Raw genomic sequence first — 57671 nt, forward strand, 5'->3', positions numbered from 1 at the left:
ATTCAATTGTGGCGCAACCTCTGTACCATATTTAGATTTACCTGTTTCATCGTAAGTACCGGTGTTCAACATACCAGTTAGTTTGACTTCCATTTCAATCGTACCATCTTGATAAAAACACCAATAAAAACCATAATCATAGTTTCCAACCGTACAGAAGAACGATAATACAAGTCTACGAGAGCGACGCACCTCCACTTGATTTGTTCTCCAATCCGTGTGTTTCCACGCTACGCCATAATCTTCTTCATGCAAACAGACTGCATTCGGTAATGTTCTTGCATTTCCTTTACTGTCGGACATAACTGCATCAAAGTAACGAATTTCACCTAAACAATCACATCCTAATTCTAATGAATTTGCCAACTGACCCATTCCGTATTCTCCTGCATCAAAGGCATTTTGGGTGTTGTGTGCAAAGCTACTATCCGCATAAGGCACCACCATCTCTGACAAGGAAGCGCGATATAATATTGGACGAATTTTTTCTTTATCTTCATATCCAACATTATAAAGCACTAGTCCCTCTCGTGGTGTGAAACCAAAACGAATGTCCCATTTTTGCCATTTAATGTTATGACCATCAATTTCAAAGCTTGGCCCTTCAGGTTGAATGATATCCAGTGGTTTTAAATCCGTCCTAGTAAAGATGCTATCGGATGTTTCTGGTGAGTAGTTTGCATCTGTTGGTGGAATAGAACGAACACCATGATCTTCAAATCGATGAACCTTCCGCTTATTCAAATCAACATAGACAACAATACCAGTTAATGGATAGGCGTATCCGTTATCGAGCGGAAACTTTTTCATCCAACAAATTGCACGTGCTAATCTTATACCCTCATCTTCTTTGATACCGAAATTACCTGCTGACCATGGATCAACCATTACTAATTCCGAGTCAGTAATGCCCCTTTTTAGTAAAGCCTCTTGAAATTTCGGATAATTTTTAACTATGTTTTCTACTTCTTCAAATTCATCTAACATAATCCCGGCTTGTACTCCCGGAATATAATCCCAAGATTTAACTTCCTCATTCGTAATAGATACAACTGCTTCATATGTTTTTTCTTCTTTATTATCCAATGCTACAATGAAAGCCTCACGATCAATATTTTGATCAAGTTTGAAATTAAGTACAAACTTCTTTTCTGGCTCATGTAATACTACTGTTGCAAAACGAACAGAATCATTTAATTGTTTTTCCTTCTTTAAAATACTGACTGCTTGTTCTATTTCTTCTGCTCTTAAAGGTTCTAATGGATGATTTACAGATACTAATTTTTGAATACTCATTATTACCCCTCCTTTTTCTAAACTAAATATACTAAAAATTCTGTTATTAATCATTGTAAAAAACGGAACAGATTAAGTTTCTACTTCCCTGCTATTATATTCATTCTTAAGTGACTCGATAAAATCTAATGGATACCCCGTTTGGACTAGGGCTAGGATCATCTGATATAGGCGTTTTTTCATCCAACATTGGTGTTATTTCACTTATGAAAAGCGATTTACAGAGCCACATATACTTTTCATTAGAAACCTCAAAATGTGGAGACGCTCTGGCGTAACCTAGTTCTGGGTTTATGACCCCCTTATTTACCACAAAGATTAGTGCCCCGTCGTCCGTTTTTAACGTGTACTTTGCTTCGGCTTGAATTATCCCATCTTGTCTAATAAGTTGCCAATCAGCTCCTCCTGGAATCACTTCACCGTTTAAATCGTTTCCTTTAAAATTACCGCCTATAATAGGTACGATGTTACGGAAACCATTTGCAGTTAAACCGACGTCAATCCCTTTTTCTAACTTAATATATGCCTGAAAAATGTATTCCAAACCGATCTCCATCTTGCTCCCATCTCCTTTAATTTAGTACAAGTTACTTCATAACCTCTTCATCATTTTCATATATTTTCTTTCCACCAAAAACAGTAACAAGTACCTCTGTATGATGAATCTCAGAAGCAACAATTTCAAAAATATTCTGATTCAATATGATCATATCTGCGGATTTCCCTACTTCTATAGAGCCTGTAAGATCTTCTAAGTACATTGATTTTGCTCCGTTAATCGTGAAGATTTCAACCGCATCAAACACCGTAATTGCCTCCCGTTTATTTAACGCCCCTGGAAATTCACGAGAAGGATCCTCTCGTGTAATCATAGCTTCCATTGAGTACCAAGGATTTGGATCTGGTATAATAGGATAATCTGAACCATAAACAGAAGTTGTACCCTCTTTTATGATTGATTTGATTGGATATGCTTGATCGGCACGCTTTTCTCCTAGCACAGCTTTATTTCCCTCATGAGTAATTGTTGGTGCCCAGAGTGGAGGGGAGAACTCTGCAACGGCGTTCACTTGCTTAAACCGCTTGTAATCTTTTGGACTCACAAAGTTCGTATGGGCAATTTGATGTCTTAAAGTAGATCCATTTTTTGCACTTGATGCTTCGATCGCATCTAAAACTACACTAATTGCTGCATCACCTGTCGCATGAATTTTTATCGATATACCTTGTTTGTCTAGATAAATGAAATCTTTTTTTAATGTATCTGGATCTATTAACAATTGGTCTACATAATTGTTTTCTTCCCCAACATAATTGTCAAAGAATGCAGCAGTTTTCGCAACTGGTACACCATCAATAAACATCTTAACAAAATTCGTTTGAACTAAGTCTGATTGATACTGTTTTCGATTTTCAATCAATGATAATTGTTCTGCCTCTGTAGCCTCAGCGCCTAAAACACTTGTTTTCCACGGTAAATATGCCGCTATCCTCATATTCAAGTTATCCTCTTTATCCAGTATCTGATATGTATCCAAAACAGTTTTATCTGCTAGTGCATCTTTAATACTAGTAATGCCATATTGATTTAGTGATTTCATAATAAACTTAGCTGATTCTTTATGGTTATACTTTTCATGGAACTTGATATGCTTTGCAACTAGTTGTGTTGCACTTTCTAGTAATATACCAGTCGGCTCACCATTTTCATCTCTTAAAATCATACCACCAGAAGGATTTGGTGTATTTGCATCAATCGCTGCAATTTCTAGCGCTTTACTGTTTACCCAGGCATTATGATGGGAAAAGTCATATAACAATATAGGACGATTAGGTTCAATGGCATCTAAATGCTTTCTGTGAAGCTGATCCTGTACAAATGCCTGCCATGCACCACCAGTAATCCATTCTGCTTGTGGATTTGTCTTCAAGTATTGTTCAATCATTTCGAGTAGATCTTTTAGAGTACTAGTAGCTGCAGTTGGTAGGTTACAGGTATTAAATAATTCGTATGAGCCAATTAAGGCATGTGTATGCATATCATGAAGTCCTGGAATTACTGTTTTCCCCAATAAATCTATCACTTCTGTCTCAGGAGTTATATAAGAATCTATCTCGTCGTTGCTTCCAACAGCAATGAATTTCTTATTTTTAATAGCAACGGCCTGTGCCCAAGTTCCTTTTGGTTCTACACAATAAATATTCCCATTTTTATATACTGAATCTGTCATACGAAAAATCACTCCTTAAATTTAGTTGATAGAAATATAATGATTTTTTTTTCAATTCTGTCTTACCTTCTTTAAACTTACTTTATAATTTGAAAGTCAACAATTACCCAAACGGGTGAATTTACTTATTACCCGTTTAAAAAGGTTGAAAGGATGCAAGTGCTTCCTGTTTATAATAGAGAAACCTTGTAGACGATTACATTGAGGTGAAATGCGCAGAAAAAAGATACTTCTCCAAACTTTAGAGAGAAGTATCTTTTTTATTTCCTAATTAGTGTTAATATTAGGTTTTTCATCTAGTATAGGCTCTTCATTTGGGTTGCCAGTTGATGATTCTTGATTGCTTAGATTAGTAGTTTGAAATAACTTCATTTTCATTTTTATCTTGATCCACAGCAACGAGAAAATTACAACGAAAGCTAAAAACACAAATGCAAACTGATAAATTTGAGTTTTCATCATTGGATCTGGATGAATATTTATTACCATAAATACCATTCCAATAATCCCTATTATCTGAAATGTAACACCCAACGGTGATTTAAAAGATCTTTTCATGTTAGGATATTTGAATCGTAGGACAATGACATTTATGTGTGCGATGATATAAGTTATACACCAACAAAGCGCTCCAGCTAAAATGAAGGTTGTAATGGAACTTGTTGCAGTAACGTTTGCAACAACAAGCATTAACATTAATGCACCCATAAATATAATGGAAATCCATGGTGTTCCCCACTTATTTAACTTCGCAAAAACCTTAGGTAACTGCCCTAATTCTGCCATTGATTGCAACATTTTTGGGATTGCGTATAATAATGTATTGAGTGTACTAGAAGTAGCTAAGATTGTTACTATTCCCATCCAAATTTGTCCTGTCCTTCCTAGAATCGCAGTTGAAGTATCCATATGAGGCGAGTCAGAATTAGCTAATACATCTAAAGGTACATATTTTATCGCTGCATTTCCAAATATTAAATCTGCAACTAAAATAATTAGTAATCCTAATACCATAGACAAGGGAATATATACTTTAGGATTTTTTAATTCCTCAGCCATCGGAGTCACAAACTCTATACCTACAAAGAGCCAGAAAGCTAAAGCAACTAAACTAAAAATCCCTACTCCTAGTGGATTGAATTCAATACTAGTCTCCAAGGGTTCACCACTTCCAGTTCCTGTTAATCCTATTAGCCCTATAATTACAATTGATAATATCATTAAACTTGTTAAAGCAACCTGTACCTTACCGAACAACTTAACACCGCGAATATTTACCAGTACCAAGGCTGCTACAAAAATAACAGAAACAATAGTTGGAGATATGGATAGATCAAATACATCATTAACGATAACTCCTGCAACATACATTTCTGCACCACCAGCAAACATACTGACAAGAACATAACCACTTAGTACCGAAACCATTCCCACAAAGGGACCTAACGCAGGCAATGTATAGTTAACCATTCCACCTGCTTTTGGCATCATTCCTGATAACTCAGCAAAGGTAAATGCGACTAAAACATTTAATAAAAGGGCCACGACCATTGCAATGATGAATCCAGGCCCGCCAAGCCCGTATCCTTGTCCTAATGATACCATCACTGACGACGCTACTACTATTCCCACTGCAGTAGCTGTTGCTGTCCATAAACCTACCTTATTATTCATATTATTAGTCATCCATATTACCTCCAATTTTTTAAATATTCAGATATATTTATTTAGAATAAAACATGTATTTAGCATTCTAATGGCCGATTTACCAAAAGTAAGTTTTGAAAACACATAATGCCCCTCCTTTTATAAACTTAATATACAAAAAATTCTGTAAACTTTCATTGTAAAAATAGGAACTAAAACAAAATAATTAACAAGTAGCGTTAGATAATCTCACATTGTAATTGAAATATTCAGAAAACAATCTATAATTTTTACTATAGCTATAACAAGTAGGAGGAGTTAATTTAACATGATAAATAGTTTGAGCTACAATCCTACACAACCTGAAATAAAAAGATATAGTGAGCAATATATAGAATATAAACCAAATCAAAAGCAAAGTAGTGGTGTATCCTTATTTTATCAATTTAAAGTTGGAGCAGACCAACATGGTATATTACCTATAATTCCTGATGGTTGTATCGACTTGCTCTTCAACTTACATTCAACTAATCCTTCTGCGATGGTAGCTGTTAGTCCTGAACAACGCAGGCAAGATGAATTTATAGCACATACCTCTTATTTTGGAATACGTCTATATCCGGATCAAGGCAGATTATTTTTAAATTGTTCATTAGAGGAGTTACTTCATCATAAACGTCTTCCCTTAACAGATGTTTTAAATTTTAATAACTCATTCCTTGAACAAATAGTCCAACAAAACGAATTCAAAAAACGCATTTCATTGTTTACCTCTTTTTTAACTCCTGCCAATGAGACTGGATATAACTATGATAGAAATCTAATCAATTGTTGTCTCGATATTATATACCTATCCAAGGGATTAAAAACTGTAAAAGAGCTCTCAACAGAAACAGGCTATTCAGATAGATATTTACGGAAAAAATTCGCAGAATACATTGGTTTCTCGCCTAAGGAATTTAGCCAAATAGTCAGATTGCAATATTCTGTTAACACTCTTATTAGAAAGCCTTATCTACTATCAGATATTGTTGATAAGTATGGTTATTATGATAAAGCCCATTTTTATAAAGATTTTAAAAAATACATGTTTATCACACCGAAAGAGTATCTTGAAATAATCAATTCATAAATTCATTCTCTTGGTCTAGTACATAAATAAGGCAGATTAGAAACTTTTGTTCTCTAATCTGCCTTATCTTTATAGTGAATCTAATTAATCTTCTCTAGCTTTCATTAAGCAATCGATTTATTTGTAATTGCAATTAAAAAGCTTACCAGTTTACAATATCGACTATCTTATTTTCTAAATCTCATTATTCATCAGTTTAGCAAATGATCCAACTGGAAAGTTTGATATTTTTCCCGCAGTATAATCTTCATAACCGTAAATTTTACCATATGATCTTAGAACATTGAGGTCTTCAAGAACAATTCCCATAGTAGGAATTACTTTCTCCAACCATATAAATAAGTAGAAATCTTCATCAAGCTTATAGTAGAAACATTTATCCGTGTCACTTAGACCTTTTTCATTGCCTGAGATACAATGCCACGTACACATATTTTCATTAAGATAAATATGTTCATAAATGTCCTTAGAACTATATTGAAATTGAACCCGCTTTCCAATTAAATCTTTCGTTTCTTGATGTTGAAAAGTACTTTCTGTAAATGGTGAATTAACGGAAACATGTTCAATATTAGCTTTTACTGAAGTTAACGGCATTGCTTGTTCTGCTCGTTTTAACATAGGTATGGATACCTCTGCTGTTGTTGGTAGGACACCACTTATAACTGTAGCTATTTGTTTCTTGCCGTCTAATATAATAGAAATAGACTTTGTATTTCCATAAGAAGCAATAAAGTCAATAAAATATATGTTATCTCGAGGATTTATTGCAGTATAAGAAGATATATATCTTACTTCCTTATCCTCTTCCAATTCCGACCATTTTACCGTTTCTCTATCTAAAAAAGATATTTTTCCAGTCTTTCCGGTCTTATAAAAAAAGCTGAATTCTTTACCAACTAAATGTTCAGTAGGCTCTATTATATTTTCACTAAACCCTACAGAGAGTTCACCAACACTGATAAACTTTTGTGTGTTATTTCCTGTACTCATTGAAAGAAAGCCTCCCTAGTTTAAAAAGAGTGCATACGAAGTTGATTAGCTAATACTCCTCTTTTTTATTTAATATACTAAAGATAAAGTAATATTTCATTGTAAAAAAAGGAATAAAGACAGATAGTCGATATATTGCCATAAAAAAATCCTAACATGCAATTACATCAGCATGTTAGGAGATGACAAATTGTATTTGGTTTTTAATTTTCTCTGTTTTTTATTTTAAAATGGAAAAAGTGAATGTAAAAGCCGTCGTTCATTCTATTTCTTCATTTAAGTAAGATTGTACTCTGAGTCCCTTTGCTTTACTTTTCGCAAATCAAATCTAACATTTTGATTTGCACAATACCAACGAATAATTGCTGCTAATAGAAGAGCAACTGCCATCGTTAACCATCCTAAAGTATAGGAACCTGTGATATCATAAATCATTCCAACATAAACACCACCAAATGTTCCGCCGAGGCTAATAGATAGTGTAATTAAGCCCATGAAAGTACCAAAGTCTTTCTCACCAAACATATGATTTGCTAATAGAGGTGAAATAATATTAACCGATGGACTTCCAAATGCATACCCAATGATTGCAAGCACGATTAGCCATTTAGCAGTTGGCATTGCAGCAAGTCCTAAGAAACAAATTGCAAATATAATCGCACAACCAGCAGCGCCTTGTTTTAAACTTACCTTATCACAATAATACCCAGCAACGATCGAACCAATCGTTAAAAATCCTATCATCAATGAAACAATCGAGGCACTAGCATTAGTAGAAAAACCCTGTATGATAAGGTAAGGTTGCGCATGAGCAAGGATTGAGCTAGAACTAAAGACAACTAACGCCGTCGATAAAAACAATAGCCACGTTAATGGTTTTCTTCTAGCTTCTTCAAACATAAACCCTTCATTTTTCGCTTTATTCGCTTCACTTTCTTCTAGATCTCCTATTCTCGTCATTCCTTTATCACGAGGATGCTTTACAGCAAATAGTAAAACGGCCGGAATAACTATTACGATAAAATTAGCAGCTATAAGATAATAACCCACTCTCCAGCCAAACTCTTGGACAATCCAGTTCATCGTTGGAATCATAATCATACCACCCATGGTTGATCCTCCAAAGGCAATACTCAGCGCAATCCCTCTTAGTTTTGGACCAAACCAATTATTTATTAAAAGTGTAGAAGGTGTAGCTGTTAAACATCCAAAAGTAATTCCCATTGGTATTGACCAAAGATATATAGCTATGAGTGTATTCGCACTTCCAAACCCAACAAATGAAATAGCCCCTAAAACAGCGCTAATTAACATGATTAGTTTTACATTTCCTTTACCAATTACACGTCCCATAAATGACATAACGGTTAGGCATGCAATTGAAATGATCATCAAGTATATCGAAAAATTACCAACTGAAATATCCAAACCAGTCGTTACTGGTATCATAAATACACCTGTTAAGGATACAATCGGCACATATCCTAGTGTCATAACTAGGAATCCTAATAAAACAATGAACCAGCCAAAATATATTTTCCCATTTTTATCTCTTAGTACTATGTTTTTCATTTATCCGACCCCCATTGTCAAAATATAAAAAAAGTATTTGTTTTTAAAATTCCTATAACTTATGTCTTCGCTTTTCATCAGTATTTTTTCGATCTTTACAATCTAGATATTGCCGCCATTCGTCCATTCATCGATTGATATCGTTAAAATTTCGGATCGATTGGAGTCGAAATTGTTGTCTGTGCCTCAATAATTTCTGCTGCCTCTAAAATCGTGTCTTCACGGAATCGGTCACCCAAAATTTGGACACCAGTTGGTAAACCATTTTCGATTGAAATAGGAATAGACATAGCAGGAAATCCCAGCAGTGGAATAGACATCATTGGCCATTGTGAAGACAATAGACTACGATTACTCTCCAAGCTTTCAATATCCTTATCTTGTTCAACTGCTTGTTCTCCTGAAACTGGTAACAACAATAAGGAGTAATCCTGAAGAAATTGTTGTAGTTTCGCTATTAGTGTACCTCTACGTGCGTAGCCATGTTTGTATTTCTCTAGAGTTGCTTCTCCACACACTTCTTTACCAACTTGATAATTATATTTTAGGTTTAATTTTGCTCCCTCATCACCGAACTTATTAATTAAACCCTCAATATCTTTCAAATCCTCAAAAACAAGTAACATCCATAATTTATATGCTTCCTCAAACAATGGAAGCTCTACTTCTTCCACGATATAACCAGCATTTCTTAAGTAATTTGCTGCTTTATCTAAGGCATGATTAACTACTGCACTTGATTGATATACACCAATATCCCTTAACATACCTATCTTAAGCGGTCGTTGATGAATTTTTCCCTTTAATGCGACCGAGGCATGAAAAGGATCACGCGGATGATATGCGGACATCGTAGCAAGTCCTAATCGTAAATCTGCTACACTACGCGCCAACGGACCTTGAACCGCCATTATTTGTGAAGCTAGTGGTAAATCTACATTTATATCTCCGGAGCCATTTGGTATCCTTCCAACAGTTGGACGCAATCCCATAATTCCACATGCATATGCGGGATAACGAATAGAACCTGCAATATCGTTTCCTTGAGCAAGAGAGACCATTCCTGTTGCAATCGCTGAGCTTGCTCCACCACTTGACCCACCTGGAGTTCTATTTGCATCCCATGGATTTAAAGTCCTTCCATGTAAATCATTTGTCGTAAACCATCTTAGGCTAAAAGCTGGAACGTTTGATCGACCGATAAATACTGCTCCATTTTTCCTTAGATTCGCAATAGGCGCACCATCTTTTTCTGCCAAATTATTTTGAAATGCGTTAACACCATCTGTTGTGACGTGGTTAGCTTGATCGGTATTCATCTTCGTAGCGATAGGAACACCATGAAGTGGACCAAGTATTTTCCCATTTGCAATATCTGCATCAGCATTTCTTGCCGCATTTATTGCTTCCTCATGGAAAACTTCTGCTAGTGCTTTTACTTTAGGGTTTATCTGATCAATTCTAGCTAGACAACTAGAAACCACTTCATAAGAAGAAATTGCTTTAGTACGAATTCCGTTGGCTAAATCACTAGCTGTCCACCTCCAAAACTCATTCGTGTTTTTTTTACTTTGATCCTCGTAAACATTTCCTCTCATCCCTTTCACTCCTTCATTTATAAAATTATCAATTACATGAATAACTTTAAGTTAATTTTCACATCTTTCTGAATAATAAGTAAATAACCCTTTTGGGTAATATTTTCATGAAATTAGTCTAAGAGTTTATCTTTTGAAAATGGATTGGTATAGAATCTTACACGTTTGTTGAATTAGAGAAAGGATAGTGATTATACTGTTGGTTAAATAACTAATTCATTAAAAAGTACGACTACAGAGAGAGAGCAGAAATCGTCTTTCTTGAATATACATAAATCAGGAAAGTCTAATCGAATTTTATGGACCACCAACATTTTCTTTTACTAGTTTTAACCTTGTTACAAGGAGGGATGGTTTCAGTGAGTACAAATCTTATTTCTGAAAAGGAGACAACAAAAAGGTTTCAATTTATTGAGGAGATAATAAGACCAAACAAAGACTTACGGGAACAAATACTTTCTACCTTTTGTGACATATTTGGTTATCAGAAGGGGGTTTTCTGGCAATCAAATACAACCGGAAGTACGTTATCAAATCCAATCACCCTAAATATTAACCATGGTGAAATAATGGAATATTGTGAAGTTTATAAACACAATGATCCAATCCTTCACTTTTCTTCTAAATTCAGGAATACTGATGTTTTCTGTTATAGCGATTTTTTGCGATTTAAAGATTTTAAACAGACAGATTTTTTAAAATTTATGGAAAAGAACAATAATCATGATATTATATCTTTTTATATAAATGACGGGAATAAGCGAACTGGTGTGATAAGCTTTTTAAGGTCCAGACAAGAAGAAGCGTTTACGATGAATGATAAAAGTCGCTTACTGTTTCTATCAAAATACATTTCTAAACTACAATTCTATGACAACTATTTTGAAGATTATAAAGAGAAAGTTACAGCAGCTGAACAATGGGCTAACCTTCTATCGGTTGGCATAGTAGTTATAGAGGAATCGTTCGGAATTCGTTATTATAATACAAAAGCATTAGAAATTTGCAATAACTTCTCTCCAAATCAGAACCATCCTGTCCATGAAATTCTAAACAATATATTGCTTAATGACCATAAAAGCATGGAAACTAAAAAAAGTTTCACCCTCCCACAACAACCTAACATTGAGATTAGTATTAAAAAAATAAACAACGGGAAACAATGGATGGTATTGTTAAATGAAAATTCATCATCAATTGAATATAAAGCAGATGAACTTCTTTCGCTTTTGACTCCAAGAGAAAGAGAGATTGCTAAGCTCCTTGTCCGTGGGTTATCCAATGTTAAAATTGCCAATAATTTATTTATCAGTATCAATACAGTAAAACGTCACGCAAAAAATATCTATAACAAACTAGATGTTAAAAACAAAACAGAACTATGCTTTATATTTAAGCAATAAAAATAGTAAATATTACTAAAAAAAGGAAGGAATTCGTCATTTTCTCTTACAAAAGTTAAAATGCTATTTATCTTATTATCAAATATTGTTATAGTAAAGATCGAGCTAACTTCTAGGTATGATATTGGTTATCTACGCAAGACCTAAATTAGCAGTGTTTTCGTACTGCTAAAATTAGGTCTTTTTTATTTCTATTACTTTAAAAGGGAGTCCGATTAATTATGATAAGACCTGAAGAGATTGTAAGAAGTGGACCAAATCAGTATATTTGTAGGGAAGAAGTCCTCAAAGACCTTTCGTATTTTATTAATGACTATCGTTCACCAGTAGTCGTTACTGGATATAAATCATACGCAGCTTTTCAAAAGTATGCTAACTTACCATCACATGTTGAAGTATATCAACATAATGGATACAGTTCTGATGAATCAATAAGAGATATTTCCCAATTTGCTAGTCAAGCTGATATCATTATCGGGATTGGTGGAGGAATAATTCTTGATACTGCCAAGTCCGTAGCAGACAAGTTAGGGATTGAAATCATTACTATTCCAACGGTGGTAGGAACTTGCGCTGCTGCCACGCCATTAAGTGTTATCTACGACGATAATGGGGCTTTTGTTCGGGTAGATTACCATGCCAGCACGATTCACCTAACTCTAGTAGATCCTCTCTTTCTACTATCCAGCCCTATTGATTATTTCAAGAGTGGAATTGGTGATTCCTTGGCTAAATGGTATGAAGCAGAAGCAATTATTCGAAACGACAAGAACGGGGATCTTTCCATCATGGTAAAAGTGGGATTAGAACATGCCTCCTATATCAAAGACATTTTATTGGAAGATAGCATTGCGGCAATCGAAAATATGGACGCAAGGGTTATTACCACATCCTTTATCAAGGTGGTAGAAGCAGTAATACCTCTAGCAGGAACTGTAGGAGGGTTTGGTGGACACTATGGTAGAATGTCTGGAGCACATGCTGTTCATAATGGTTTAAGCTTTATTGATGAAACACACAGCATACTCCATGGACAAAAGGTTGCTTATGGGATTTTAGTTCAGCTTCTTTTAGAAAATAGAACAGAAGAAGTAAAAGATCTACTTCCATTTTATAAAAGTCTAGGTCTTCCCGTGTATATGGAAGACTTAAACATTATGAAAGAACAAAATCAAGCAATGAAAACAGTTGCATCACATGCTATTAAACCAGAAGAAACGTTACGATTAGTCGGTAGCTTTCACGAAAACGATGTGATCGAGGCAATGGAAAAATTAGAGAATATATAAAAAAAGTGTCAGACACATAAACAGTGCCTTACCATTTAAAATAGATAAAGCCACTCGCTTAGCTAAGAAGCGAGTGGCTTTAAATTAGTTAAGTTGATTATAAGAAATCAATCGATGAATATGAACGGCAAGATAAGTGAGTTCGTCATTCGGAATACTTTTACCGTATACTTGATTAATGTAATCTTTTATTTTGAAAGCACCATCCATCGCATCTGGATATAGATTGGCAATTTGCTCGAACAAGACGTCATCCTTATCAAGCAATATATCTGCAAAGTAACGTTCAACAAAGAATTTCACATGTGTAATGAAACGGGTATAATGAATATTCTCCTTATCCATATTGATACTTAGCGTGTAACGGACTAAGTTCACAATACTTCCAATCATTTTCGCATGCTTCATGCTATCTTTGGTTTCTTTTCCGCCACCTTGCGCGTTGATTAAATGAAATGCAATATTCGCTGCTTCCTCTTGTGGTAACTCTATAACAAACTCCTGATTCACTAATTCTACAGCGAACATACCTACCTCAAATTCATTTGGATAGTAGCTTTTTATTTCCCAGAAAACACGGTTTGTAATATTGATATTTTTTTTAAACCTTTCCACTGCAAAATTCAAATGATCCATTAAGGTGAAAAAGATTCCAGAATTAAGCTTCGTATTAAGTTCCTTTTCAGCTTGGTTAACAATTTTCTGTGTTAAGTCCATATATACTGGTTGGATTGAATCCAACAAACTTAAAAATTCTTTTGCTTTTGTATTATCTATTGGCATGAAAGTTTGATCAGCTTGACGTTCCACGATGATATTACCAACTTTTTGCCCGAAGCCAATCCCTTTACCAAAAAGAATAAATTCTTGTTTGTCTTCATTCTCGACTAATACAACACTTGTATTGAGAACTTTTTTTATCTTATTCATTGTCAACACCTTTCCAACTAAAAAGCTTCTTAATCCAAATCTTCCCCGTTACTTTCTATCACCTTTTTATACCAATAAAAAGAATCTTTGCGACTGCGTTCTAGTGTCCCATTTCCTTCATCATCCTGGTCAACATAAATAAATCCATAGCGCTTTGTCATTTGAGATGTCCCTGCACTAATTAAGTCAATTGCTCCCCAGCTAGTATATCCGAACAATTCAACACCTTCTTCAACAGCTTCTTTCATTTGTTTAAAATGCTCTTTGAAGTATGTGATTCTGTAGTCATCATGGATAGATCCATCCTCTTCTACTTTATCGACTGCTCCCATCCCATTTTCAACGATGATTAAAGGTTTTTTGTACCGATCATACAACTCTATTAATGAGATTTTAAGTCCAACCGGGTCAATTTGCCAACCCCATTCAGTAGAAGGTAAATAAGGGTTTTTTACGCCCATAACAGTATTTCCTGCTGACTTCTCCATATCTTCCTGTGCTGACTCTGTTAATGACATATAATAACTGAACGAAATAAAATCTACTGTATTATTCTTCAGTATTTCTCTATCACCTGGCTCCATTTTAATGTTGATATTGTTACGCTCAAACATTCTCTCAATCATAACAGGATATTCACCAAAAACTTGAACATCGGAATAGAAATAGTTATGAAGGTTTTTCTTAAGTGATAATTCCACATCATTTGGATTACATGTATTTGGATAAGTTGTCAGTTTTGTTAACATACAACCTACTTCGCTTCCGTCAATGATTCTATGGCAATCCGCTGTAACTAAAGCAGATGCGACAAACTGGTGATGTAGCGCCTGATAAACTGTTTCATCTTCCTTACCTTCCGGACAACGATCTGGGATAATTCCAGCAGTCGTAAACGGGTGTCGATTGATACTATCAATTTCGTTAAATGTTAGCCAGTATTTTACTAAGTCTTTATATCGATGGAAACAAACATTACTAAATCTTACGAAATCATCAATAATTTTTCTTTCTACCCACCCATTATATTTCAAGCTTAATTCTAATGGCATTTCATAATGGGAAAGTGTGACAATCGGCTCAATATTAAGTCGCTTCATTTCTGTAAACAGATTCTCATAAAACTGTAACCCTTTTTCATTAGGCTCTCGTTCTTCACCTGTTGGAAAAATTCGACTCCAAGCAATCGATACACGTAATACTTTGAATCCCATTTCCGCAAATAGTGCAAGATCCTCTTTATAACGGTGGTAAAAATCAATCCCACGACGCTTCGGATAAATTTTATCACTTGGGTCTTTTCTAGCCTTTTCAATTGTTGCAGACGTTATACCGACATGGCCTTCGTAGTCATCTACTCTTAAGTTAGATTTATACGTCGCCATATCTGCAACAGATAAACCTTTACCGTCAACATTCCACGCGCCTTCTACCTGGTTGGCGGCTATAGCACCGCCCCATAAAAAATTCTTCTGAAATCCTGTTTTTGTCATAATTACTCTCCTAACATTGTTACAACCATTAATGTATCGCTGTGATTGACATGATCTTTTTGGTTCATAACATTAATATTATATTTGTCTTTATTAGTAACAACCCCGACAGTTACAGGGTCATAACCTTCTTCTACAATCTTATCTACATCAAATTTCAATAATAAATCTCCAGCCTTAACTTCATCGCCAACTTTTACTTGAGATTCGAAATATTCCCCTCCAAGTTGAACTGTGTCAAGACCAACATGAAACAATAACTCTACACCATTTTTTGTTTCCATGCCAAGGGCGTGGTGTGTATCAAAAATCATTTTAATGGTACCATCGACTGGAGCAACCAATTCACCTTTGGACGGAATAACAGCGAATCCTTCCCCCATAATCTTTGTAGAAAAAACTTCATCTTTCACTTCAGCTAATGGAATCATTTTCCCTGTCACAGGACTTTTGAATTCTTCTTCTGAATCTATCATGTCCTTAAATTCTTCTTTTTCATCTTGGTTAGTCTTATCTTTTCCAAGTAAAAATGCTGCTGTGAATGCTACCGCAAATGAAATGACTAATCCAAAACTGGCATAGAGAAGGTTACTTGGTAATTCATCAGAAATAAACATAGACATACTTGCTAAACCAGGACCTACAAGTACAAATGCTTCTATACCCATAATACCGATAAATGCACCACCAACAAATGATCCAATCATAACACTATACAACACTTTTTTATTTTGTATTGTTACCCCGTATAAGGCAGGTTCTGTAATTCCAAAAAGAGCTGAAATACCAGCAGAAATCGCAGTAGACTTTAAAGCTTTGTCCTTAGTACGTAAAGCAACTGCAAAACACGCGCCACTTTCTGCAATATTATGTGCTAGAGAAGCTGGTAAATAAAGGACTTCTTTTCCAGCGGCTGAGTATGCAGAAACAGCATAAGGAACCATCGCTTTATGCATTCCTGTTGCAACCATGAACGGAAGTACAGCTGCTAAGATCGCCACGGCAACCCATCCTACATAGTCAAACATCGTTAAAATAATATAAGTTAAACCTTCACCTAGCGTAAAACCAATTGGTCCTAAAATAAGTAACGAAATTGGCACTGTAATTACTAATGCCACCATTGGTACAAAGAAAATACGAATGGATTTTGGTGAAATTTTAGTAACTAGCTTTTCTAACTGTGCATATAAAAGTACTGTTAAAATTGCTGGAAATACTTGATACGCATAAGCAATATTTTGTAATCCAAAGCCTAACAATTGAGCTCCTTCACCAAGCATTGTAGACATACTAGGAAGTAACAATGCACTAACTGCTGACAAGGCAACTAACGAGTTTACCTTTAATTTATTAGCTGTAGTAACGGCCACTAGTAATGGCAAGAAGTATAGCGGGGCATCCCCAATCATGTTTAAGATTTGATACGTTTGAGTTTCCTTATCCATTATACCAATAACAGCCAGTAATAATAATAATGACTTTAATACCCCGCCCCCAGCGATTGCTGGAATTAGCGGTTGGAAAACACCGATTAAGAAATCAAGGAACATACTGCCAAACTTTTGCTTTTGTTTTGGTTTATCAGCGGATTCTTCGCTTCCTGTGCCTGTAGGAGTACCACCCAATAATTTATTCACTTCATTATAAACTTCCACTACTTCATTTCCGATGACGACTTGACATTGAGCCGTCATTTTTACTGCTAAAACCCCAGAGATTTGTTGTAGTTTCTCCACGTTAGCTTTGCTATTATCATGTAAGGAAAACCTTAATCTTGTGGAACAATGTTCGAAGTGTGAAATATTTTCTCTTCCACCGACATGCTTTAGAACTTCTGTAGCAATTTGTTTGTAGTCCATCTTCATTCTCCTTTTCAACTTTAATTAATATTAAAACTATTCTTTGTTTTGATACTAGAACTTATGCAACTTTGCTATTAGGCAATAAAAAAAGGACCTAAAATGATAAATGTATATTAACATCCATCCATTCTAGATCCTGCCTGCTTTACCAGTCACATGTCTATTTTTATTATTTGATTTGTTTAAAGTATATAACACAATTTTGAAAGCGTCAACAAAAAATATTATATTTATCAAAAGACTAGTTTTTTGCTTTAATTTACATTATATCATTACGTTTTTAAACTGCTAAGATCTCTTTTATCCAATTAAATAAAGCATCTAGTCATTGAAAAATATGAAATATTCCTTCATATATTCAGGTTACTCTATTAATCACTGCTATTAGTATTCCATTTGAGAATACTATCTTTCTAAAATCGAATTGTAATATGAGGGAATGAACAAATATAATAATAGATATCTTAGCTAAGAGTTTTATTAAGAATAAATTTAAAATGGAGATGTTTTGATGGCGATAAATGAGCATGAGAAAAAACAAGTATATGATTTACGATCTGCTATTGATTTACTTAAAACAGTTCCTGGTCAACTAATCGAAACCAATAAAGCTGTAGATCCACATGCAGAAATATCAGGTGTTTATCGATATGTAGGTGCAGGCGGAACAGTGACGCGTCCAACACAAACTGGTCCTGCCATGATTTTCAATAATGTAAAAGGGCATGAAGACGCAAATGTAATTATTGGCCTATTAGCAAGTCGTGAAAGAGTGGGATTACTGCTAAATGAAGAGCCAGAACGTCTTGGCTATCTATTAAATGAAGCTGTTCAGCATCCTATTCAACCAGTAACTATCTCAAACGAAGATGCGAAATGCCAAGAGGTAGTTCATTATGCTAATGAACCCGGTTTTGATATTCGCAAGTTAATTCCTGCACCAACTAATACTGAAGAAGATGCGGGACCATATATCACAATCGGTATGTGCTATGCGTCTGATACAGAAACAGGTGAATCAGATGTAACCATTCATCGTTTGTGTTTACAAAGCAAAGATGAAATTTCTATGTTCTTTACTCCTGGTGCACGCCACTTAGGCACCTTTCGTGAAAAGGCGGAAAAACTTGGTAAACCCCTGCCAATATCGATCAGTATTGGTGTAGATCCAGCTATTGAGATTGGCGCATGTTTTGAGCCACCAACTACACCACTTGGTTTTAATGAATTAGGAGTTGCGGGTGCTATTAGAAAGCGTGCAGTTGAACTTGTTCAATGTTTAACAATTAACGAAAATGCAATTGCTAATGCAGAATATGTTATAGAGGGAGAATTAATACCTAATTGCTATGTTCGTGAAGACCAAAATACAAACACCGGTAAAGCAATGCCAGAGTTTCCTGGGTATACAGGTGAAGCTAATCCGAAAGTGCCATTAATTAAAGTAACAGCTGTTACACATCGTAAAAATCCAATTATGCAAACCGTAATTGGACCAAGTGAAGAGCATGTTAGTATGGCAGGTATTCCTACAGAAGCAAGTATTCTTCAAATGGTTGAAACTGCCATGCCAGGAAGACTACTCAATGTATATGCTCATTCTGCTGGTGGTGGTAAATACATGGCAGTCCTGCAATTCAAGAAAAGTCAGCCGAGTGATGAAGGAAGACAAAGACAAGCAGCTCTGCTTGCTTTCTCTGCTTTTAGTGAATTAAAACATGTCTTTCTTGTTGATGAAGATGTTGACCCATTTGATAGTAACGACGTCTTATGGGCCATGACTACACGTTACCAAGGTGATATAGATACTATTACAATTCCTGGTGTACGTTGTCACCCACTTGATCCAACAGAATCCCCGGAATATAGTCCATTTATTAGTGACAAAGGGGTTTCATGTAAAACTATTTTTGATTGCACGGTGCCTTATCACCTTAAGGATAAATTTAAACGAGCAAAGTTTAAAGAAATGGATGCCAAACTTTTTGCTCCATCATTATTTTAATAATAACACTAATGGCAGGTGAGCTTATATATTGCCACCTGCCTTATTTTACAAATAAAGGAGATGTTAATATATGCCCGTCGGACCGATAGTAAATGCATTAGCCGTATTTTTAGGAGGACTTCTTGGAGCTTTTCTAGGCAATAAAATTCCTGAACGACTTCGAGTTGCCTTGCCTTTAACTTTTGGAGCAGCTTCCATGGGGATGGGGGTTAGTCTGATAATTAAAGTGAACCTACTACCAGCCGTTGTATTAGCTTTAGTAATAGGTAGTGCTATTGGAGAACTAATTATGCTTGAAAAAGGGATCGAATGGTGTGCCAAAAAGATAAAAGGTCCAATCGAAAAAATATTTTCAAGCAAAAATACGATGGATCCAAAAGAATTTATGGAGAAATTCGTTGGAATACTTGTATTATTTTGTGCCAGTGGAACAGGTATATTTGGGGCATTAACTGAAGGAATGACAGGAGATGCTTCTATCTTATTTTCGAAATCATTTCTTGACTTCTTTACAGCTGCTATTTTTGCTGCAGCTTTAGGTTATATCGTTATGACTATTGCTGTGCCCCAAATAATTATCTTGCTAGGATTATTTTTTAGTGCTGGATTCATTTTACCAATGGTTAATGACTTGTTAATTGCAGATTTTTCTGCAGTTGGTGGAATTATTATGTTAGTAACTGGTTTGAGAATTGCAGGGATTAAATCTTTCCCAGTTGCAAATATGCTCCCAGGTCTATTGATTGTCATGCCTATCGCTTCCATTTGGGCACATTTTTTTTAATAACAAATTAATTTACATAGCAGAGCGTCATTGTGGTACAGACGCTCTGCTAAATTATGAAACTTAGAAAAGACGTGAGCATACATGATTCATAAAGAAAAGTCACAAGGAGAGATCCATGTTGAATTAGATGCATATTTCATGGGTGAAGATTTAGTTCTATTAATTTCCGGAGGTGACCAACCACATTTGGGAACTATTACAGCAGGGGCACGACTAGAACCAATTCAAACTATTCAACTTCAAAACCATAAAGAATTTTATATTACAGAAGAGTTAGCCGTTTTACTAAGAAAGAAGTTTGCTGGGAACTTTGCAATTTGTAGCGGAGTACACATCGACAACATTAAGAAGGAAGAGATTCAACTCCTTTCACACCTATGTATTGATTTAGGAAAAGAATTAATACATGATCTAGAAAAAGCTAGTTTATAAGATAGAAAGGCGGGACTATTATGAACATTGTGATTGGTATTTCTGGCGCAACTGGAACTGTTTATGGCGTTCGAATATTAGAAATGCTTCAGTCATATAAAGATATCGACACACACGTAATTATTAGTAATTGGGCGAAAAAAAACTTAACAGTGGAAACTACTTATACCCTAGAGTATTTAGAAGGCTTGGCTACCTATTCATATGATAACAGTAATATGGGAGCTGCCGTTTCCAGTGGTTCTTTTTTAACGGATGGAATGATAATTGTTCCATGCAGCATGAAAACTTTAAGTGCAATTGCTAACGGTTATTCCGATTCCTTAATTTCTAGAACGGCAGATGTCATGATCAAAGAGCGAAGAAAATTAATAGTTTGTCCTAGGGAAACACCTCAAAGCGCTATTCATTTAGAGAATATGCTAGAGTTAGCTAGATTGGGTGTAAGTATCGTTCCACCAATGCCATCTTTTTATAACAATCCGCAAACAATTGATGACATTGTTAATCACCATGCAATGAAGACACTTGATCAATTTGGAATTTATATCAAGAATGATAAACGATGGAATGGGTTATAAAGTTTATAAAGACTTTGGTAATATCTGATTCTTCTTTGCGTTTTGGGGTGACAAGGGCTAACGTACTTGGCACTTTTTTATTTAATGCTACAATTGAAAGTTTTGATTGTTCAAAAGATTCTATTGCCCTTTTCATCAATAAAGTCACACCAAGACCTTCTCCCACTAATCCAATAATTGTTTCAATTCTACTATTGGTATATAGAATATGAGGAGAAAACTCGGCTTTTTTACACTCGTCAATGCAAGTTTGGTAGACACCAGATGTTGCATTAAGTAAGATGAATTTTTCATATTTTAGTTCATCGATACTAACAGCAGGTTGATTGGCTAATGGATGATCTTTATTCGTTACCAATACAAGTTCATCATCCATAAGTGGATAGATATTTACTAAACCTCCTGGAATGTAATTCATTCTTATAATCGCCAAATCAATTTCTGAATTTCTAATCATTTCTAAGATTAAATCATGCTCCTGTTCCAAAATTTCAAGATGAATATGAGGATGAGCGTTAGAAAAAGCAGCAATTAGGGTAGTGATTCCATATTGAGACATAATAGGAATAGCCGCAAGATGAATTTTTCCTTTTTCTAGGTTAGAGTGTTTTTTCATATTTATAACCATCTCCTGATAGTTATTTAATAATTTTTCAGCGTATACGATAAAGTCTTGTCCCGCTTCAGTGAGCGTTAAATTTCTAGATTTTCTATCAAAAAAAATGGTATTAAACTCGGATTCTAGGTTTTTAATATGTTTGGATAGAGAGGATTGCGATAAACTCAATTCCTCTGCTGCAAAAGAAAAATTTTGATACTTTCTAACTGCAAGAAAATATTTTAACTCGTCAATATTCATGGTATCTACCTCAAATTCATAGTATCTAATTAGTACTTTAACACGAAGGTTGTTGCGAGTATATAAACAGAGTTTTAGAGAATATGAATTTTTCTGAGCAATATCTACAAAAGTAATTTTAGTAGAAGAAAGTAATTTAAAGAATGGTCCTTAACAAAGAAACACACAAAAGTGCTAATCACACGGGTAACTCCCACATGACTAGCACTTTTATTATTTTACATCACCATACTTAACCTTACCTTAATAGTATAGTGATTATAATCTAGAACTCTATTCACAGAGGCTGTACTACCGTACTTATTAGATGATTACCAGTATTAATTTTCTCTTTATCAGTCATACTAATTTCTTTATAATCATCTTTATTGGTAATAAGAATAGGGGTAACTACTGAAAAACCAGCTTGTTTGATTTGAACAATATCAAATTCGATAAGTTTTTGACCTTCTTCAATCCTATCACCTTGCTTAACAAAGGTAGTAAAAAACTTCCCTTCTAACTGAACTGTATCTAACCCAATGTGCAGTAATATTTCACTACCATTATCAGTTGTGATACCAACCGCATGTTTCGTTGGAAATAGAGCTGATACTGTACCTGAAGCTGGTGAAACTAATATTCCTTCTATAGGATCAATTGCAAGCCCTTTACCAAGTGCACCTGTAGAAAAAGCCTCGTCTTTAACTTCTGAGAGTTCTATTACAGTACCCTTAAGTGGACTAACAATATCTTCGTTTTGAATCTTTATTGAAACATTATTATCTTTTTCTTGATTAGATCCCGATTTTTGTTGTTCTTTACTCAATCCAAAGAAATAAGCAAGTATAAAACCTAATACCAAGTTAACAGCCATTGCGATCATACCACCCCAGAAACCGAGGTCTAAACCATTAGGGCCAATTTTAGATGGTATACCAAAAAGTCCAAGTCCACCAAGCATGTATACTTTAGTTCCCATTGCTCCCATAATACCTCCACCAACTGCAGAGGTGATTAAAGTTAGAATAAAAGGTCTTTTTAAAGGTAGTGTAATCCCATAAAGCGCCGGCTCTGATACACCAAAGACACTTGAAATAGCAGCTGGTATACCTAGCGTTTTAATTTTTTGATCCTTTGTCTTAGCCATTACACCAAGTACCACACCGGTAGTTGCTAAAGCTGTCGCTGAAATTAAAGCTAATATAAAGTCATCACCGAATACGGCTATGTTGTTAATTGCTATCGGAATAAAACCCCAATGAAGTCCAAACATTACAAACACTTGCCATAATCCACCTAATACAAGACCTGCCAATATTGGACTCAGATCATAGATCCAAACTCCAGCTTGTCCTAAAAATGAACCGATCCATGTTGCTATTGGTCCAATTATAAGGAAAGTAAGTGGAACGATTACTAACAATGTAAAGAATGGTACAAGAAATGTTTTTACAACATCAGAAATTACTTTTTCAAGCCATTTTTCCAATTTTGAACCTACAAAAGTTGCCAAAACAATTGGAATAACAGAAGATGCATAACTCATTAAAATAACGGGTATTCCAAGGAACGTTATATGAATAGGTGATTCAAATAATGATCCAGAAAATAAAGTGTACATTGGCTCACCGCTAGTTAGACCAGTAAGTGTTGGGTAAACTAATGCTGCACCTATTGCCATTCCCACAAAATGATTTCCGCCAAATTTTTTCATTGCTGAAAAACCTAAAAAGATAGGAAAGAAATAGAATAACGAATCACCGATAGCATGTAACATATAGTAAGTTCCATCTGTATTCGTGTACAGACCTATTGCAACAAACAAAGCGTTAAAACCTTTAATCATTCCTGTAGCAGCTAACACTCCTAGAATTGGTGCAAATATTCCTGAGATAATATCAATAAACTTATTAAATAAACTTTGATTTTCATTTTCCTCTTCATCTGCTGATGATTCGTTGCCAAATCCACCAATGTCTACTACTGCTTTATAGACATCCGGCACATGGTTTCCAATAACCACTTGGTATTGTCCACCACTTTTCATAACAGTAACAACACCATCGATATCTTTTAATACATCTGTATTTGCCTTATCCTCGTCTTTTAACTTAAAACGTAAACGTGTAACACAGTGAACCACGCTGTTAACGTTTTCTTTTCCGCCGACATATTCTATAATATCTTTTGCCAACTGTTCATATTTCATCTTTAACCCTTCTTTCATTCAAGTTTTTTAGACACTTTCTATGTCAACTAGCAGATTAACTATATTTGGAAACCCTTTCAAAATGTCATACAATAAAAATCCGTAAGCAACTTTATATTAAGAACGGATTTATAAATCCGTTCCATTAGATTCAATTACTTTCTTATACCAATCGAACGATTTTTTTCGATAGCGTTTACCTGTCCCATTTCCTTCGTTATCAAGATCTACATAAATGAAACCATACCGTTTTTTCATTTCACCTGATCCTGCACTGACAATGTCAATACAACCCCAGGATGTATAACCTAATAACTCCACTCCATCATCAACTGCTTCAATCATTTGCGTAAGATGTTCACGCATATAGTCAATGCGGTAAGTATCTTCTACTGTATCATCCTCCAGTTTATCGACTGCCCCTAGTCCATTTTCTACAATGAACAATGGTTTCTGATAACGGTCATACATGTTATTCATCGTTACACGTAAGCCAATAGGGTCAATTTGCCAGCCCCACTCCGATATTTCTAGATGCGGATTCTGTAGTGAACCAAATGCGTTACCAGATTTTTGACCCGCATTTATAGCTGGATCTGCACTTGTTAAACGTGATGAATAATAAGAAAAGGAAATAAAATCAACAGGATATTTCTTCAGCAGGGACTCATCCCCTTCTTCTATCACCAATTCAACACCCAATTCACGAAACATTCGTGCGGTGTACGATGGATAAGTTCCACGAGATTGCACATCGATAAAGAAATATTGTTTTTGGTTTTCTTTTACCGACTTCAAAAGATCTTCTGGATGACAAGAGTAAGGATAGATTTCACCAGCTGCTAACATACAACCAACCATAAACCTATCACCATTAATTTCTTTCGCTGCTTTTGTTGCCAAACTTGAGGCAACAAGCTGATGGTGTGCCGCCTGAAACTTTACTTGATCTGCATTCTCGTCCTCGTCAATGATTAGACCTCCACCAAAAAATGGAATGTGAAGTAACATATTAATTTCATTAAATGTTAACCAGTATTTTACCTGATTTTTATAACGTTCTAGTACCACCTTTGCATATCGCTCATAAAATCCAATTAGCCCTCGATTACGCCAGCCTCCATACTCTTGAACCAAATAAAGTGGAGTATCGAAATGATTTAAGGTAACTAATGGCTCAATTCCATACTTCTGACACTCAGAAAATAGGTCATCATAGAATCTTAGCCCTTCTTCGTTTGGTTCCAATTCATCTCCTTTAGGGAAAATACGTGGCCAAGAGATCGATGTCCGAAATACCTTAAAGCCCATTTCAGCGAAAAGTTTAATATCTTCTTTATAAGTATGATAAAAATCAATTGCTTCATGGCTTGGATATTGATTATACGTTGTTTCTAAAGCCTTTTTCGGATTTAACAAAGCAACCCAACGCTCTTTCCCGGATGGTAAAACATCTACCAACGCCATTCCTTTTCCGCCTTCTTTATACGCTCCTTCTGCCTGGTTCGCGGCAATTGCACCGCCCCATAAAAAATCTTTTGGTAAAGTCATGCACTCTCTCCTTTCCTAATTCAGTTACTCGAATCTTACAATCAAATTCTGATATGATTACTAGTCAACTCTAAAAGCCATATCTAATTGATAGAAGAGAAAAGCTTGTTCTTTCTCATCTATGTTTTCCTTTATCCAACCCTTAAGGTGTTGATCTGAAATCGCATCTGATTCATTAGTTTTTTTAAGAGCTGATTTCAACAATTCTACTTTTGCTTTATCTTTAATAGAAAAGACCATTGTTAGAAAACCTTCCTTAACACTCTGATTGAAGAATTTAATGTTTTCACAAATAATTTCTTGCTTCCTATCAAGGACCTTGTGCTCTTCTAATAAGTCTTCAACACTATTAACTTGATCTAGACCATAGTAGCAATATAGTGAATCGGGCGCCTCATTTTCTTTCATGAGCTGCTTTAATTTTTTAATCATTTCAAATTCTTTATCTGCGTCAAGAATCGGATTTCCTTGATTTGGGTCATCTCTATAATTGAATAATTTGTTGCCAAACCGTTGATAACTTTTAGCCATCCAATCGCTGGTTTTCATCTTTAAAGTACTGATCCCTTTTGTAAAGGCGAAAGAGTTATCTAATTCTGCACCTTTTAATTCATCTGTTGAAAAACGCCTATTCATTCTCATTGGCATCAGTGTGTATTCATGAAGATATTCTTCTTTTCCAGGCATTGGACCTCTCATATAAATGTAGTCACCAGCAACTAGATTGATATTGCTACCAAAATTACCGAATAGAGCTGCGTCATGAATAACTTCTTTAGATTCAATAACTGAACGAAGTGGCTTTCCTTGCATAAATTCTGGGATATCTAAATCAAAGAATTCTAATACGGTAGCTGGCACGTCAATGTTTTGGGCTAATTGATCTCTCGATTCATTTTGAACTCCTACTTGTGGATTCCATATAAAGAATGGGAGATGAGCAATTTCATTATACACAGGCATAATGTTTTTACCCCACCATTCATGTTCGCCTAACAGTAAACCGTGATCCGTATTAACTATTAACATGGTATCTTTCCACATGTTGTTTTCATCCATAAAGTCTAGCACTTTGCCTAAATATGCGTCACACATAGTAACTAATGCTTTATAATACCCTTTAACTATCTCTGTTTTATCTGGTGTGAAATCATCGTGTGAATATAATAACCAGCCATTGAAATCGTCTTGCGAAAGACCATACATTTCTAAATACTTTTCTGGTACAAAGAAAGGCTCATGCGGGTCAAAACATTCGATTTGTAAAAACCATTGATCAGCGTCTTTATTCTCTTTTAAAAATTCCAAACCCGCCTCGACAGTTCGATATAATGAGTGATCTTCCTCTGTTTTCATGTAATCTCGATTAACTAAATCTTGTGAAATACTACCGGCCTTATGTTTCTTTGCAAAATCAGGAAGGTTTTCTAATCCTTCTATTTCCATATTTTTATTAATTCTTGCTTTCCAATTGTCGCCTTCTTGTCCACGAATTAATTCATATGAGGAGTAGCGTGTATGGTAAGTCGCACCACCATCTCGCCAGTAATGTTTATGGTCAGTAACAAGATGTGTATAAATTCCATTTTGTTTCAAAATTTCAGGCATCGAGTCATCAAAAGGTTCGATTGGTCCCCAACCACGATGCAAGAAATTGTATCGGCCAGCGTGTAAGTCTCTTCTAGCAGGCATACAGGGTAAACTTCCTGCAAAGAAATTATCGAATTGAACCGATTTTGTTTTTAAACGGTCAAAGTTAGGTGTACTTACATCAGAAGTTTCATATGGACTTAAATAATTTCGTTTTAAAGTGTCATACATGACTTGAATCACTTTCATGAATGTCTCTCCTTTCGTAAGTGTTTCTGTGTTGCACTCTTACAATGATTATAGTGTACGATTCTTTGGAAGAGAAGACCTTGACCGGATTGTGGGAAACGGTTTCATGAGTTGGGAATATATAATCCTCTCCCTTTAAATTTTCATTAAATTAAGCTAGGGTTTTTCAAAAGACAAAAAAAAGCAATTACATTAGCATGTAATTGCCCTAATCTTTAGTCAGTACTAGTTTGAAAATCACTTATTCTTTAGTGCTCTATTTTTATATTCAAAATAATTATAAGCAAGAACTTCAATAGCAATGTGAAAAGCGTTTGACGATGAAAACCAATTGTTGATAACTGTAGAATGATTATTGACATCGAGCGCAATACCAAAAGTCGCATTATTCATCAACCAATTATTATGTGATCCAGTAATTGCTAGGATATTTACGTCCTTAATTAAAGGAATACTTAGTGCTTCCTTTAACATTGCATTATTGCCTGAACCTGAAAATACGATAATCAAGTCCTGTTCTGTAATTCTCTCCGTCACTAGTTGATAAATATTTGTACTTAAATCCAAAGACAAAAATTGCATATTCTTCCCAATCCCTAAAAACAATCTTTGCATTTCTTGAGCCAAGCTTTGTTGCATGCGACCGGTACCAGTAATATAGATATTTGAACTTTTTTCAATTACTTCACAAATATCAGAAAGATCCATATTATTCAACTGACTTACTGTTTTCTCTATATTACTGATCACTAACTTCCCAAAGTACTCTTTTGAAATAGGGTTTTCCGATAATTGATCTTCCCACTTCATAAAGTTTTTCATCTCCGTATATCCTGAGAACCCTAACTTCTGAGCAAATCGTAGTACTGAAGATTTAGAACTTAAACTTTTTTTAGCAAGTTCGTTAATTCCTAAATCACAGATGTCTTTCTTATTATCTAATATAAATTTCGCTAAAACCTTTTCACCCTCACTAAAGGTTGTGAAGTTATCATTAATCAATTCTTCTATTTTCACTAGAATCACCTACTTTTTTGATATTTTATTTCTAGTTACTTATACCTCTAATATCTATCTTCACTTATAGTAACTAAACTCCAAATTCCTTTTTCATGTAAGTTAAATCTTATGCATTTACCGCACAACGAAATCCTAAATTACCTGTGGCACTATCCATTGTATTAGAGCTACGTGCTGCTACTCGATATCGATTACAATAAGACTGATGACAAAGATAGGAACCACCACGCATTACTTTGCTCTGAGCCATATTTGGTCCAATAGGATTCACAAGTTTCGACAAATCTGGTGTTCTAGTAAACCAATCCGCACACCATTCCCAGACATTACCTGAAACATTATATAATTCATATCCGTTAGCTGGAAAGGATTTTGCTGGTGCAGTGCTCACATAGCCATCATCTACTGTGTTCTCTCTCGGAAAATCCCCTTGCCATATATTACAATAGTGCTCACCATTTGGAGTGAGTTCATCTCCCCAAGGAAAAAGTTTCTGCTCGAGACCTCCTCTTGCAGCGTATTCCCATTCAGCTTCTGTTGGAAGACGTTTCCCGGCCCATTTGCAAAAAGCTACTGCATCATTCCAGCTAACTTGAATTACGGGATGATCCATCCGATCGTTAATGGATGTTCCTGGACCCTCTGGTTGATACCAGTAGGCTTCATCTACTGCATACCACCATGGCGTTTGCGGTAATTGTTTTGCCTTCCCCATTAAACTTGGTGGAATAAATTTATAAAAAACAAATGACCACCCAAAATTTTCCGACTCTGTTACGTAGCCTGTATCTTTAATAAAAGCACTAAATTCTTCATTGGTAACTGCGTAAGCATCTATGTAATATGCGTCCACTGTTACTTTTCTTATTGGTCCTTCTCCATCCGCTGGGAATCCTTCATTGTCCTCAGTTCCCATTAAAAATTCTCCACCTGGAATGTAGACCATTTTTTCTTTATATTTACTATGTTGACTTTGTTCTACTATACCAGACCTTTTTTCTTCCTTTATTTTGTCTTCAAAATCAGCTCTACTTCCAGCACAACAGGAGCATTCCATATCTCCTTTATCCATTACATCCACATCCTTTAGTAAATTCTAAAAATTGTTACCTTAATTTAAACATAATTCCTATAGTAGCAATATTTTTGTATTTTCAAACTTGATATTTCATTCAGTTATACTCTTTAAATTAAGTGATCATAACTTTTTATTATACCCTATAATAAAACGGCATTTTTTTTACCGAAAAATTACTGCTAAGATAAATCTAATGAGATATACCTCCTTATCTAAATTAGATTTTACAATCGGAGATGATTATTATTTTTATTCTTTATTTTGCAATTGGACTGATCGCCTCTACTTTAGGTGCCATCGCTGGCCTTGGAGGAGGCGTGATCATTAAACCCATATTAGACCTGTTTGGTCATTTTGATTTACCGACAATTGGCGTGTTATCCGCTACAACTGTGCTAGCAATGGCAACAGTTTCCTTAATAAACTTGAAGATCAAAAAGGTTAAAGTAGATAAAGCAACCAGCTCAATTATTGCAGGTGGATCAATAGTTGGAGGTATTGTCGGAAAAGCTATATTTAACGTCATAGCCATTTCGTTAAATATTCCAAAAACAACAGCTATTATTCAATCGACTTTACTAGCTGTTCTACTTTCTCTAATATATATTTATTTTAAAAGAAAGCATAATCTCAAATCATACTTGATAAAAGATAAAAAGATAATCTTTGGAGTCGGTTTCTCACTCGGATTCCTTTCTGCATTTCTTGGAATTGGTGGTGGACCTTTAAACGTAGCCATCTTATGTCTACTATTCTCCATGACATCTAAAAACGCTGGTGTGAATTCAATCTTTATAATATTTTTCTCTCAATTATCTGCTCTTTTATTAATAGTTTTCACTACCGGTTTTAACGATTATGAGTTGTTTATGCTTTTCTACATGATACCCGGTGGGATACTTGGTGGATTAATCGGTTCACATTTCGTTACTAAATTATCCAACTTACAGGTGGAGAAAATATTTAACATAGCCGTTCTGATTATCATTTTTATAAATATATATAATATTATTAAAGTCTCCTTTTTTGTTTAGAACTTTTAACACTATTACAAGCGGAGACTATTGATATGTTATTATCTTCATGAATTTCACTATTCTTTATCATGCCAGTGGTAACTTATTGCAATTAAATTAACTATCAACTGCTATCTATATAATAGGTTCTGAAATTACCTTTGTATAAACGATTCAAAATGTGACTGAGCACTTTTCTTAAATCTTCGTATTTTCTGAGCAACCCATAAATCTCTCATAAGACTAAAATCCTTTATCTTTACTTCTCTCAATGTATTATAGCTTAATTCTTTGCTAACAGTTATTCTCGGTAAAATACTTATACCCAAATCTGCTTCTACTGCACTTTTTATCGATTGCATACTTCCAAGCTCCATTGCATTTTCGATTTGTTCTAATTTGATATATTTACTTAATGCGTTCTCTACTAGCAATCTGGTACCGGAATCTTTCTCTCTCCATATCATTTTTTCTTCTAACAACTCTTCAACCTCAATCTCATCCTTAACTTTCCAGCGATGATTATGAGAAGTGACCAAAATTAGTTCATCCTCAGCAAATTTTTGGACTTTATATTTTGAACTAGTTACTTCACTCTCAACTAAAGCTATATCTATTTCGTTTTCTTCCAATTTCGATAACATGTAAGGTGTATTCCCAATTGATAAACTAAATTTAATGTCTTCATGGTGTTTTTTAAAGTTTCCCAATAAGCCTGGTAACAAATATTCCCCAATGGTTAGACTGGCACCTACGTTTAATATATTGTCATTTATACCGACCAGCTCTTGAATAGCGCTAAAAGAAGTATTGTCATTATCCATAATCTCCTTCGCATAAGGATAAAGTGTTTTACCAGCATCAGATAAAATCAACTTTCCTTCTAATCGGTGAAATAACAATGTGCCATACCTATTTTCTAATTGACGAATTTGTCTTGTGACCGCAGGTTGAGAAACAAACCCTAGTCGTGCAGCCTCACTAATACTTCCCTCATCCACAACCCGACAAAACATTCGTAGACTTTCTATGTTCATCTCTTAATGTCCTTTCTGGTAAATGAGTAATATGCTCATTATCCGCGTGGTATGTTATATGAACAAGGATACTTTTTCGAACTAGTAATACTTACATTCTTCACGTAAGTGTTCATCCATTTGTTGAAAAGCACATTTAACAACCTTTAGCTCTTAAAAACTAGTAACACTTCTTATCTTTTTTGCTAAAAAAGTCATTCTTTTTTCCGCATATTTATAAATCGTTTTATAGCTCTCACAAAAGTAATCTACATCTAAGTCTTTATTCTTTTGCATTCTATTTCTAGGACAACCGCCATGGCACATATTAAGGAACTCACACGATTTACATTTATCAGGAAGATTTGGTTTCATCTCTAAGAATTCATTCCATTTGGGATTGTCTATTATATCTTGTAAAGCATCCTTCTGAACGTTACCTAACTTATATTCTTCTTCAATAAAGAAATCACAAGGATAGGCATCACCATTTTGTTCTAAAACGAGCATTTTTGGACAGAATTCACTTTGTTGGCACAATTCAGCTTGATGGCCTAAATATACAGCAAGCATGTTATCGAAAAAACGTACAGATAAATAGGGTTCTCCATCATTATACCAAGCGTCAAAGAATTCACACAAAAAATCACCATATTGTTGAGCGGTGATTGCATACTTGCCTGCAGTTGAGACATCTTGGGACTGGAAACTCATACATGGTATAAACTGTACGTATTTATAATTCTCCTGCGTGTAAAACGCTACTAATTCCTTTGCCATTTTTACATTATCTTCATGTATAACAGTTAAGATATTGAAATCGACATTTTGTTCTCTTAAATGTTGAATCCCATTCATTATAAGATTAAAGCTACCATTTCCAGAATTAGTGACTCTTCTTCTATCATTAATTTCTTCAGGCCCATCCAAACTAACACCTACTAAAAAATTATGCTTTTTAAAAAAACGCGCCCAATTTTCATTTATAAGTATACCATTTGTCTGAATAGCATTAGCTACACGCATTCGCTTCTTCGCATGATTATTCTGAAGGCTAATTACTCTTTCAAAGAAACCTAATCCAGCTAATAATGGCTCTCCACCTTGCCATACAAATGTAGCGTATCCATGACTAAGTGATAGATACTCCTTGATAAATTTTTCGAGTGTTTCATCTTGAATTCGATCTAGCTTTCCTGGTTTACCATTACATCTACTGTAATAACAATAGTCACACGCTAAATTACATGCTTCTGATACTGTTTTCCACATAACACCTGCAATTTGTGGTCTCAACATAGTATGTTCCATCTCTACACCACGCTTTCTTTATTCATCAGTTTTTGTCATCTTAACTTATATAAAAAAGAAATAAAATAGAAATAAGAAGACAAAATAATTGTCTTTTTTCTCTCCCCTTTGCTTCTAAAAACGCACTCATTGAGATGTAACGATTATTTTTTCACTTGTCATTCTTCTAATATTATTATCGACTATAATGTAATTATAATTTAATTCCCAAGTTAATAAAAGAACTAAAACAGATAAAGGGAAACGGTTTCAATCTATGGGAACAAACCATTAGTAATATTACTACAAATGGGACAGGGGAATTGTCTGATATGAGTAACTACACAAAAAGGACTTCTCAAAAGTTCCATGAACTAAGGAGAAGTCTTTTCGTTATTATATCATTTAGAAAATGTTTATTTTACACTATTTCTTTTTATAGCATTCGTATACGTTAGTCAATGCTAATCGGAACACTGCTACCTTTTTTCGAGAAAAATATATTAATTACTGAGAGAACTGCTAAAATAGCAACTAGCCAAAGCACATTTTCCGCCAAGCTATTTACGATCGCATCGATAGGACTAGTAATACCAAAAGCACGATCTAATATCCAACCAATTGAAGCAATCATTGCAAATAAAGCTCCAATAATTCTAATAGGTGTAAATACTTTTGTCATGCTGAGTAACAAGAACCATGGCATAATTAGAATAATTACGATCAGTTGCATGAGTTCAATACCGATGTTGAAACCTAAGACACTCATAACTATTCGCATTGGTGTTACACCCAAGTCTGTCACTAGTGTAGCAAAGGCTAATCCATGTACCAACCCAAAAGCACCAGCTACAAAGATTTCACGACCAGCGAATAATGGACGAATTGCGTGGATTGCTGAAACTAAAATGGAAACAGCAATCAGTATTTCAATTGGTTGACTTGGAATAGATAACCCACCAGTTGCACCAATAATTAAAGTAATGGAATGACCAATTGTAAATGCAAGGGAGATTTTTAAGAGTTTTTTCATACTTGCTTTAAATCCAGCAGACTTCCCCCATCTCTTACCGTTAACCAATAATGATGCAGGTAATAAAAGTGCAAGTAGAAATAGTAAATGGTCTACACCTTCAGCAATATGAGCCATACCCGATTTTATAATACTAGAAAATCCCGTCCAAATACTTCCATTAGATTGGTCAATTTGTACTGTTGTATTATCGTTAATAATACTTGCAATAATTTCGGGATTACTTGAATAAACAGCATTATTCCAATCACTTCTTACAGCGACTGTTATAACATGTGTAACAAGTTCTCTTACTACTACGTCATAGTTAAGCGTAAAGGCATCAACAGTTGCACCTGTTGGAGGTGTAAGTGTTAGGTGAACTAATAAATCTATCGAATCTGTTGCCAAATCTGGATAAGCGATTGACATATCATTAAACGTTACAGACCACTGTTCTTCTTCAGCAGTTTCAGCACTGATATGACTTGTTATATAAGATACAAGCTCGTCATGGTATGTTGTGATGGCTTGTTCTGGATCATCATATAAATTTTCATCAAATGCAATTTCTAAGCGATCCAACGGGATAACTAACTCAGTTTCTACTTCATCTTCCAAAAAATCCAAATTCACAAGAGAAGAAGGCATGGAATGAGCAGAACTTGATGACGGTAATAGAAACAACACCGTCATCAATATACTCATTGTTATTAAAACAATTTTTTTCATCATTGTGTACTAAACTCCCCACCGTAGTCAGCTACTTTATCTCTCCAAATCGTGTGGAAGTGTAAAACATCTCCAAAGACGATACCTCCTTGCACGGAGAATTCAATCCAAACGCGTGGTCCATCAATCCGAATATAAGAACCTTCATCATCTACACTTGTAGAGCTAGACCAAGCAATATAGGTTTCTGACCATGCATCATCAGCGTAATAAGCATCTAGAAGTGCTTCTTTATCTTCTTCATTAACATCTGACACCCAAGCCTCAATTGCTTCCTTCACTAGTGCTTGTTGCTCTTCACTTAGAGAAGTTACTAGCACCCCTTCACTTTCTGTTGGGAAGTTGCCATCATTACCTGGTCCTACAAGTACATCGTCAAATATATCTGTGATTTCTGCTTCAGCTAGTTGATCATCACTGAGTGAATTTATCATAGAATAAATTGCCGTTTTATGTTCAGCCATTGGTTCAACGGTTTCTCCGTCAGCATTCTCAAATGTTTGCGGCTCTATTCCAATAAAGAAAGGCGTTGCCCCAGTTTCATCTGCATTAAAGGTAAAGTTATTTGCATAGTGATGACCACCTAACTGAAGAATCCAAGTAGAAGAATCAGAAACATCACCTAAAATGGAAACATAATATAAATCGGCATCATAACCCTCCGCTTGCTCTCCTAATGCTTCTTCTGCCTCAAGACTCATCATTAATTGTTCATATCCTTCTTCACCTAAAGCAATATAGAATAATTCTTTTGCAACTTCTAGGCTTTCCTCCGAAAGACTACCAAACAAAATTCCATTACGTTGGACCATATTTACTGGAAAATTGGACCACACTGCTGCATTTTCTGCAGTTAAATCATATTGAATAGACTCTAATTGTTCGTCAGATAATGTCTCTAAAAAGGCTTGTGCTAACTCTGTTGCCTTTTCATCTAGTGAAGCACTGTCATCTGAAACAGATACAGAAACTTCATCAGTTAATGTTGCAGCAACATCTGTTACTATACTATCTGTATCAACATTAGCTGAATCCATCCCTCCACCGAAGCCCCCACTTCGCATTCCACCTTCAGGCCTTTCACCTGATGTATTCTCTTGTTCTGTGCTTTCTTCTTGTGTGGTGCTCTCCTCTGTTGTTTGAGATTCCTCAGTATTACTACAAGCAGCCAACGTAGCTGTAAGAGTTGTTGCAAGAACAGCTCCTAGTAAAATATTCTTGTTCATTTTTATTCCCTCCATGTTAGTTTCTATGTGTTCTTATTGCTATTTAGAAAATCACCTTAATTTATCACTAATCAATTAGCATAATGAAGACTTCCTATTTTAAATAGAGGAATTAATAAAATTTCCTGACGTTATCTCTACAAAGCACATTATCAAACACGAACCTTAAAAAACTCTTAAAAAACCAAATAAACTAAAAAGTATATATATCAATAGCAGTTGAAATAATTTATTGAACATGCCATCCGTGAAATGAGCGAATATAAGCTTAGATTTTTTTGCTAAAAAAAGAGAAGGCGCTCTTTCATAAATGTTTGCTTGAATAGCAAATACATTTTAAAAGAGACCTTCTCTTGAAAAGTATTATTTTATTTAACTTATGATTTTATTGTACCTGCGTCAGCTGGATGTACGCCATGACGATAAAACTCAGCATTAATAGGCTCAAGCGGGTCACGTCCTAGGATTAAGTCTGCTGCCTTTTCTGCCAACATTAAGACGGGTGCGTGAATATTACCATTAGTTACGTAAGGCATGGCAGATGCATCGACCACTCGTACATTTTCGAGACCATGAACCTTCATCGTTAACGGATCTACAACAGCCATTGGATCTGATGCGGGTCCCATTTTTGCAGTGCAACTTGGATGAAGTGCAGTCTCGGCATCGTTTGCCACCCATTCCAAAATCTCCTCATCTGTACTAACAGCACTACCAGGTGCAATTTCTCCTGAATTGTATGGTGCCATAGCTGGCTGAGCCATAATTTCGCGTGAAATTCTAATCGCTTCGATCCATTCACGTCGGTCTTGTTCAGTAGAAAGATAGTTGTAAACCATGCTCGGATACTCTTTCGGGTCTTTCGAACGAATCTTTAATGACCCACGTGCGTCGGAGTACATAGGTCCGACATGTACCTGGAATCCGTGTTTCGTATCCGCCTTTTGCCCATCATACCTTACTGCTACCGGAAGGAAGTGGAACATAAGATTTGGATAATCGACGTCCTCGTTCGAACGAACAAAACCTCCACCTTCAAAATGGTTAGTTGCAGCTGGGCCTTTACGACCGAACAACCACTGCAAACCAATCCAAGGCATCCCCAATTTGTTTAAACTAGGCTGCTGCGAGACCGGTAATGGACAAGAGTATTGGATGTAGGCTTCAAGATGATCCTGAAGGTTTTCACCTACACCTGGAAGGTCAATCACAGGATCGATACCGACCGAGCGCAAGTGTTCCGCATCTCCTACACCTGATAGTTGAAGTAGCTGCGGTGTATTAATTGCGCCCCCAGATAGGATAACTTCTCCTGCAGTGACTTGATGTGTCTTACCGTTTCGTTGATATGTCACACCATTTGCTCGAGTGCCATTGAAATCAACACTTGTAACAAAAGCACGCGTCACCACAGTGAGATTCTCCCGCTTCATATTCGGATGTAAGTATGCACGTGAAGCTGACAAACGTCTGCCTTTATAGACATGCTTATCAAATGGTCCGAATCCTTCTTGACGAAAACCATTTACATCGGGTGTTCGTGTATAGCCAGCCTCAACAGCTGACTTAAAGAAGTTTTGGAATAAAGGATTAGTTGCTGGACCACGTTCCAATTTAAGTGGACCATCATGGCCACGAAACTCATCATCTTTTTCAGATGCTAATGCATTTTCCATGCGTTTAAAATACGGAAGACAGTGTGCAAAGTCCCATGTATCCATACCTGGGTCAGCTCCCCATCGTTCATAATCCAGTGGATTACCACGTTGGAAAATCATGCCGTTAATTGAGCTCGATCCTCCGAGCACTTTTCCACGGGCATGCTTAATACGTCGTCCATTCATATATGGTTCAGGGTCGGATTCATATTTCCAGTCGTACAAGCTTTTTCCTGCTGGGAACGGTAAAGCTGCTGGCATTTGGATTAATAGATCCCAAGAAAAATCCTTACGTCCTGCCTCTAAAACAAGGACACTCTTTTTTCCATCTGCACTTAAACGGTCACCTAGTACAGAACCTGCACTACCGCCGCCAACGATTACATAGTCGTATGTTTTATTCATTTTCCGAACCTCCTATATGTTGAAAATTAAATTTAGTTAAAGAAATCTGAAAAGCATTCATCAAAAACTCTCCTTCAGTTATTAGAACTAGTCATTAGTTTAATAGTTTTTTATATAATTTACTTTATTTAGCCTAATCAGTCGTTCAGGGTTTAAGATGAAATAAATGTTTTGTTATTATTTCTGATCCAGACTAATAATATCTACCCTACGGACATGAGCCAAATATGGATGATATCTCTTCACTTCTTAAGAACGGGCTATCCCAATTCTTGTAAATTGACATTCTTTTATTAATTTTGTTAAATATTTTTTTAACGTATTTAACTTTCTTAATTTAACACAGATTTTTTTTTTTGTAAACCTGTGGCTAGCTTCTTTTTCCTACTTTATTTAAATTAAATTAAGAAAAGTATAGAAACTATAGAATAAAAGCTCATATAAACTTTTTTAATGAAGATAAATTCCTTTCAAACAGTTATTCATTGGCCATAAGTAGTGAAAAATAAAAAAGGTCTTTCATTAAGTACCTAGTACTTAATGAAAGACCTTTTAATTCAATTCCCTTAAAAACATGAGCATATCAAATATATTGAGTCCCGCTTCATGCTTTTTCATAAATATATTTACCAAAATCAGCAAGTGAATATTTAATCCATACAATACTCTCTTAAATAGCTAACTTAATATGATTTCCAGACGGATCATGTGAAAGATTACCACTATTCTCTGGTGGTTTCGGAGCCCCTATCCCATTCCAAGTGTTTATCACAATATGATGATGGTACTTCCCTGTTGAAAAGAATATAAATACAGTCTAGGTAACGCTTAAACAAGTCATGGACCGTCTATATTTTACTAGGTATTTTTATTTATTGTACTCAAATATAAGTTTAATGAATCTTCTACTTCATCGGTCACTAACTTAATAAAATCATCATATTCATTTTTTGTATGTGCTTTATCTAATGCTTCATAATAAGCTATTCGATTTTCTACTTTAATAACAATTGGCGGATAACCATCTTTCATGAGTTCTAGATTTAATAACAAACGTGATGTCCGACCATTCCCATCAATAAATGGGTGAATCCCAACAAAAATAGCATGCAACATAGCTCCACGAGCAACTGCGTGCATTTTTTTTGTTTCTGCTTTTTCATACCATGTCATCAGCTGCTCCATCTCTTCTTTTATAAGGAAGGGAGCTGGTGGTATATGTTTAGCACCAGCAATAAAAACTTGCTGATCCCGATATACACCTGCATATTCATCATCAATTCCTTTTAATATAAGTCGATGTATATTCTTAGTTTGCCACTCCGATAAAGGTTCATCCTTTTCTACAATCTCTTCTACAAACTGAATGGCCTCCCGATGATTCAGAACTTCCAAGTGTTCACGTAGCGTTTTACCACCAACCGTAATTCCTTCTAGAACTACCTTCGTTTCATTGATAGTTAACGTGTTTCCTTCAATTGCATTAGTATTATATGTCCATTCAAGTAATAACTTTTCACGTAAGCTTTTCAATGTGTATTTAGGTAACGGTCGATTGGCATCTAAACGTTCCTTCTTTTGATTAATTTGTTCGAACATTTGCTTCACCTCTCTTACTGAAACATATACTTTAATGGAGAATTCCATCTTTTCTTTGAATATACTCCCTAAAGAAATTTTAATCAAATATTTAATAAAATACATATTTCTTATTTCAAACTACTAGAATAATTGAATTTGTTGGCTTTTCTCTTTGTTTTCACCATATAGACTATAACCAATATTTTTATATCCTTTCAACCGCTTTTCAAACATTCTCTGTAAAATAGCAACGTTCGAATCTACATAATCAAACACTTTAACTTCCTCTTTATTACTATGATCTCGGTGAAGCCGTCCTACATATTGTTGTAACGTTCCTTTCCAAGAGATTGGCATTGTTAAAAAGAGCGTATCTAATCTAGCATCATCAAATCCTTCTCCAATATATTTCCCTGTTGCAATTAACAATCTCTCATCGCTATCAGGTAATTTAATTAACTCTTCTAGCTTTTGTTGCCGCTCTTTCTTCTTCATAGCTCCTGATAAAATAATAATATTTTTAGCAAATCCCTTAAAAAGTTCGTATAACTCATTTATATGGTCTAAACGTTCTGTTAACACGATAGGAGACCTTTTTTCATTTAGGGCTTGTAGAACATCATTAAAAATCATATCGTTTCGCTCTTTATTAGTGGCTAACAAAGAATAGATAGCTTGTTTGTCTTTTAACAAGGGTTTGTTTAAACGATCGCATCTTGGCTTGCTGTTTACTATTCGTTCTATATCTTATTGGTCCACATTGCATAAATATTATTGGGTGCAGACCGTCTTTCCTAATTGGGGTTGCTGTTAAACCATAGACTCTTTTTGCTCGAACAGCCTTTAATACTCTTTCGAAGCTGACAGCAGAAATATGATGACATTCATCTATGATAATTTGTCCGTAATGGTATAACTCAGGTTTTACTATGTCCTTATGATTAAGCGATTGAATCGTAGATATATCTATATTATAGGTTGGATTATTCTTCCCGCCACCAATTTGACCAATCTCTTTTACTGGAATGTTTAAAAAAGTTGATAATCTCTCTTTCCATTGTTCAACTAATTGTGTTCGATGTACAATTATAAGTGTATTGGTTTTATTTCTACTAATTAATGCTGCAGCTACTACAGTTTTTCCGAAACCTGTATCTGCTGCTACTACTCCGTTGTCATAATTAGCCAAAGAAGTTACAGCATCCTCTTGTTGAATCGTCAGTTGACCATGAAATTTAGGAACAATCAACTTACCTTCGAATTGATCGTTGTGTATTTTAAGAAGTATATTATACTTAAAGAAAATTTCCTTCACTTTTTCTAATAGACCTCTTGGTAATAGGAGCATATTATCATTTATCTTTGTACAATCAATTATTCTAGGAATTTGATACGTGGAATAACGCATTGCTTGCGCTTTAAAAAACGCTGGATTACTAAATTCCCCAAGTTTTTGTAATTCATGTAGTATCTTACTAGGTAATAAATTCTTAGGTATTTGAATTCCATGATTTAATTCGATCGTAATTTCTTTTGGCAGTTCAATATTTTCAACTTCCTCTTTTACCATCATGGGACTGGATTCCTCTGAAAAGTTAGATACTATTTGTAAAATATCTTTTTCGGATATCCTTTTTATCGACGATAGATACTGCCATTGATCCACTATTTCCTCAAATGAATCATTTACAAACACGCTATTTCCTTTTATTTTTGCCTGCTTCTGTAATGGGAGAGCTATTAGGTTACCAAAACCACCTTTGGGTAATATATCTTGGTTCGGGAACATTCTATCAAACGAATCCATTCCAACTTCAAAACCTTTTTCACTCGTTTTCGACAATAGAATCATTCCAAATTTTCTAGCTAGCGAAGCACTTATTGCATCTACAAAAAAGAACCAAACGTGAGCACCCTGCCCTGAACGGGAACGTTCAATATAATATGGCAACTCTAAATCCCTGCATATCTCGACAAATGCATGTACATCATCTTGCCATTGTTTTTTATCAAAGTCCAAAGCCAGAAAATGACACGTATTATCTTCAAGTAATGGATATATTCCTATAGTTTTTACGCCACTTAAATGTTCATAAATAACTTGGGAAGTTAGAGTGTGAAATAATCGATTAGAACAATCCTGGCATTTGATTTTAGGTTTTTGACAAAGATCTTTATGCCACTCGTTTTCACATGCAGGTGAATAACCAGATTTACCCGTAGTACTCGATTCCCACCTTTTTGCAAATACATCAGACCTCCCTCGAAAAAGGTTCATAAATAGCGAGATTGCAGCCTTTTCTTTCGGATTGAAATCAGTCACTGTTTTCTTTATATTAAATGTTCGACTATAAGAGGTATTGCGACCTTGTGCTTTATAGAGATCCTTTTTTAATCGCATATTTTCCTTTTTTAGTCTATCAATCTCTTTTAAAGCAGACCTGAGCTGTTCTTGAATATCCATAAGCTACTCCCATCATTTATAATGTTAACTCTAGTTTAGCCAAGAATGAAGTTATTTAACAGTATAATGCTATAGGAACTTAGCTAAGGTGTCTCCATGAAAAAGAGCCCTCCACTAAACTATATGATTTATTGAGAGAGTTTTCAAGAAGCATTCAATATGCCACTTCATTCAATATGATTCAAAAAAGGGGTTAGGTTTATAACATTTGACAATGTAATTCTCATTCTAAATCCTAATTAAACTTTATTACAATATTTTATGTATTCCTATGTAAAGTATCTTCCTTTTTATACTTTCTAATATTCATATTTTTTGAATTTATCCCCTATGATATTCTTAATGGGACTTCTCCTCTTATTAAAATCAAAAGGGATATTCTACCCTTTGTACTTCAAAATGGATCTGATGATTATTAAATAACTCTTTTAAACATTCATTCATCAAGATCTCTTCACTTTCCCCTTCAACAATTACTAAAACTACTTTTTTTATAGTATTTTCCATTTGAAATCCCTGCTTTTCTAAATGACTTCTTTATATCAAAAGAATCAGTTTCTGCGTACAACGTCTCTTCTTGGTCTCCAAGTTGGTCAGCCCTTAGATAAATATCACGAGCATTATTTAATTTCTTTACGCCTTTTAATTGAATGTATCGCTCTTCTTCATTTAGAGTTGTAAACCATAAGTTACTTATTGGGAGTACTTCTAAAATTCTCAAATTATGTGATGTGAGAAATAGCTGCCCTTGACCACTCTCGTTTATAACTTCCAAAATCTCAACAAGTTAATTAGAAAACCAAATCATTTATGATTTGGTTTTCTAATCAGTTTGATATTTTCATATATTTATCTACCTAAACGATTACGCTGTTCTTTTTCTCATGAAGAGGAAGAACATGCCACTTAAGAAGAGTAAAAATCCTACTAATAAGTACTGATAGATCGTAGTGGCTGTTTCCGGTAGTTTTTGTTCGTCGTCCGTTACAGGCTGTTGTTCTATTTCTTCCTGTTCAAAAACGGTATAGGTGCTGAAGTGATCGGTTTGTGCTGTCACGTTTCCATCTTGCCACTCTCCACCGATTGCTTCCCATTCTTCGAGTTCTGGATTCCAATAGAAAAGTTGCACCTGATTTTCATCATTTACTTTGTTTCTATCAACAGAATAAGTCAGTGTCACTTTTTCGTCGAAGGTATTTAATTCTTTTTCGCCTTGTTTGATTTCAAAATCATAGACCACACTCAATGCTTCATCTATATCAGCTAAACGATCTAACAGAATTGATGCAGACTCAGATCCATTAGTGAAATTGGAGGCAGCTAGTTGCAAGCTGACATTTTTCAACTGAATGATGATCGTTATACTATTCTCCTTCAGCCATTTTATTTGGTCAGAAGTAAATGCTAGATTAACAGAATCATTATGATCAAGTAATTCTATCCTTAATTCACCATGATCAGCTAGCTGATCGAGCGAATCTGTTCCGATCGTTGCCTCTCCATTGGTAACGTCAGGCGTCAAGGTAACACTGGTTTGTTTATTTGGAGCTTCTGAGTCATCAGGAGCTTCTGGATCGACAGGGTCTTCTGAATCTTCAGGATCTGGTGAAACTGGATCAGAATTATCGATTGCTTTGACATGTGCAACGACACTATTATTGTTATAAGTGACAGTTACCTCGTAATCATCTGCAGTTATATTATCGAATTGACCAGACACATCACCAGCAGTCATTAAAGTAATATCCGCAGCCTTGTCCATTTCATAATTAGATAGATCTAAATTCAGATCCCCACCATCAAGGTACAACAGTCCATCTACATTTAGTTGAGTTTCGTCATTATCGATTGCAATATCTAGGCTTCCAGCTTCCATTGTTACGTTACCGTTTAAATTCAGAGGTTCATCTACATTAACTAAAACTGTACCATTTTCTAAATAAAGATCGCCTTCACCAAAAGCAGTCGTAGAAGTAGCTTCTAACGATCCACCTTGTAGCAACGTGCCTCCTGTATAACTATTATCTCCTGTCAATGTAAGGATTCCCGTCCCTTGTTTGGTAAGCATACCGCTACCAGTAATATCATTTCTCCACCAATCCTGGGCATTGAATCTTCCTTTTGAAGCATCCATATCAACAGTTACATTATTTAAAAACGCACCATAGCCATCAGCTGCAGTTACCAAATCAATTCTACCCCAACCATTTGACTCGTCTATAACAGGATAGCCTGATTCAATTTCTGTGGTATACAATACTTCTCTACGTTGTTCGTCTGTCAAATAAGGTTGACGCGTTTCTAATAAAACCTCTGCCCCTTTAGGTACTACAGGGTCTAAACCTATCGTTCCATTTTGAGGTAATCCATAAGTGAGTTTTTCACGATAGAAAGTTTTATTTGCATCATGATCTTCCCACTCTTGTTCATCGTACGCACTTTCAAACGTATATCCCTCTGTTACAGTATGTGCATATTCGTACAAACTCATTTCTTCTGATTCAGCTAATTCACCGAATACCTCTCCAGCATTTACATAAGCCTTATCCAATACTTCTTGGTTTTCTGTAAGGTTGAATGCGTAGGCAGTCATTGCAGTTGATTGTATTCTTGCTCCTATAACATCAAGTGGCGAGTGCATGCCCGTCACTATTCTATTTTCTCCCATTTGAGCTGCTCTTGTTAAAAATTCAGCATATCTTTCCGGTGTTGCGTATGCAAAACCAAATGTCGACAAATAAGCTGCACTTGTATGCCCACTTGGAAAAGCACCATCTTTACCTCTCCCGTCTTCCGCTTTTCTTCTTACATATTCTAATGCAGGGATTACTTCAACATTTGTTTCATACTGTTGGAAATGTTTTTCACCTGTTTCTATATTACCACCTGAAGGTAATTCAGCTACTACACTATCACCACTACCAATTGTTTCCCAAACAGGTAAGCCGTTCGCATCAACAACTTCTATCACTTCTCCATTTGAATTCATTCTGTATGGTCTTGGAGAAGAGAAAAAGTACTTCGATGGGTTTGACGAAGAAGGATTTCTAAATCTTATTAAAGCAACTAAATCCATCGCATCTGAAAGTTCAGACTCCTCCCAATCTCCCATTCCTTGGCTTTGATCTTCAACAGTCATTTCTTCTAATACTTGATTCATTTCCTCAGTAGTTCTTAAAACACTTGTTATTGGATTAACTATATCCACATAGTCATTAGCTAAAGGACCATAAGCATCCATCATACTATATATCTTATCTCGTTGATCATCATAATAGGCTGCTAACGCCTCTTCATCCGTTCTGTTTTGAGTAACATCTTCAACATATTTAATATTAGCTTCCCAAGTCTCTGCATCTTTGATTTCTTCATTAGCATATGTTTTTTTATCTGCTACTACTTTTGTAGCATCATTTTTATATCCATCAAAATAAACAGAAGGTCCGTCACCATAGTTTGCAACCTTATCAAATGCATTTGGTTCAGTTAACGCTGTTCCATCTCTCCAAGTTGGTTGATTAATTGACCATACTAGATCAAAACCGTCTAAAATATTAATAAAAGGATTAGTCGCAGCTATGTTCTTTAATGTAGAATCATTAGCATTTCCACCATTATCGACTACAGGTAAAGGTTGTCCAACTTCAGGAGGATTTGTATTTATTTCTCCAGTAGTCCCTTCTGGTTTTGAAGGTTTTGAGTGCTCCTGATCAGAATATTGACTAGCTGCTAGAACAGGAAGCTCAAAAGAAGCCATAGTTAGCATTGTAAGTAGTAGTATTATCGTTATTTTTTTGATGAATTTCATACCTTTTTTATTTCCCCTTTTCTATTGCGAATTTTCAACCCATAATTTTACTTTAATGGATATTTGTTAAATGAATGTAGGCAAACTGTAGAAGTTTCGTAAACTTTATGTAGAAGGAAAGAGACTTATCACGAAAATTAGCTGGTTCAGTATTAGTAGAGAAAATGCTATTGTCCTGCCCAGGTAAGAGTGAAACAGCAGAACCATATGCCTGTACTGTATTGCACAAGTATTGCAGATCATAGACATTCTCTTTTTTTATCAAAAAACCACCCTTACCAGACAAGCTTTTGGATGTGGTAATTTTTCTGCTATAAGGTAAGTCGCCCTATTATAGGGCAGTGCATTAACTGTCTGATGTTCTCGCACCAAGCGACGTTTCATACTGTATGACTTTCTGTTTTGCACTCTGTTTCTGGTTCATTAACTCCACACATATTTAGACACTCGCACGTTAGTCTGATGGCAGAAGCAGGGATTGATATTGCGAAGATCATGGAGAAGGTTGGTCATGAGGACATTAAAACAACGAAACACGTTACAAATAAAATAAAAAAAGACGCTTCCGCCAAAGTGAGAACTTTGTACGAAAACGTCTTATTAGACTTAATTTTAAAATAAGAGTGACATAAATGTGATGTTTTCACTATAAAAGGAGATTTAAAAGGCTATAAACCTTATTATATCAACGTTTTAGAGTGGAATATTACATCATGCCGCCCATAAGTTGAGAGTGTGTAATATCATTAACGATAGGTGCGAGAAGCGCGGTATACCAAGTTTTTTCTGCTTTCTGTCTGTAACACCTTTAACGGGAATTTACCGTTTTGCACTAGATTGCGTTAGCAAAATGTTAGCATTTTTTACACAGGAGATAACTACATTCTATAAAAGTATTTGTAGATTAATTACAAGTTTAATTGTTAAGAATTAAACTATCCCATTTTTCAGACAAGTAATTAATTATACCCTCATCATCACCTGTTTCTTTTAAGCGCAATAGATTTTTTATATCATCATCGACTAAGTAGATAATATGACCCTGCCGCTTATACAATGCAGCCCTGCATCTTTGCATTAATTTTTCCTCGTTTTCTACATTACGGCATACAAGAATCCCAAACTTACCTGAAGTATCACTTAGTCTACCTATTAGTTGGTCAACTTCTGGGTTAACCGGATCTGAAGAGTAATTTTTACATTCTATAAATATCTTTGGGCAATAAACATCAAAACGGTCTCTTATATGGGCAAAAAAACCTTCCTTATCAAAATTATCAAATACGATATCTATTCTTTTCATACCCTGATCAATCTTGACTTCCTTTTTCCCTCCTTTTAAATTATCATTGAATATCTGGCTCAAACAATCGAATATTAAATCGTGGTATTCGTTTGCCATTGATGGACCAACTTCCGTTTTCTCTAATTTACTAATAAGTACCGAGGCACTCAAATGTTGATGTAAGTTTTCTTGAGGCTCACTAGTTTTTCTAATAGAATACATTAAATCATGAAATCTTCTTGAATCTATTATTAAGTGATTTTCTCTGTAAAAGTCAAATAACATCATTACGTGGTTGGCATCAGGAGAGATACCTTGGTTGACGGTAAATTCAGTTAAATATGATAAAAGATCCACTTTTTCTTTATTATATTCAATGGCAACCTCTTTAATCATATCAATGATTGCATCCCAAATTTGTTCATCTAACTGAATAGAAAAATTTGAAAGGCGCATTACATCTGGTGGGTATAATAAATACTCAAGTGCATAGTCCCTTATAAAATCAGCCTTAATATTGACTAAGTTAGAAATTAATACTTCCCCATTTCCGAATGCCTCATCAAGTGGAGTTCCTGTAATCTCACTTATATCAATATCCATAAAAATATTACACTCGTCAACTTCTTCAACCGAATAATTAAAACCATTTTCATCAATTGTAGAATAAGCTGAAGTGTATTTTATTAAGCCATTACTAAACCAAAAAATCCTAGTTCCCTTAGCACGATATATATAGTTAAATCGCCCAAAAGCCGAACCATAAATATCATCCTTTAATATCAATCCTTGATTTTGAAATAACTTAATATTTGCCATCTTATTCTTATGTTCTTTATGTTGCTTCACCCGAGAGGTTAGACCTTCGAGCAATTTATCTTTAGGTTCTACGACATTTTCATTATGTGAGGGTACATATATATTCTCAGCCACTTCTCCAAATACATCGTGGTTTAATAAAACATCATGAATCATTTTCAAATCTTCTAGTCTTATTGATAAATTACCTTTCCAACAGTCTTCTAATATTCTAGTTATTACTCCATCTGTTAAGGGATCTGATTTAAGGTAGTATTGACTCAAATCTGCTAACCTCTCTTCTAGTCACAATTTTTGTAATGAATTACTCTTTTTCATAAATGAAAATCAGGAAAAACAAATCCAATAATAAACTTTTACAAGAAATAAGGAATTATAAATTTATATTGTTTGAGTATCTATTCTTTAGGTAGATATGTTTTTACTCTTACTGCAATTCTATTCCATACCAAGCATCCTTCTTGATATGATTCGTGAGTGTTAATCTCATATTCTCCTTTAAATTGATACAACATTAAACCTCTAGCATCTTTCTCACGTACAAAGACAATTCATTTTATGTATATCGCTATCGATATGGTAGTTTATATGTTCTCTAACTAACTTTAGTTGTATCGGCAGGGCGCTCATATATTATAGTTTCATCAGAAGATATAATATTAACCCAAGCATCATTGGGAAATATTTTGGTAAATCAAATGGTAACATCATCCCTGTAAGGATGATACGTCCCAGCTCTTTCGAAACCTTTATAGCTATGTCCAAAAATATACCCTTGTTTCTTCTTTTATGATCACTACTTAATGATACACATGCCTTTTCCTTACATATATCCTTCCTTCTCCCACACCATTTTTATCCTTTTGTATATAAACTAACTCGTTCAAAGCGGGTCCTTATTTAGTACCATTTCTTAATTTTTCTGTAACTATGTACTGATCATAAATTATATCCATTTTACTCAATTAACCCAATCCCATCATTTTATATTATGCAAACTTTTAATGATGAACTAACTGTTACTAACTGTTGTGAATTATCTACTCATAATCCTTAGCTGATAATTAGATAAAGCCATAGATCCTTAAATGAGTGTGCATTTGAAAAAAGGTAAACCTGTGGGGGTTCCCACTTTATTTAATTATTTGCATACAGATAACAGCTCTATAAAAAGCCTTTTTTGTGGGAAATACCATTATCTCAAAGACAGTTCTAATCTTTGACTCAACCTTTCAGGAGATGGATTGTCGGCTATATTATTAGGGTATCTAATTTTGTAATAGTGTAATTTTATGTTTTCATTTTGAAGAAATATCTCACCATTAGACCTTACGCAAATATCCCCGTCTTCATATAATTTATCATGAATTTTACAAAGACAAATCCCATTGTTCACTGTATCATCTGCACATAAATGTGCTGGATATATATGAGCAGCAACTAAAATTGAGTCATCGTTTATTTTGCACATTGCACATTGATGACCATATACCTTAAGTACTTTAGTTCTAAAACTACTTTCTCTTAATATTTTTCTTCCAACCTTTTCTACATATTCCCTTCCTTCGGAATATTATCTTCTTGCATTAATTAATTCTTCAGTTTCAAGTTCTACAGTACCATCATCATGATAAGTTGCTTTTGGTAATATATTATACCTATTCTTTGTAAATCTAAAAAGCCCGATGTGCTTTTTTCATCAAAGATTATCTGCACTCTGATTTCTCCTCTATTATGTTCATCAAATGAGTGCAAAATTGGATAGACCTTGTCATCTCGTAACTTTTCTAAAAATCCCTCTTTCAGTTGACGATTTCTCTCCTCTCTGATAGCTGCATTATTTGTCTCTATTAATATTTTTTTTGTAAGGGAGGAGATTTTTCGTAAGTGTGGCTTTTCCCGGTCAAACACTTCGAAGGGTCTCTTTTTTATTGTATTGTGAACTTGATAATTCCCTTTTCTTTCAAGCCATGCCAGACACTGCTCATTCCATGTTTCCATTTGATGAAACACGTGATTCTTCGCAACGTTATTTTTAATAAACTTTACTACATTTTTAATTTTTCCTTTAGATTTTGGATCTGCTGCTTTACATAGATAAATCGAAAATCCTCTCTGCTGTTTATAAGCTTGAAACGCTTCGGTATATATAATATCGCCACCATTTTCACTGACAGTCATCAACTTATCTTGATCGTATACAATCTCATCTGTCCTGCCTCCGTAATATGAAAAGGCATTTTCATGACATCGTAAAACATCACGCGTATTAAAAGGTCGATCCTGCCACTCAGCATATTTATATCATGAGTGAGAAAGGACAAAGGCAATCACATATACTTTTATCCATTTATCTTCAAACGTTTTAATCTTGATTTCTCCAAAATCTACTTGCATTTGTTTTCCCTTTGGCAACTCTTCAACTGCTTCATAACTCCGGAATGTAACTGTTTTAGGTATATGGTATTTTTCCCGAAATTCTCTGACATAAGTCCGAACAGTGCTTTCACCAACTTCAGTAAAGAAACAACGCTCCTCTAACCAATCTGAAATTTGTGAAGCTGATAAATCTTGATGTTCCTTTAGCCAGCTTAAGAATTGATCCTGAAAAGGATCTAGTTTTCGTTTTCTTATCTTCAGATTCTCCATCCACTTATATGCTTCTTCAAAATCCTTTTCTAGATATTCATAGACTGTTGTTCTCGATAAATTACATTTACGAGCGATGCTGCAACTTTAAATCCTTGCCTTTTCAATTGATGAACTTCAACAATCACTTCTAATTTCAAAACCTTCCTGATCCCCCAAATCTCAGTTATTTTTATACTTTCTAATAATAACTGATTGGAGGTAATTTGAGCAGAAAGTGTTCAGTTTTATCTAGCAATAACTGTCCATTTTAGTTTAGCAGTTACACCAATTCGATAAGCAATAATTTCATTGTTGTACAGATCCATAATGGTTGATAGATACATCGTTGATTCTCCAAAATTCAAGTAGGTTATATATGTAACCCACTTTCGATTTGGTTTATCTACTTTAAAATTCTGTTCCAGTAAATTTGGAACGATACATTTACTTTCACCGGCAATTTTTATTTTCCGTTTAGGTTTGACGCGACATTGGATCTTATATTTTTGCATGATCTTTTGCACAGTTAATCTATTAAGCGAAATCTGATGATCTTCTTTTAATAACTTTTTAACCATTCTGTGCCCTACTCTGTATTTTAGGGATTTACAACTATCGATTATTTGTTTTTCTAGTTCTGTCGGCTTCCATGACTTTTGAATCCAACGATAGTAAGTGGACCTAGGAACTTCGATACAATCGAATCGATATCGTATAAACTCCTTAGCGACTCTACTAACTCTATTACTACTTCTGGTGCCAACTCCTTTCGATTTCCTGATACTTTTTTAAGATGTCATTTTTAATTTCTAGATGCTTCACTTTCCGTTTTAATTGTTCTATCTCGCTTAGTTCCCCAGGGCCTTTCCCAAAGGAATATTGTTTACCAATGGATTTTGACAGTCGATGTTCTGCTCCTTGTCTGTACCATCTCATCCACGTCTTAATTTGAGTCTTATTACGTATCACAAGCTTAACCATAATCTGTTTATTTGTGTACTTCTTGGATAACTTCATTTCAATTACTTCTTGTTTAACTTCTTCTGTATAGAATTTTTTCTTTTTCTCCATGAGAAAAACACCTCCAATAGTCGTTTATTATATATACGACTCACGGGGTGCTTTTTCCTCTGTCACATTTAATTAGGTCTCTTCACCTTTTTAGGGTTCTCTTTTTAAATTTTAAACTGGCGTATTTTGATCAGAGTTTTGCATACTCCGAAATAATATGAAAACATTAGCACATTAGTTCAGATTTCTCGCTGAACAAATTTGAAAACGGAATGCCAAAGTAATGTGCCTGTTTACATTAATATAGAAGATCATATAATTTGTATTTTGATGCAAATTTCATTTTAAAAACTATACATTTTTATATTCACGCATGTAATCAAATGCCATTTTATTTCTAGAAAATGAGGAGACAACTGATTCTCTACATGTTTTAGAATCAATATTTGATATATTGTCAGTGGCTAAGGTTAATTCTTTCAAGTCTTTAACTAAGTATCCATTTACCCCATCTACAATTGCTTCCTTTAAAGACCCTATTTCGGAAGCGATTACAGGCGTTCCGCAAGAAAGGCTTTCTAAAACAGTTATAGCAAAAGGTTCCCGCCAACGTACTAACATCAATAAAGCCTTTGCACGTGATAAAAGTATGCATTTTAATGTTTCATCCACGCTTTCCACATATAAAACTGAGTGTTTCTTAAAAGTAGCAAATATGTTTTTTACAGTTTTCTCTGTATCATTAGTAATTAAGTGACTTATATTATAACAATTCTGTTTTACAAACTTTATCAATCCAGGGTTAGTTATGTTAGGATCTGGTTTACCAATTACAATAAGCTTTTTATTGTTTTCATTAGCCCATTTTATACCTAAATCATGACCTTTACCACTAACCAATGACGCCATAGAAAGGTAGAATTCATCTTTCTTCCCCAGATAAGGGAAGTTTTTTTCATTGACTCCATTATAAATAAAACTTTTAACCGGAAGGTATTCTGATATTAAATCCAGATGATCTTGGCTCACAGGAAAACATTTGATAATCGGTGAATAAAGTTTTAATTGCTTTTTTAATTTATGATAAATACTAATATAGTAAGGGTTATCTGGGAGTGAGTAAATAGTACAAATAACACGTATCTTGAACATCTCTTCAATTATTTGGTTACAATAACCTGAAGCCGTAAAGAAACCAAAATGGTCATGAACAACTTCGATATCATGTTCTAAAATAAAATCACAAATACATTTACATGATTCATCCATTAATTCACTATATTGTTCTGGATCTGAGTTAAGTATACTTTGGATGTTAGATGGGTAAATACTAATATTCTTTGCGCCCTTTATTAGAGTATCTTCCATTCCCATGATAGAAACATCATGATTTTTTTCAATTTGCCATGAAGCTAAATCAAATATAATACGTTCTACCCCACCATGTCTAATTCGGTTATTGACAGCTACATAATTAGTGGAAAGATGTAAAATTTTCATTTCATTACCTCTCTCTACAAATAATTTTTCCATAATACTCTTTATTTTGTTTTGTAAGTAATTATTAATTTAAGTTAAAATAGTATACTAGCACATAAAATGTGTTATTTTTTATATTTATATGTTCTTTCGATATCAAGAAGCATACTTATAATTTTATCTAGCTGATTATTAAAATTAGTTGGGAGTGTGGAGTGTTTACAATAAAACAAACTATTTACATTAATAAATGAATTTATTAATGCAAACCCCAAAAAGTACGGAAGAGACTTCATTTCATCCAACGATAAATTTTTATTATTTTCATACCCTTCTATTATTTGAGATATTGATTCACGGCACAAACTTTTTTTTAGATATAGTTGTTTACTCACAAATGTCCAATCCCAAGCAGAAGAAATAATACAAGCCCATGACAAATCAGCAATACTATAACCATAATGAAGATCATCTAAATCTATTGGAATAAGCTTAGATGTAGTATCCTTTATAACATTATAAGAATGTATATCTCCATGCACCCAAGAACTTAAGAGTTTATCAAAATTAACTAACAACTGCTGTTCTTGGAACCATACTTTTATTTTTTTAAATGTATCGTACATTCCATATTCTTGATTTGTCATTAGAGCTACATTATGAAGAATTTCAAACATCCGATTAAGAGACCTAATTGATCCATCAGAGGAATGTTTATAGGGTTGTTGAATATCCTCATCGTATAGTATGAAAGACGCGTTTTTTTGAAATTCTGCGATTAATTTTCCTAAATCAATTAAATCACTTAGATTATAAGGATTTAACATCTTTCCGGTTATCCATTCTTGCACGATAAAGGACCGACCATTCCAAGTAAGATGCATGCTTTCATTTTTGGTTGTTAAAACTTTGGGTACTAACATTCCTTTCTGATTTAATTTAGTCTGTATCTGTAAGTTTTTCAAATAGTCTTTCTGAGTTAGATAAAATGCTTTTTCCTTTAAAAAGAGGAGTTTTTTATCACTATCAAGCATTAACAAACGTATATTTTGCCTATCTTCACTTTCTAAACTATTCACAACTTGCAAATCTTTAAATTTATATGTAATTTGAATATAATTTATTAAATCCATTCCATATTTCTCCTCGATAAACCTAACCTCCATTTATACATTTTGCTAAAACAACTAAATTAATATATCTTCTATTTCACAACAATCACATTTTTTGTAAGTATACGTATTAGATATGCTTTCAACCCATTTTCTTATTATTTTACGGATTGTCCGCGGTGCTGTTGTGTTTATATTTTCATAAATTAAATTTAGACTCACCGGGGAATTATCAACATCCCAACAATCCATATCCGTGATCAGAGCAATAGGTTGATAGCACACCCCAGCTTCTTTAGCTAATTTTGCCTCTGTAGCGGTTGTCATATTTATTAAATGTGCTCCCCATAATCTATACATATATGATTCAGCTCTGCTGGAGAAAGCAGGGCCTTCGATAGAAATTAAAGTACCAGTGTCATAATAATTATATTTTAAATTTTTAATTTCACTTTTTATTGAATTTCTCAATTCTTCACAAAATGGATCAGCCATCGAAACATGTCGTAATTCTTCGCTTGAATTAAAAGAGGATATTCTATCTTTAGTAAAATCTATTAGTTGATTTGGTAATATCAAATCTCCTACCTGAAACTTCTCTGTAAGTGAACCACATGCTGTTGGTCCAATAATTACATCGACTCCAATTTTTTTCATAGCATAAATATTAGCTCTATAATTCACATGAGAGGGAGATAGAACATGAGGATGCCCATGCCTAGCTAGTACATAAATTTCATGACAATTAATTCTTTCTTTTAATATAGGAGAAGAAACCTCACCATAAGGAGTGACTATATTAATTATTTCTGCACAATCTCTATTCGCAATTTCCCCTCCACCGATTATTCCTATTTTCATTTAAATTCTCCTTCCTTAGTTCAAAACTAGCAAAATTATTTTTTTAAAACTAAGATTAATCTATCACTATCCACCTTATATTCCTTTCCTTTGTAGTCTCCTATTAATCTATCAAATTTAAACCCCGCATTATTTCCAAATTTAATAAGTTCTTTAGCCGTATAAAACCTTATTTTCATAGTTCTCTCGTCTATTATTTGCGAACCCTCCGCCTTACGCGCTGTCCAACTATTTTGTACTTCTTGATTCACTAAGTTTATTTTTGATTTTTGATAAATAGATAAACCTTCTATATCAAAAATTAAATTTTCTTTAAAATTATTGATAAATTTAAAAGGATTAAAAACATCAATAAGAAACTTTCCATTTAAGTTAATAGCTCTATACATTTTTCCGAAAATATTTTCAAGTTCATAATCATTATCAAAGTAACCTAAGGAGGTATTAAAACAAAACACAAAATCAAATTTGTCATTTATAGGTGATCTAATATCTTGCTCAATATATTGTATATTTTTAAAATTATGAGCATTATACTTGGCGTATTCTAACATTTTTTTTGATAAATCCATCCCTACTACATTATTTCCTTTTTTGCCAAATTCAATTGAATGATATCCACACCCACAACACAAATCAAGAATCTTATCTGTGTTTTTAATCCCCAAATATTCGTATATATCATTTGCGTCTTTTTCACATTCGTATTGATAATTTTCATCAAAATTATCTTGCCACTTTATATATAAATCATCAAAAAAAGTTTCATACCACATTTTATTACTTTCCTTTCTGAATTTTTAATCAATCAATTTAAAAGATTAATAACATTATTGCATTGCATCCTTAATTGATTTGACAACATAATCTTGTTCTTGATAAGTCATAGATGGGAATAATGGTAAAGTTATTAATTTATTACTTAACCTTTCTGTGATTGGTAATGTTACTTCGGGAAAATGTTTTTTATAGTAAGAAAATAGATGTACAGGTGGGTAATGAAAACTGGTTTGAATCCTCATTTTTTTTAGATGATCTTCTATTTTATTTTTGTTGAATAAATTATTAGTATTTATAACAAATAGATGATAAGCACTTTTCCCACGATGTTGTACAAAAGGGATTGTAAAGTCCTTTTCATTTTCTAGTAAATTAATATACCTATTCACTATTTTCCCCCTTTTTTGATTATTAAATTCAAGTTTTTGTAACTGTTTAATTCCGATTGATGCTCTTAACTCATCTAATCGATAGTTATAACCTAAACCTGTTACATCATAAGATTTTGCATGTCCTTGATGTCTATCCCAAGTTAATGTTGTCATATAATGAGATCTTAAAGATTTTATTTTGTTAGCATATCTCACATTTTTTGTTATTATCATTCCTCCTTCACCGGTTGTTATATTTTTGTTAGGGAAAAAACTAAAACAACCGAAATCTCCTATTGTTCCAAGTTTTGTATTGTTTATTTCGGCTCCTGGGCAATGAGCTCCATCTTCTATAATAACTAAGTTATACTTTCTTGCTAGGGTGATTATCGAGTCCATGTCACATGGATACCCACCATAGTGCATTAAGATAATACCTTTTGTATTAGATGTGATTTTTTTCTCGATTTCCAAAGTTGATAGAGTTAGGTCATCCTCGGTATTAACATCCACGAATACTGGTTTTGCACCACAATAAATAACAGCGTTACTAGTTGCCACAAAAGTTAAAGATGGAACAATCACTTCATCTCCGGGACCAAAACCAGCTGCTAAACAAGATAAATGAAGAGCAGCGGTTCCATTTGAAACAGCAAATGCATAATTAATATCAAAGTATTTTTTCCATTCATCTTCAAATGTTTTAACTTGCTCTCCCATACTCAACCAACCTGATTTTAGAGTATTAATTACTGAGTCTATTTCATCCTTTTCTATTTCAATTTTGGATAAAGGAACTCGCCACATTTTTTTACCACCAATCTACATTTTATTTTAAAACTGATATAACAATTTGTTTTTAACTATGTTAATTTTGTATTAACTAATATATGTTGTTTCAGGTATATATTGAGTAGGATTTTTTGAGAAACTCTCAATTGCTAATTTGTAATCATCTTCCCTCCCTATATCAAGCCAGCTTCCGATTAATTCAAATGAACTTACTTTATAATTACCGGAAATTAACATTTGAATAAGTTCTGGAATATCCATCTTATGAGGTCCTATAAAACATTCGATTATTTTTGTATTTATAACATAAATCCCAGTACTAGCTATATAATTAAACCTAGGTTTTTCTTTCCAGTTAGTAATCATATTCTCATTATTAACTTCTATAACACCTAAATTCACTGGTACATCTCTTTTAATAGTAGCTACCGTCATATCTGAATTTACTTTCTCATGATGTAATAAAAGTTCCTCGTAATTTATATCTGTTAGAATATCTCCATTCATCACTAAAACAGCGCTTTCTT

48 protein-coding genes (2 of these 48 running past the window's edge) are annotated in these 57671 nt (G+C 34.4%); 9 read left to right on the top strand and 39 right to left on the bottom strand.

Annotated features, from left to right (window positions below; all coding sequences use genetic code 11):
- From D2K62_RS07260 to D2K62_RS07275, 4 genes are all read right to left on the bottom strand, one after another.
- Positions 1-1296: the 5' portion of a primary-amine oxidase gene (locus D2K62_RS07260; RefSeq protein ID WP_112179792.1), read on the bottom strand. It extends 654 nt beyond the left edge of the window; the window shows 1296 of its 1950 coding nt (coding positions 1-1296); it begins with the start codon at positions 1294-1296; its stop codon lies beyond the left edge, outside the window.
- Positions 1297-1402: 106 nt separating this feature from the next.
- The gene (locus tag D2K62_RS07265) at positions 1403-1852 is read right to left on the bottom strand and encodes a DUF3237 family protein (protein WP_112179791.1); all 450 of its coding nucleotides are present in this window, start codon (positions 1850-1852) and stop codon (positions 1403-1405) included.
- Between the two features lie 31 nt (positions 1853-1883).
- Entirely contained in the window at positions 1884-3527 is a 1644-nt protein-coding gene (locus tag D2K62_RS07270) for an amidohydrolase (protein WP_117149033.1), read from the bottom strand.
- 267 nt (positions 3528-3794) lie between these two features.
- Entirely contained in the window at positions 3795-5213 is a 1419-nt protein-coding gene (locus tag D2K62_RS07275; protein WP_112179789.1) for an APC family permease, read from the bottom strand.
- A 289-nt stretch (positions 5214-5502) separates the two neighbouring features.
- On the opposite strand from D2K62_RS07275, the gene D2K62_RS07280 reads away from it, so the two are divergent.
- Positions 5503-6306, top strand: coding sequence for a helix-turn-helix domain-containing protein (locus tag D2K62_RS07280; protein WP_112179788.1), 804 nt, complete (start codon positions 5503-5505; stop codon positions 6304-6306).
- A 174-nt stretch (positions 6307-6480) separates the two neighbouring features.
- On the opposite strand, the gene D2K62_RS07285 is transcribed toward D2K62_RS07280, so the two are convergent.
- The 3 genes from D2K62_RS07285 to D2K62_RS07295 all read right to left on the bottom strand — a co-directional run bounded on the left by D2K62_RS07285 (position 6481) and on the right by D2K62_RS07295 (position 10469).
- Positions 6481-7299: a molybdenum cofactor biosynthesis F family protein gene (locus D2K62_RS07285; protein ID WP_112179787.1), complete on the bottom strand. Its 819-nt coding sequence runs from the start codon at positions 7297-7299 to the stop codon at positions 6481-6483.
- A 276-nt stretch (positions 7300-7575) separates the two neighbouring features.
- Positions 7576-8871 (bottom strand): MFS transporter, encoded by a 1296-nt coding sequence (locus D2K62_RS07290; protein WP_117149032.1) that lies wholly within the window; start codon positions 8869-8871, stop codon positions 7576-7578.
- Positions 8872-9014: 143 nt separating this feature from the next.
- On the bottom strand, positions 9015-10469 hold the full coding sequence (locus tag D2K62_RS07295) for an amidase (RefSeq protein ID WP_112179785.1): 1455 nt from the start codon (positions 10467-10469) through the stop codon (positions 9015-9017).
- Positions 10470-10828: 359 nt separating this feature from the next.
- Between D2K62_RS07295 and D2K62_RS19075 the strand changes: the two genes are divergently transcribed.
- Together D2K62_RS19075 and D2K62_RS07305 are read left to right on the top strand one after the other, a co-directional pair.
- Positions 10829-11872 carry a response regulator transcription factor gene (locus D2K62_RS19075; protein ID WP_232824149.1) on the top strand — a complete coding sequence of 348 codons (1044 nt, stop codon included), beginning with the start codon at positions 10829-10831 and terminating at the stop codon, positions 11870-11872.
- A gap of 224 nt (positions 11873-12096) precedes the next feature.
- The gene (locus D2K62_RS07305; protein ID WP_112182630.1) at positions 12097-13161 is read left to right on the top strand and encodes an iron-containing alcohol dehydrogenase family protein; all 1065 of its coding nucleotides are present in this window, start codon (positions 12097-12099) and stop codon (positions 13159-13161) included.
- 84 nt (positions 13162-13245) lie between these two features.
- Here the strand turns inward: D2K62_RS07305 and D2K62_RS07310 are convergent, their stop codons facing one another.
- The 3 genes from D2K62_RS07310 to D2K62_RS07320 are packed head-to-tail and all read right to left on the bottom strand — an operon-like array spanning position 13246 to position 17446.
- Complete coding sequence (locus D2K62_RS07310; protein ID WP_112179784.1) at positions 13246-14091, bottom strand: BglG family transcription antiterminator; 846 nt, start codon at positions 14089-14091, stop codon at positions 13246-13248.
- Between the two features lie 29 nt (positions 14092-14120).
- Positions 14121-15587 carry a glycoside hydrolase family 1 protein gene (locus D2K62_RS07315; RefSeq protein WP_269813826.1) on the bottom strand — a complete coding sequence of 489 codons (1467 nt, stop codon included), beginning with the start codon at positions 15585-15587 and terminating at the stop codon, positions 14121-14123.
- Positions 15587-17446, bottom strand: a complete 1860-nt coding sequence (locus tag D2K62_RS07320; protein ID WP_112179782.1) for a beta-glucoside-specific PTS transporter subunit IIABC — start codon at positions 17444-17446, stop codon at positions 15587-15589. Before D2K62_RS07320 ends, D2K62_RS07315 begins: the two co-directional genes overlap by 1 nt.
- Positions 17447-17960: 514 nt before the next feature.
- On the opposite strand from D2K62_RS07320, the gene D2K62_RS07325 reads away from it, so the two are divergent.
- The 4 genes from D2K62_RS07325 to D2K62_RS07340 all read left to right on the top strand — a co-directional run bounded on the left by D2K62_RS07325 (position 17961) and on the right by D2K62_RS07340 (position 21257).
- Positions 17961-19454: a UbiD family decarboxylase gene (locus D2K62_RS07325; RefSeq protein WP_112179781.1), complete on the top strand. Its 1494-nt coding sequence runs from the start codon at positions 17961-17963 to the stop codon at positions 19452-19454.
- Positions 19455-19527: 73 nt separating this feature from the next.
- Positions 19528-20241 (top strand): DUF554 domain-containing protein, encoded by a 714-nt coding sequence (locus tag D2K62_RS07330; protein ID WP_112179780.1) that lies wholly within the window; start codon positions 19528-19530, stop codon positions 20239-20241.
- Positions 20242-20325: 84 nt separating this feature from the next.
- Positions 20326-20676 carry a prenylated flavin chaperone LpdD gene (gene lpdD / locus D2K62_RS07335; RefSeq protein WP_112179779.1) on the top strand — a complete coding sequence of 117 codons (351 nt, stop codon included), beginning with the start codon at positions 20326-20328 and terminating at the stop codon, positions 20674-20676.
- A 20-nt stretch (positions 20677-20696) separates the two neighbouring features.
- Positions 20697-21257 (top strand): UbiX family flavin prenyltransferase, encoded by a 561-nt coding sequence (locus tag D2K62_RS07340; protein ID WP_112179778.1) that lies wholly within the window; start codon positions 20697-20699, stop codon positions 21255-21257.
- Here the strand turns inward: D2K62_RS07340 and D2K62_RS07345 are convergent.
- The 6 genes from D2K62_RS07345 to D2K62_RS07375 form a co-directional block, all read right to left on the bottom strand.
- Positions 21226-22116, bottom strand: coding sequence for a LysR family transcriptional regulator (locus D2K62_RS07345; protein ID WP_117149031.1), 891 nt, complete (start codon positions 22114-22116; stop codon positions 21226-21228). The genes D2K62_RS07340 and D2K62_RS07345 overlap by 32 nt on opposite strands.
- Positions 22117-22393: 277 nt before the next feature.
- Positions 22394-24307: a beta-glucoside-specific PTS transporter subunit IIABC gene (locus tag D2K62_RS07350; RefSeq protein WP_112179776.1), complete on the bottom strand. Its 1914-nt coding sequence runs from the start codon at positions 24305-24307 to the stop codon at positions 22394-22396.
- A gap of 129 nt (positions 24308-24436) precedes the next feature.
- Positions 24437-25858: a 6-phospho-beta-glucosidase gene (locus tag D2K62_RS07355; protein WP_112179775.1), complete on the bottom strand. Its 1422-nt coding sequence runs from the start codon at positions 25856-25858 to the stop codon at positions 24437-24439.
- 60 nt (positions 25859-25918) lie between these two features.
- On the bottom strand, positions 25919-27697 hold the full coding sequence (locus D2K62_RS07360; RefSeq protein WP_112179774.1) for a sulfatase: 1779 nt from the start codon (positions 27695-27697) through the stop codon (positions 25919-25921).
- Between the two features lie 237 nt (positions 27698-27934).
- A complete protein-coding gene (locus D2K62_RS07370) occupies positions 27935-28714 on the bottom strand; it encodes a MurR/RpiR family transcriptional regulator (RefSeq protein ID WP_198671278.1) in 780 nt (259 codons plus the stop codon).
- Between the two features lie 109 nt (positions 28715-28823).
- On the bottom strand, positions 28824-29789 hold the full coding sequence (locus D2K62_RS07375) for a formylglycine-generating enzyme family protein (RefSeq protein ID WP_112179772.1): 966 nt from the start codon (positions 29787-29789) through the stop codon (positions 28824-28826).
- Positions 29790-30031: 242 nt separating this feature from the next.
- Between D2K62_RS07375 and D2K62_RS07380 the strand changes: the two genes are divergently transcribed.
- The gene (locus D2K62_RS07380) at positions 30032-30829 is read left to right on the top strand and encodes a TSUP family transporter (RefSeq protein WP_232824319.1); all 798 of its coding nucleotides are present in this window, start codon (positions 30032-30034) and stop codon (positions 30827-30829) included.
- A 137-nt stretch (positions 30830-30966) separates the two neighbouring features.
- Here D2K62_RS07380 and D2K62_RS07385 read toward each other — a convergent pair whose 3' ends face one another.
- From D2K62_RS07385 to D2K62_RS07430, 10 genes are all read right to left on the bottom strand, one after another.
- Positions 30967-31848, bottom strand: coding sequence for a LysR family transcriptional regulator (locus tag D2K62_RS07385; protein ID WP_112179771.1), 882 nt, complete (start codon positions 31846-31848; stop codon positions 30967-30969).
- 153 nt (positions 31849-32001) lie between these two features.
- Positions 32002-33138, bottom strand: coding sequence for an anaerobic sulfatase maturase (locus tag D2K62_RS07390; RefSeq protein ID WP_112179770.1), 1137 nt, complete (start codon positions 33136-33138; stop codon positions 32002-32004).
- A 433-nt stretch (positions 33139-33571) separates the two neighbouring features.
- Entirely contained in the window at positions 33572-34864 is a 1293-nt protein-coding gene (locus tag D2K62_RS07395; protein WP_112179769.1) for a HupE/UreJ family protein, read from the bottom strand.
- Positions 34861-36087: a DUF3500 domain-containing protein gene (locus tag D2K62_RS07400; protein WP_157967407.1), complete on the bottom strand. Its 1227-nt coding sequence runs from the start codon at positions 36085-36087 to the stop codon at positions 34861-34863. Before D2K62_RS07400 ends, D2K62_RS07395 begins: the two co-directional genes overlap by 4 nt.
- 377 nt (positions 36088-36464) lie before the next feature.
- Positions 36465-38150, bottom strand: a complete 1686-nt coding sequence (betA, locus tag D2K62_RS07405) for a choline dehydrogenase (RefSeq protein ID WP_112179767.1) — start codon at positions 38148-38150, stop codon at positions 36465-36467.
- 858 nt (positions 38151-39008) lie between these two features.
- Entirely contained in the window at positions 39009-39749 is a 741-nt protein-coding gene (locus D2K62_RS07415) for a Fic family protein (protein WP_112179766.1), read from the bottom strand.
- A 123-nt stretch (positions 39750-39872) separates the two neighbouring features.
- Positions 39873-40364, bottom strand: coding sequence for a DEAD/DEAH box helicase (locus tag D2K62_RS19080; RefSeq protein ID WP_232824320.1), 492 nt, complete (start codon positions 40362-40364; stop codon positions 39873-39875).
- Positions 40365-40380: 16 nt separating this feature from the next.
- On the bottom strand, positions 40381-42195 hold the full coding sequence (locus D2K62_RS07420; protein ID WP_232827977.1) for a TOTE conflict system archaeo-eukaryotic primase domain-containing protein: 1815 nt from the start codon (positions 42193-42195) through the stop codon (positions 40381-40383).
- Between the two features lie 366 nt (positions 42196-42561).
- Positions 42562-42702 carry a hypothetical protein gene (locus D2K62_RS18910; RefSeq protein WP_198671279.1) on the bottom strand — a complete coding sequence of 47 codons (141 nt, stop codon included), beginning with the start codon at positions 42700-42702 and terminating at the stop codon, positions 42562-42564.
- Positions 42703-43060: 358 nt separating this feature from the next.
- Positions 43061-46003, bottom strand: coding sequence for a phosphatase PAP2 family protein (locus D2K62_RS07430; RefSeq protein ID WP_117161160.1), 2943 nt, complete (start codon positions 46001-46003; stop codon positions 43061-43063).
- 402 nt (positions 46004-46405) lie between these two features.
- On the opposite strand from D2K62_RS07430, the gene D2K62_RS07435 reads away from it, so the two are divergent.
- Positions 46406-46624 carry a tyrosine-type recombinase/integrase gene (locus D2K62_RS07435; protein ID WP_255421358.1) on the top strand — a complete coding sequence of 73 codons (219 nt, stop codon included), beginning with the start codon at positions 46406-46408 and terminating at the stop codon, positions 46622-46624.
- Between the two features lie 295 nt (positions 46625-46919).
- Here the strand turns inward: D2K62_RS07435 and D2K62_RS07440 are convergent, their stop codons facing one another.
- From D2K62_RS07440 to D2K62_RS07490, 13 genes are all read right to left on the bottom strand, one after another.
- On the bottom strand, positions 46920-48371 hold the full coding sequence (locus D2K62_RS07440; protein ID WP_117161161.1) for a hypothetical protein: 1452 nt from the start codon (positions 48369-48371) through the stop codon (positions 46920-46922).
- Between the two features lie 134 nt (positions 48372-48505).
- Positions 48506-48658, bottom strand: a complete 153-nt coding sequence (locus D2K62_RS19430; protein WP_369974642.1) for a hypothetical protein — start codon at positions 48656-48658, stop codon at positions 48506-48508.
- Between the two features lie 644 nt (positions 48659-49302).
- Positions 49303-49578: an HNH endonuclease gene (locus D2K62_RS19435; RefSeq protein WP_198671280.1), complete on the bottom strand. Its 276-nt coding sequence runs from the start codon at positions 49576-49578 to the stop codon at positions 49303-49305.
- Positions 49579-49718: 140 nt separating this feature from the next.
- Positions 49719-50288, bottom strand: a complete 570-nt coding sequence (locus D2K62_RS18920; protein WP_198671281.1) for a transposase — start codon at positions 50286-50288, stop codon at positions 49719-49721.
- A 123-nt stretch (positions 50289-50411) separates the two neighbouring features.
- Complete coding sequence (locus D2K62_RS07450) at positions 50412-50756, bottom strand: transposase (protein WP_117161162.1); 345 nt, start codon at positions 50754-50756, stop codon at positions 50412-50414.
- A gap of 227 nt (positions 50757-50983) precedes the next feature.
- Positions 50984-51520, bottom strand: a complete 537-nt coding sequence (locus D2K62_RS19085; RefSeq protein ID WP_117161163.1) for an IS3 family transposase — start codon at positions 51518-51520, stop codon at positions 50984-50986.
- Positions 51486-51809: a transposase gene (locus D2K62_RS07460; RefSeq protein ID WP_117161164.1), complete on the bottom strand. Its 324-nt coding sequence runs from the start codon at positions 51807-51809 to the stop codon at positions 51486-51488. Before D2K62_RS07460 ends, D2K62_RS19085 begins: the two co-directional genes overlap by 35 nt.
- Before the next feature lie 291 nt (positions 51810-52100).
- On the bottom strand, positions 52101-53249 hold the full coding sequence (locus D2K62_RS07465; protein WP_157967853.1) for a glycosyltransferase: 1149 nt from the start codon (positions 53247-53249) through the stop codon (positions 52101-52103).
- Positions 53250-53353: 104 nt separating this feature from the next.
- On the bottom strand, positions 53354-54361 hold the full coding sequence (locus D2K62_RS07470; protein ID WP_157967854.1) for a phosphotransferase enzyme family protein: 1008 nt from the start codon (positions 54359-54361) through the stop codon (positions 53354-53356).
- Between the two features lie 54 nt (positions 54362-54415).
- On the bottom strand, positions 54416-55201 hold the full coding sequence (locus D2K62_RS07475; RefSeq protein WP_117161167.1) for an MTAP family purine nucleoside phosphorylase: 786 nt from the start codon (positions 55199-55201) through the stop codon (positions 54416-54418).
- A gap of 35 nt (positions 55202-55236) precedes the next feature.
- Positions 55237-55977 carry a class I SAM-dependent DNA methyltransferase gene (locus tag D2K62_RS07480; RefSeq protein WP_117161168.1) on the bottom strand — a complete coding sequence of 247 codons (741 nt, stop codon included), beginning with the start codon at positions 55975-55977 and terminating at the stop codon, positions 55237-55239.
- A 54-nt stretch (positions 55978-56031) separates the two neighbouring features.
- A complete protein-coding gene (locus tag D2K62_RS07485) occupies positions 56032-57159 on the bottom strand; it encodes a DegT/DnrJ/EryC1/StrS family aminotransferase (protein WP_117161169.1) in 1128 nt (375 codons plus the stop codon).
- Positions 57160-57231: 72 nt separating this feature from the next.
- On the bottom strand, positions 57232-57671 hold the 3' portion of the coding sequence (locus tag D2K62_RS07490; protein WP_117161170.1) for a sugar phosphate nucleotidyltransferase. The gene runs 286 nt beyond the window's last position; 440 of the gene's 726 nt are visible here — the last part of the coding sequence; the start codon falls outside the window, past its right edge — the gene reads right to left on this strand; its stop codon occupies positions 57232-57234.

This window comes from Paraliobacillus sp. X-1268 (genome assembly GCF_003426095.1).
Lineage (GTDB): Bacteria > Bacillota > Bacilli > Bacillales > Amphibacillaceae > Paraliobacillus_A > Paraliobacillus_A zengyii.

What these genes read in the sequence shown, in the direction of transcription:
- D2K62_RS07330 (WP_112179780.1), top strand. Translation starts at nt 19,528, where the DNA reads ATGCCCGTCGGACCGATAGTAAATGCATTAGCCGTATTTTTAGGAGGA.
- D2K62_RS19080 (WP_232824320.1), bottom strand. Translation starts at nt 40,364, where the DNA reads ATGATTTTTAATGATGTTCTACAAGCCCTAAATGAAAAAAGGTCTCCT.
- D2K62_RS07290 (WP_117149032.1), bottom strand. Translation starts at nt 8,871, where the DNA reads ATGAAAAACATAGTACTAAGAGATAAAAATGGGAAAATATATTTTGGC.
- lpdD (WP_112179779.1), top strand. Translation starts at nt 20,326, where the DNA reads ATGATTCATAAAGAAAAGTCACAAGGAGAGATCCATGTTGAATTAGAT.
- D2K62_RS07415 (WP_112179766.1), bottom strand. Translation starts at nt 39,749, where the DNA reads ATGTTCGAACAAATTAATCAAAAGAAGGAACGTTTAGATGCCAATCGA.
- D2K62_RS07320 (WP_112179782.1), bottom strand. Translation starts at nt 17,446, where the DNA reads ATGGACTACAAACAAATTGCTACAGAAGTTCTAAAGCATGTCGGTGGA.
- D2K62_RS07270 (WP_117149033.1), bottom strand. Translation starts at nt 3,527, where the DNA reads ATGACAGATTCAGTATATAAAAATGGGAATATTTATTGTGTAGAACCA.
- D2K62_RS07430 (WP_117161160.1), bottom strand. Translation starts at nt 46,003, where the DNA reads ATGAAATTCATCAAAAAAATAACGATAATACTACTACTTACAATGCTA.
- D2K62_RS07350 (WP_112179776.1), bottom strand. Translation starts at nt 24,307, where the DNA reads ATGAAATATGAACAGTTGGCAAAAGATATTATAGAATATGTCGGCGGA.
- D2K62_RS07480 (WP_117161168.1), bottom strand. Translation starts at nt 55,977, where the DNA reads ATGTGGTATGAAACTTTTTTTGATGATTTATATATAAAGTGGCAAGAT.
- D2K62_RS07295 (WP_112179785.1), bottom strand. Translation starts at nt 10,469, where the DNA reads ATGAGAGGAAATGTTTACGAGGATCAAAGTAAAAAAAACACGAATGAG.
- D2K62_RS07485 (WP_117161169.1), bottom strand. Translation starts at nt 57,159, where the DNA reads ATGTGGCGAGTTCCTTTATCCAAAATTGAAATAGAAAAGGATGAAATA.
- D2K62_RS07355 (WP_112179775.1), bottom strand. Translation starts at nt 25,858, where the DNA reads ATGACTTTACCAAAAGATTTTTTATGGGGCGGTGCAATTGCCGCGAAC.
- D2K62_RS07475 (WP_117161167.1), bottom strand. Translation starts at nt 55,201, where the DNA reads ATGAAAATAGGAATAATCGGTGGAGGGGAAATTGCGAATAGAGATTGT.
- D2K62_RS07395 (WP_112179769.1), bottom strand. Translation starts at nt 34,864, where the DNA reads ATGATGAAAAAAATTGTTTTAATAACAATGAGTATATTGATGACGGTG.
- betA (WP_112179767.1), bottom strand. Translation starts at nt 38,150, where the DNA reads ATGAATAAAACATACGACTATGTAATCGTTGGCGGCGGTAGTGCAGGT.
- D2K62_RS07470 (WP_157967854.1), bottom strand. Translation starts at nt 54,361, where the DNA reads ATGGATTTAATAAATTATATTCAAATTACATATAAATTTAAAGATTTG.
- D2K62_RS19435 (WP_198671280.1), bottom strand. Translation starts at nt 49,578, where the DNA reads ATGTGCAAAATAAACGATGACTCAATTTTAGTTGCTGCTCATATATAT.
- D2K62_RS07385 (WP_112179771.1), bottom strand. Translation starts at nt 31,848, where the DNA reads ATGAACATAGAAAGTCTACGAATGTTTTGTCGGGTTGTGGATGAGGGA.
- D2K62_RS07390 (WP_112179770.1), bottom strand. Translation starts at nt 33,138, where the DNA reads ATGGAACATACTATGTTGAGACCACAAATTGCAGGTGTTATGTGGAAA.
- D2K62_RS07275 (WP_112179789.1), bottom strand. Translation starts at nt 5,213, where the DNA reads ATGACTAATAATATGAATAATAAGGTAGGTTTATGGACAGCAACAGCT.
- D2K62_RS18920 (WP_198671281.1), bottom strand. Translation starts at nt 50,288, where the DNA reads ATGACTGTCAGTGAAAATGGTGGCGATATTATATATACCGAAGCGTTT.
- D2K62_RS07420 (WP_232827977.1), bottom strand. Translation starts at nt 42,195, where the DNA reads ATGGATATTCAAGAACAGCTCAGGTCTGCTTTAAAAGAGATTGATAGA.
- D2K62_RS07360 (WP_112179774.1), bottom strand. Translation starts at nt 27,697, where the DNA reads ATGAAAGTGATTCAAGTCATGTATGACACTTTAAAACGAAATTATTTA.
- D2K62_RS07285 (WP_112179787.1), bottom strand. Translation starts at nt 7,299, where the DNA reads ATGAGTACAGGAAATAACACACAAAAGTTTATCAGTGTTGGTGAACTC.
- D2K62_RS07460 (WP_117161164.1), bottom strand. Translation starts at nt 51,809, where the DNA reads ATGGAGAAAAAGAAAAAATTCTATACAGAAGAAGTTAAACAAGAAGTA.
- D2K62_RS07375 (WP_112179772.1), bottom strand. Translation starts at nt 29,789, where the DNA reads ATGGATAAAGGAGATATGGAATGCTCCTGTTGTGCTGGAAGTAGAGCT.
- D2K62_RS07340 (WP_112179778.1), top strand. Translation starts at nt 20,697, where the DNA reads ATGAACATTGTGATTGGTATTTCTGGCGCAACTGGAACTGTTTATGGC.
- D2K62_RS18910 (WP_198671279.1), bottom strand. Translation starts at nt 42,702, where the DNA reads ATGGAAAATACTATAAAAAAAGTAGTTTTAGTAATTGTTGAAGGGGAA.
- D2K62_RS07450 (WP_117161162.1), bottom strand. Translation starts at nt 50,756, where the DNA reads ATGGAGAATCTGAAGATAAGAAAACGAAAACTAGATCCTTTTCAGGAT.
- D2K62_RS07325 (WP_112179781.1), top strand. Translation starts at nt 17,961, where the DNA reads ATGGCGATAAATGAGCATGAGAAAAAACAAGTATATGATTTACGATCT.
- D2K62_RS07345 (WP_117149031.1), bottom strand. Translation starts at nt 22,116, where the DNA reads ATGAATATTGACGAGTTAAAATATTTTCTTGCAGTTAGAAAGTATCAA.
- D2K62_RS07280 (WP_112179788.1), top strand. Translation starts at nt 5,503, where the DNA reads ATGATAAATAGTTTGAGCTACAATCCTACACAACCTGAAATAAAAAGA.
- D2K62_RS07465 (WP_157967853.1), bottom strand. Translation starts at nt 53,249, where the DNA reads ATGAAAATTTTACATCTTTCCACTAATTATGTAGCTGTCAATAACCGA.
- D2K62_RS07265 (WP_112179791.1), bottom strand. Translation starts at nt 1,852, where the DNA reads ATGGAGATCGGTTTGGAATACATTTTTCAGGCATATATTAAGTTAGAA.
- D2K62_RS07310 (WP_112179784.1), bottom strand. Translation starts at nt 14,091, where the DNA reads ATGAATAAGATAAAAAAAGTTCTCAATACAAGTGTTGTATTAGTCGAG.
- D2K62_RS07380 (WP_232824319.1), top strand. Translation starts at nt 30,032, where the DNA reads ATGATTATTATTTTTATTCTTTATTTTGCAATTGGACTGATCGCCTCT.
- D2K62_RS07400 (WP_157967407.1), bottom strand. Translation starts at nt 36,087, where the DNA reads ATGAACAAGAATATTTTACTAGGAGCTGTTCTTGCAACAACTCTTACA.